Below are 57,671 nucleotides of genomic sequence, written 5' to 3'. Positions count from 1 at the left end.
GTCAGTTCGGACTCCAGCTTGCCGGAGATCCGGTTGATGGTAGGACCGAAACCGATGGAAACCCGGTCGTTGAATGCGTAGCTGACCGTTGGCTGCAGAGTGATTACAGATACTTTGCTGTAGCTGCCGAACCCGCTGCCCTGGAAGCCGCGTTCGTAATCAGTCACCAGGCCGAACGGTGCGTAAACACCAAAGCCGACAGCCCACTGATCGTTGAGTTTGTTGGTGTAGAAGCCGAACGGTACGCCGGTGAAGGGCACCATGTCGCCTTTGTTGGTGCCCCTGGAACGGCCGCCGGCATCTTTGATGTCGGTCGAGGCATCGATGGCTGCAACACCACCCGTGATTTGCTGGCCTTCAAGGCGAGCCATACCGGCAGGGTTGCCATAAACAGTGCTTGCGTTATCGGCAGATGAAGAACGTCCCGCAAAACCGGTACCCATCCCGGCAACGTCTTGTTCGTTGAGGGCGAAGCCGCTCGCGAACACGTGGGAGGATGCCATTGCAACGGCGAGGCTAAGTGTCGTCTTGAGCATTACTTTTTTCATTATTAGAACTCCGTGGTGATCACCGCTGCGGAAAGTAACAATAAATTTATGTTTGCGCTATAGGCTCAAACACAGGAGATAGAGCGGTTTTGTAGGACAATCCGACCAAAATCAACGTTTTTAGCCGAATCTTGCAAATCGCCCGGTCAACAGGCGACGTGATTCATGGGTGAAACACAGGTTTGCCAGGCCTGGGTGAAATCCCGGAGCCGGCCTTGAGGGTGAAATATTTCTTTCCAGATACGTGCCATCGCCAATACGTCGTCGGCCGGTGGCAGGTTTGGGCGGTGTTGTTCCACCAGCAGCCAGGCGATGGCGGTGGCGTAACGCAGGTTGACCGTCAGCTCAAGCTGCGGCCCGCTGAGGAAGGCATGCTGGCTGGCGAGTCCGCGTACCAGGCTGGCGCGCTCGGGGTCCAGCGCCAGATAGTTATCCCACAGCGCGCGATGGCGCGGCTCGGTGATGCTGTAGAGGCCATGGCCGCGGCGGTCGTGCAGGGCTGAGCCGAGCGCCGACTGGCTGGCGGCGATGCCCAGCAGCAGGGATTCAGCCGTCTGGTTATGGCGACCCAGGTAAAGCAGGGTGGGCCGGATCACATAACGACACAATTCGCTGGCGGCGATGCCCATAAATGCCTCAATCCATGAAATTAATCGGCGATACCTGAGCGAGGGCTTGGCAGCGGTGAATCGGATCTCAGGTCCGCCGGAAGCGGATCATGCCGCTTGAGTTGAAGTGTAGTGTCATATTTACGATGTAAAGGACTGTTTTTAAAATATTTTCATCATTTAGTTATATCGGTTATATCAATTTAAACTTAGCGCGCCTGAATTTCAGGCAATAAAAAACCCCGGGTTTTAACCGGGGTTTTTGTGTTTCAGCGATTCGGGTCGATCAGGCAACCAGTGCCTGGCGAGTACGATCGATCACGGCCTGCAGCGGTTCTGCGCTGGAGTATTGATCGGGGTACAGGCGTTCGCTGTGACGAGCGATGCCGTGTTCGTTGACCAGGGTAAAGCTGAAGCAGCCTTTGCGAGCGGCCATGATCAGGCAGTTCATTGGTGCAAAAGCGTTGGTGAGGGTGCGAATGGCATCCTGAGTGTGGATTTGAGTGGACATATTATTGGTGTTCCTACAAATGACACGGTTAAGAACCGTGCAACGTTAAAACGTTCCAGTGACGTTGATCACCATTGATCGAACGAAGAACCCGACTGGAACAAAGCAGCCAGTTTGAAGCGCTATTAAGTTGGCGCGCTTGGGCTGGCAGGTAGGTACTTAGGAGGGCAGGCAACACAACAGGGGCAAAGGTTCTGGGCCCGGGGTGAAGATCCTGATCAATTTGCAGGTTGGTTCTTTCAGAGTATGGAAACTTCGCGACACCCTTTGCATTGTTCAAAGGCCGTGTCGTCGCAAGTGATACCTGGAAACCATCGAGGTGGTCGATCCCTTTTTGTCGGCGGTGCCGTGAGGGAGTTGTTCGACCAGAATTGACTTTCAGCTTGGTACTAACGCCGCGGATAGTAACGGATTGAAACGATGAAAGGAAGTGTGATAGGCAAAAAACTTTTCGGGTCCTGGGCCTGCGGTAACATTCCTTAGCCGCTGCCTGAGCAAAAAACGCGGTTGATATAACCGGCGAGTGGGTAGTTGTGCACATTGGTGGCGCCCTGTGTAACTGAACTGACATACGCCCCGCAAAGCGCCCGGGTGCCTGCAACTAAAATTTAAGTCAATGAAAAATCGAGCTTTTTTTTATTGGTGAAAAAATCGTCAGTTTGACTGCGGCCCCCGTTCCATGGGCCTTTGCGGGACTTACAGAACGGTTGTCCACTGAGTTATCCACAGCTTCTGTGGATTGTCCCAAGCGCTTGCTCTAGAACGGGCGTGCAGGCTTTTTTCAGCTTTACCTGTACGAAAAAAAGAGTAGAGTGGCGCGCCTTCCGTTCTGTCCCACAGTGCTTTATGAAGTTTCGCTCAGTATCACCTTCTGTTACCGACAGCCCTCAGGTTGTTACCGCACCCAAGCGTTTTTCCCTGAAAGTTGCCTTGTGGTTGCTCGACAGCCCGCGCCTGGGCCACAGCCCCAACGTCAAACATTTTGCAGGGCATTTGCTCAAGCAACCGGCTCGTGCTGGCGTGGTGGTGGCGCAAAGCCGTCTGGGCCAGTTGATGTGCCGCGAGTGCGGCAATGCCCGCGACCGCCGTATCGGCCACGAACTGCTGCGCCAGGCCGCCCGCGCCGGTGACCGCATCGCCCAGCGTGAACTGGGCCAGATCGAAGACTGAGCTGTCCTCAATGCGCTGGCTTGGTTAACCTTCTTCTTTTCGGGTGACGGCAGGAATCGCTATGGCTTTTGACTGGACCAGTGTTGTGCTGGGTCTCGCCGCTGCTGGATTGCCGCTGTTGGGCCTGTGCTGGCAAATTCAGCGCCGACTGAGCGCGCGAATCGCCGGCTGGGAATTGCTCGAAGAGCGCCTGGCCACCGCACAACTGGCCCAGGAAGGGCTCGCCGCGCAGTTGGACGCCAGCCGTGACGAAATCAGCGACCTGAGCCAGGCCAACGCTGCCAAACAGGCTGATTTGGCCGCCGTGCGCCGGGAAGTCGAACTGCTGCAGATCGACCGTGACAACGCCCGCGACGCCGCCCACGCCTGGAACCTCGACCGTTCCGCCAAGGAAACCGAACTACGCCGCCTGGATGCCTTGTCCGCGTCCCTGCGCGCCGAATTGCGCGAGCAACAGGAAAGCCATCAGCAACGCCTCAGTGACCTGCAAGGTTCCCGTGATGAGCTGCGGGCGCAGTTCGCTGAACTCGCCGGGAAGATCTTCGACGAGCGCGAGCAACGCTTCGCCGAAACCAGCCAGCAGCGCCTCGGCCAATTGCTCGACCCGCTCAAGGAGCGCATCCAGTCGTTCGAAAAGCGCGTCGAAGAAAGCTACCAGAGCGAAGCCCGCGAGCGGTTTTCCCTGGCCAAGGAGCTGGAGCGCCTGCAACAGCTGAACCTGCGCCTGTCCGATGAAGCCACCAACCTGACCCGCGCCCTCAAGGGCCAGAAAACCCAGGGCAACTGGGGCGAGTTGATCCTGGAGCGGGTGCTGGAACATGCCGGTCTGGAAAAGGGCCGCGAGTACCAGACCCAGGTCAACCTCAAGGGCCCGGACGGCGAACGCTTCCAGCCCGACGTGTTGATCATGCTGCCGGGGGACAAGCAGGTAGTGGTGGACTCCAAGGTCAGCCTGACCGCCTATCAACAGTACGTCGCCGAGGACGACCAGGCGATCGGCCAGGCAGCCCTCAAGCAGCACGTACTGTCCTTGCGCAACCACGTCAAAGGCTTGGCCGGCAAGGACTACAAACGTCTGGAAGGCCTGCACAGCCTGGATTTCGTGCTGCTGTTCGTGCCCATTGAAGCCGCATTTTCGGCGGCGCTTCAAGCCGAGCCGAACCTGTTCCAGGAAGCCTTCGACCGCAACATCGTGATTGTCAGCCCGACCACGTTGTTGGCCACCTTGCGGGTGATCGACAGCCTGTGGAAACAGGAACGGCAAAGCCAGAACGCCCGGGAAATTGCCGAGCGCGCCGGTTGGCTGTACGACAAGTTCGTGCTGTTTATCCAGGACCTGGACGAGGTAGGCAACCGCCTGCAGCAGCTGGATAAAGCCTACAGTGCAGCGCGCAACAAGCTGACCGACGGACGCGGAAACCTGGTGAGCCGTACCGAGCAACTGAAGCTGCTCGGCGCCCGCGCCAGCAAAAGCCTGCCGGCCGACTTGCTGGAACGGGCGATGACCGATGAAGACGGCGTGGCGCAGTTGCCAGAATAGTCACCGGTCTCTGTGGGAGCTGGCTTGCCTGCGATGCAGACACCTCGTTCCTCCAGATACACCGAGGCGATGCCATCGCAGGCAAGCCAGCTCCCACATGGGCTAAAGCGGCAGGTGCCGGCTCAACAATGCCCGCAACGCCGCCGGCTTCACCGGCTTGGCCAGGTAATCCAACCCTGCCGCATGCACCTGGGCCACCATCTCCGGCCGCCCGTCGGCACTGATCACCACACCCGGAATCGGCTCTGCCAGTTGTGCCCGCAGCCAGCCCATCAACTCGGTGCCGGTCTCGCCGTGGTCGAGGTGGTAATCCACCAGGGCCAGTTGCGGCCGCACACCCTCGGCCAGCAACGCGGCACATTGCGCCTGGTCGCGGGCGGTCCAGACTTCACAGCCCCAGCGCGTGAGCAAACTGCGCATGCCGATCAGGATGCTTTCTTCGTTATCCACACACAGCACCTGTGCACCGCTCAACGGCTGGCCGCTTTCCTGCGCCGGCTTGGCAGGCGCGCTGACCTGAGTGCGCGCCAACGGCACACGCACGCTGAACACGCTGCCTTTGCCCGGCCATGAACGCACGCTCAGGCGGTGCCCGAGCACGCGGCACAGGCCATCGGCAATCGCCAGGCCCAGTCCCAGGCCTTTCTCGGCACGGGTCTGGTGACTGTCCAGGCGTTTGAATTCCTCGAAGATGACTTTTTGCTTGTCCTGGGGAATCCCGGGACCGCGGTCCCACACTTCCAGGCACAACTCGCCGCGACGGCGCCGCACACCCAATAGCACCGGCCCGTCGGCGTACCGGAATGCGTTGGTGAGGAAATTCTGCAACACCCGCCGCAGCAACTTGATGTCACTGTCCACCCGCAAACGACTGCCCCGCAGACGGAAACGCAAACCCTGCTCCTGAGCCAGCGCCTTGAACTCGGCGCCCAGCGTATCGAACAGTTCATTGAGCACGAAGGGCTGGCGCTGCGGATTGATCTTGCCGTTTTCCAGGCGCGAAATATCCAGCAGGTCGCTGATCAGGTCTTCCGCCGAACGCAACGAGCTGTCCAGATGCTGCACCAACTGCCGGGCATCCGGCGACATGCCGTCGTTCTGGTGGGAGAGGGCGGCAGAGAACAGCCTTGCGGCGTTCAACGGTTGCATCAAGTCGTGACTGACCGCTGCGAGGAACCGGGTTTTCGACTGGCTGGCGGTCTCGGCCACGCCCTTGGCATCGGTCAGCGCGACGTTGAGTTGCGACAGTTCGTGGGTTCGCTCGGTCACCCGCTGTTCCAGGCCTTCATTGGCCTCGGTCAACGCCTGCTCGGCTTCGCGGAACGCGGTGATGTCGGTGAAGCTCATCACAAACCCGCCACCCGGCATCGGGTTGCCGATCAGCTCGATCACCCGGCCATTGGGAAACAGCCGCTCGGAGGTATGCGCACGGCCCTGGCGCATCCAGTGCAGGCGGCGCGCCACGTGTACTTCCGCCTCGCCCGGGCCGCACAGCCCGCGCTCGGCGTTGTAGCGAATGATGTCGGCAATCGGCCGGCCCACGCTGATCAGGCCCTCGGGGTAATTGAACAGCTCCAGGTACCGCCGGTTCCACGCCACCAGCCGCAGGGACTGGTCGACCACGCTGATGCCCTGGGTGATGTTTTCGATGGCGCCTTGCAGCAATGCCCGGTTGAACTGCAGCACTTCCGACGCCTCGTCGGCGATGCGTACTACGTCCTCCAACTGCATTTCCCTGCCTTCAATGGCGGCTTTCACCACTGCGCGGGTCGATGAAGCCCCGAGCACACCGGCCAACAGGCGTTCGGTGTGGGCAATCCAGTCATTGTCAGCGTTCTGGTTGGGGTTAAACCCTTTGCCTTGGCGATAGGCGAAGCGCACAAAACTCTGGTGAGCCCGTTCTTCACCGACAAACCGCGCTGCGAGGCTGAGCAAATCATTGATCTGCACCGAAAGCATTGAGCGGGCGCTGGCTCGCTGGCTGATTTCCTGGCCAATAAAACGCCCGGCCTGCCAATGCTCCGACACCCGCGTACGCGACAGCATTGAGACCCACACAAACAGTGTGAAGTTACCCGCCAGGGAAAATACGGTGCCCAGCGTCAGAGAAGTTACAGACAAGCCCAGCGGATGCGAATGCAGCCACGTCATGCCCGGGAAAAGGCTGAACGACCAGCCCAGACTTTTCGCGGTGACCGGCAGGACCAAGGTGTAGAACCACAGGAACGTACCCGCCGCCAATCCGGCAAACACGCCGCGCCGGTTGGCCTGTTTCCAGTACAGCGCACCCAGCATCGCCGGTGCCAGCTGGGTCACGGCGGCGAACGCAATCTGGCCAATGGTTGCAAGGCTGGCGGAGGACCCCAGCAGCCGGTAACTGACGTAAGCCAGCAGCAGGATGATGACAATGCTCACCCGGCGTACCGACAGCATCCAGTGACGGAACACTTCGAACGGCCGCTCGGCACTGGAACGGCGCAGCAGCCAGGGCAGCAGCATGTCGTTGGAGACCATGGTCGACAGGGCGATGCTCGCGACGATCACCATGCCCGTAGCCGCCGAGGCGCCGCCGATAAACGCCAGCACGGCGAGCGCCGGATGGGCTTCGGCCAACGGCAGGCTGATCACGTAGGAATCCGGCAATACCGAGCCCGGCAGCAGCATCTTCCCGCCGAGGGCAATCGGGATGACAAACAGGGCGGCCAGGATCAGGTAGGCCGGGAACACCCACTTGGCCAGCCGCAGGTCCTGGGGGTCGATATTTTCCACCACGGTGACATGGAACTGCCGGGGCAGGCAGATGATCGCCATCATCGCGACACCGGTCTGCACCACCATCGAGGGCCAGTTGACGGTCTCTTTCCAGTATTCCTCCAGCCGTGGCGCGAGCATCGCCTGGCTGAACAAATCGTCGAAACCGTCGTACAGGCCGTAGGTCACAAACGCACCGACGGCGAGAAACGCGAACAGCTTGACCAACGATTCAAAGGCAATCGCCAGCACCATGCCGCGGTGGTGTTCCGTGGCGTCCAGGTTGCGGGTACCGAACACAATGGTGAACAACGCCAATACCAGCGACACGATCAGCGCCGTGTCCTGGGAGCGGGTGCCCGTGGTGTCGGCGCTGGCGCCGATCAGCAGGTTCACCCCCAGCACGATGCCTTTGAGTTGCAAGGCTATATAAGGCAGGACGCCCACCAGGCAGATCAGCGCCACCACCACCGCCAGGGATTGGGATTTGCCGTAACGGGCGGCGATAAAGTCGGCGATGGAGGTGATGTTTTCCTGCTTGCTGATCAGCACCATCTTCTGCAGGACCCACGGCGCGAGCACCAACAGCAGCACCGGTCCCAGGTAGATCGGTAAAAACGCCCACAACTGTTCGGCCGCCTGGCCTACGGCACCAAAGAATGTCCAGCTGGTGCAATACACCGCCAGCGACAGGCTATACACCCAGGCACGCATCCGCGGCGGCAGCGGCGCATGGCGACGGTCACCGTAAAAGGCGATGGCAAACATAATGGCCATATAGGCCAGGGCAACGGCGGCGATCAGCCCGCTGGACAGCGTCATGAGAACTCCAGACATAAGAACGCCCGGGCATTCCCGGCCCGGGCGAACAGTCTCGCATGATGCTTGGCGTTAGTCAGTGTCGACCAAGGTCGGAGCGTGGTGTGATGTCGCAGCGTTGGTTCAGGCGCCGAAACCACCGTCGATGGTCAGGCTGGCGCCGGTGATGTAGCCGGCCTCAGGGCCTGCCAGATAGGCAACGAAACTGGCGATCTCTTCTACATGGCCATAACGGCCCACGGCCATGAAGCCGATCAGGCTTTCGGCGAAATCACCGCTTGCCGGGTTCATGTCGGTGTCCACCGGGCCTGGCTGCACGTTATTGATGGTGATGCCCCGTGGGCCCAGGTCGCGGGCCAGGCCTTTGGTCAGGCCGACCAGCGCCGATTTGCTCATGGCGTACGGGCCGCCACCGGCAAACGGCATGCGATCGGCATTGGTGCTGCCGATGTTGATGATGCGGCCACCTTCGCCCATGTGCCGCGCGGCTTCCTGGGTGGCGACAAATACGCTGCGTACGTTGATGGCGAGGGTGCGGTCGAAGTCTTCCAGCTTGAAATCTTCCAGCGGGCCGACGGCCAGCACGCCTGCGTTGTTGACCAGAATATCCAGGCGCCCGAACGCTTCGACGGTGGCGTTGACGGCGCTGCGGATGGCGTCTGCGTCGGCGCTGTCGGCATGAATCGCCAGGGCTTTGCCGCCTTGGCTGATCACGCTGTTCTGCAACTCTTCAGCCTTGGCAGCCGAACTGACGTAGGTAAAGGCGACGGCAGCGCCCTGTGCGGCCAGGCGCTTGACGATGGCGGCGCCGATACCGCGGGAACCGCCCTGGATCAAGGCGACTTTGCCGCTGAGGTTTTGTGTGGTCATGTCGTTCTCCAAAAGGTGTGTTTAGGTTGGAGTCGAGTATCGACCTCACCCGGCGCGCCCGGTAGACCGTGATTGCTATAGTCTGTGTAAACCAAAAGTTTAGAGTGGGGCGATATGGAAAGCTTTGGCAGTATCGAATGCTTCGTGCGCAGCGCCGAAGGCGGCAGTTTTGCCGAGGCTGCCCGGCACCTGAGCCTGACCCCGGCGGCCGTGGGCAAAAGTGTGGCCAAGCTGGAGGCGCGCCTGGGTGTAAGGCTGTTCCAGCGCAGTACCCGGCGCCTGACGCTGACTGAGGCCGGCAAGCTCTTCCTCGAAGAAGTCAGCGGCAGCCTCACCACCATTCAAAACGCCGTGGCTAACCTGGCCAGTGCCGAAGGGCGGCCAGTGGGCACGCTGAAAGTGAGCATGGGCACGGTGTTCGGCAACCGTTATGTGGTGCCGTTGCTGGGGGAGTTTCTAAAGCGCTTTCCTGATATCAACCCCGACTGGCATTTCGATAACCGCCAGGTGGACCTGATCGGCCAGGGTTTCGATGCCGCGATCGGCGGTGGTTTTGAGCTGCCCCAGGGCGTGGTCGCGCGCAAGCTGGCGCCGGCTCACCGGATCCTGCTGGCCTCACCGGAATACCTCGCCAAACGCAAGCCGGTGGTCGCGCCCGAGGACTTGTCTGTGTGCAACGGCATCCTGATCCGCTCACCGCAAACCGGGCGCGTGCGTTCGTGGCAACTCACCCACCGCACCCGCGAACAACGCCCGCTGGTGCTCAAGCCGCGCATGACCATGAGCGACTCGGGCGCTGCCTGCTGCGCCAGCGCCCAGGGCCTGGGGATTGCGCTGGTCAGCATGCCGATGGCGGTGCCGTATCTGGACAGCGGCCAACTGGTGCGAGTGCTGCCCGACTGGTACGTCGACGACGGCAACATCTCGCTGTACTACGCCGAACACAAGCTGCTGCCCGGCAAGACCCGGGCGTTTGTGGATTTCATCCTGGAGCAGTTTGTCGAACGCGAGTTGGGGCGGCGGTTCAGCGCCATTTGATCCTTGTGGGAATCAAAGTGTGGGAGCGGGCTTGCTCGCGAAGGCGGTGTGACAGTCACCACATGCATCGACTGATCCACCGCTTTCGCGAGCAAGCCCGCTCCCACATTTTGGATCTTCAATGTCCGAACTTTCCGGGCCAGCCGATCACTTTCTTCGGCCTCGGCGTCGCATACGTGCGGATCTTCGAGGTCGACAGTCCCAACCGCACCAGGCCTTCGGCAATGGTGACAGCCGAGGTCACACCGTCCACCACCGGCACACCCGTGCGGTAGCGAATCTGCTCATCCAGCCCGGCCATGCCGCCGCAGCCCAGGCAGATCACTTCGGCCTTGTCTTCGCTGATCGCCAATTCGGCCTGGCGTACGATGGCCTCCATGGCCCGCAGCGGGTCTTCTTCCAGCTCCAGTACCGCCATGCCGCTGGCCCGTACCGACGCGCAGCGCTGATACAAACCCGCCAGTTTCAGTCGGTCCTCGATCAGCGGCACGGTGCGGTCCAGGGTGGTCACCACGGAGTAGGCATGTCCGAGGAACATCGCGGTGCTGGCGGCCGCTTCGGTGATGTCCACCACCGGCACGTTGAGCAACTCCTGTAAGCCTTCGCGGCCATGTTCGCCGTAGCCGGCCTGGATTACCGCATCGAACGGCTGGTCGTAAGCCATCACCCGGTCCATCACCGCGATGGCCGCCAGGTAGCTTTCGAAATTGCCTTCCACCGATTCGGCACCGAAAAACGGAGTCAGGCCGACGATCTCGGTGCCGGGGGACGCCACCGCCCGTGCCTGTTTGGCGATGGCCTCGGTGATGGACTCGGTGGTGTTGACGTTGACCACAAGGATGCGCATGGAATGTCCTTACTTAATGACTGATGTTATCGACTGCAATGCTTTCGCCGCTCACATCGGCGTAGTACGGCTGGCGCTTGGCGAACAGCAGGTACAGCAGCCCTGCAATACCGGCGCCAATCAGCCAGGAGAAGGGCGAGACGAGGGCGAACCCGGGCAGCAGGGCCAGGAGAATGGCGATCACCGCCGCAGGAATAAACGCCGCCACCGCCCGCAAATTGATCCCGCAGCTGTAGTAATAAGCGCCATTCGGGTCTTCGCTATACAACTGCGGCACGTCCACCTGGCTTTTACGGATCAACCAGTAGTCGACCATGATCACGCCGTACAACGGCCCCAGCAGTGCGCCCAGCCCTGAGAGGAAATACACGATCACCAGCGGGCTGTTGTAGAGGTTCCACGGCAGGATCAACACCGCCACGGTGGCGCTGATCAGCCCGGCGCGGCGGAAGTTCAGGTACTTGGGCGCCAGGTTGCTCAGCACAAAGGCGGGTGCGACGAAGTTGGCCATGATGTTCACCGCCACGGTCACAATCAGGAACGCTAGGCAGCCCAGCACCAGGAAGAATGTGTTGGGTATCGCCGCAATGATTTCCGTAGGGCTCTCGATCACCCGGCCATTGAGGTGGAACTGCCCGCCGCACAGCAGCACGGTGATGGCCGCGAACACCAGGATATTCACCGGCAGGCCCCAGAAATTACCGACCTTGATGGTCTTGCGGCACGGCGAGGAGCGGGCGAAGTCGCAGAAATTCAGGATCAGCGTGCCGTAGATCGCCAGCCACAGCGCGCCGCCGGCAAAGATATTGCGCCACATCTCACCACCGGTCAGCGGCTCGCGGATCGACCAGGCGATCTGGCCGCCGGCCTGGAAATACATCCAGCCGGCCAGGGACGCTACTGTCAGCAGAATCACCGGCCCGGCGAAGGCTTCATAGCGGCGCACCATCTCCATCCCATAGGCGAGGATGGCGAGCTGCACAAACCAGATCGCCACAAAACACGCCCAGCCCAGGGTGGACAGGCCGAGGATCGAGTTGTGGTCGTAGTCGGCAAAACCTGGATGAACCGCTGTCAATAGCACGCGGAAAACCACCGAGGCCAGGTAGGTCTGTATCCCGAACCAGGCAATCGCGATCACCGCACGAATCAGTGCAGGAATCTGCGCACCATGGATGCCAAAACTGATGCGGCTGATCACTGGAAACGGTACGCCGGTCTTCTGCCCCATATAGCCCGACAGGTTCATGAAGAAGTACACCAGCGCCGCGCCGATCCCCAGGGACAGCAGAATCTGCCAGCCACCCAGGCCCAGCGCATACAGGCCGATGGCGAAGGAGTAGTTGGCGATGTTGTGCACATCGTTGGTCCACAAGGCAAAGATGCTGTAGCGGCCCCAGCGCCGGCCTTCGGCCTTGGTAGGCGCCAGGTCCTTGTTGTGCAGGCGCGGGCTGAGGACCAACGGGCCGGGGCTCGTGGCCTCGGGGTTCAGGGTGGAGGAGGGCAGATCCAGTGCGATGTTATTGGAGAGACTTGTACGCATTCCGGCAGGCTCCTGGACATCAGCAGGAGAGCGGCTGATGTCAAAGTGTATGTATCTTTTTTATTAATTGTATACAAAGTGTGTTTTGCCTTAAGCCACATGCGTGCCAGATTTTCGCCGGGTGAAATACACGGCGATTTGGTTTTTAGCGTGATTGGAAATAACCGGCTGAATTTAAAGCGATATAAATTGACCGTTTGAACAGCTATTTATTTTGTGGTGCAGAGAGGGGCGGGGATTTTAGAAGAGGTGTGACGAGGGAGGATGTAACTTTTCGGTGCAGGATTTTATAAGTGCACACAAAAATGGCACCGATGGTGACATTTCTGTGTACAGGATTCTGGCTCAGGCGTTATGCCTTGCTGATGATGTTCCCGGCGTGCAACCCGCATTCTTTTTGGGTTGCTTCTTCCCACCACCAACGGCCTTCGCGTTCGTGCTGGTTCGGCAGTACCGGACGGGTGCACGGCTCACAGCCGATGCTGATAAAACCGCGCTCGTGCAGGCTGTTGTACGGCAACTCCAGCATGCGGATGTAACCCCATACTTCCTCACTGGTCATCTGCGCCAGCGGGTTGAACTTGTACAGGGTGCGTTCCGGGGTGGAAAAAGCCGTATCGATTTCCAGCGCGGCCACCTGGCTGCGGGTGCCGGGGCTCTGGTCGCGGCGCTGGCCGGTGGCCCAAGCGCTTACACCGGACAGCTTGCGGCGCAGCGGTTCGATCTTGCGCACGCCACAGCACTCGCCATGGCCGTCCTTGTAGAAACTGAACAGGCCCTTTTCCTTGACGAAGGGTTCCAGCTTGCTCTGGTCCGGCGAGATCAGTTCGATGTCGATCTTGTAGAACTCACGCACCTGCTCGATAAACCGGTAGGTCTCCGGGTGCAGGCGACCGGTGTCGAGGCTGAACACCTTGACGTTCTTGTTCAGCTTCCAGGCCATGTCTACCAGCACCACGTCCTCGGCACCGCTGAAAGAGATCCACAGGTCGTCGCCAAACTGGCTGAAGGCCAGCTTGAGAATGTCCTGGGCGGATTTGTTGGCGTAAGTCGCGGCGAGTTCAGCGACGTCGAAGGCTTGGTTCATCAGGACGGTTCCTACAGGTCAGTGGCGCTGAGCGCTCTATAGGGGGGCGATGGTAACAAAATCCCGCCTGCGTTGCGGCGGCCAGCGTGAATCGCTAGAGTTCGGCAGTCCTTTTGCTCGCTCAACTCAATAACTTTAAATGGGAGTGTCTTGTGGAAATTGCCTGTCTCGACCTGGAAGGGGTGCTGGTTCCGGAAATCTGGATCGCCTTCGCCGAAAAAACCGGTATTGAATCCTTGCGGGCCACCACCCGGGACATCCCCGACTACGACGTGCTGATGAAACAGCGCCTGCGCATTCTTGATGAGCATGGGCTGAAGCTCTCGGACATCCAGGAAGTGATCGCCACCCTCAAGCCGCTGGACGGCGCCATCGAGTTCGTCAACTGGCTGCGCGAGCGCTTCCAGGTGGTGATCCTGTCTGACACCTTCTATGAGTTCTCCCAGCCGCTGATGCGCCAACTGGGTTTCCCGACCTTGCTGTGCCACCGGTTGATCACCGACGAGAGTGACCGGGTGGTGAGCTACCAGCTGCGTCAGAAAGATCCCAAGCGTCAGTCGGTGCTGGCCTTCAAGACCCTGTACTACCGCGTGATTGCCGCCGGTGATTCCTACAACGACACCACCATGCTGGGTGAGGCCGACCGTGGGATTCTGTTCCACGCGCCGGAGAACGTGATTCGCGAGTTCCCGCAGTTCCCGGCGGTGCATACGTTTGAGGACTTGAAGAAAGAGTTCATCAAGGCGTCGAATCGGCAGTTGAGCCTGTAAGTTATTGGGTGTGGCTGATGGAAGCCAGCTCCCACATGTTGACCGCGCTCCAATGTGGGAGCCGGGCTTGCCCGCGATGGGGCCGGTATGGCCACTGCACAGCCTAGACCCCTGCCAGCAAACTCTCATAAGGAATGCGCAAGCCTTCATGCAGGCGTTTGATCATCGACAAGCTCAGCTTGCGCTTATGATTCAACACTTCGGAAACCCGCCCGCTCGGACCTATGAAAGGCTCCAGGTCACGGGCGGTCAGGCCTAGTTGCTCCATTCGAAATTTAATCGCTTCTACGGGATCCGAAGGCGGCATTGGGAAATGCTCCGCTTCGTACTTTTCGATAAGTATCGCGAGAATTTCCAGCTCGTCACCCTCGGGCGAGCCGATTTCCGCTTCCCATAGCTGTTCGACGCGCGCGAGCGCAGCGGTCAGGTCTTCCTGGGAATGAATGGGTTTGATGTTCATCACACGGTCTCCGCATTGATCTGATCGTACTGCGCGTGGGTCCCCACGAAGCGTATGAACGCAAGCTGTCGCTGATAATTGATCGCCATGATCACTCGATACTTGTTGCCGCCTATGTTGAACACAACCCTGCCCCCTTTGAGAATGCTCGCTGTCCTTAGCTCTGCCTTGAGGGCCTGAGGGGTTGGGTAAACAGCTTTTTCCATATGGCGATACAGCTCGACCAGCGGCGTTTTGGCATCCATGCAACCAGGGTGGTTTTCCCGGCAGACAGAGCGATTATCCGCATCGCTGCGACCTCCCAATTTGGGAGATAATAGGTGCGGTTGAGGGCGGATGCAATCTCGGAAATCTTTCCTGACAAGTAGGCAGTCGTTTCATGTGATCCTTCACAGACGGCTGGTGGACGGTTGAAACCGGACGCTATCCTCCGGCTTCGACCTCGTCTACTTCGGTACTGATTCAGGTCTTTTCTGCTGCCTGGCTCCGCGTCGCAGAGCCAGGGAGGGCTGCGTGCTACAGGCTTTCCAAGGTTTGTAACAACACCCGCACCTTGGTCATCGACTCCTGATACTCCGCCTGCCACTCCGAGTCCGCGACAATCCCGCCGCCGCCCCAGCAGCACACCTGACCATCCTTGACCAACAGGCTGCGAATGGCGATGGAGCTGTCCATCTCGCCGCGCACGTCCAGATACACCAGCGAACCGCAATACAACCCGCGCCGGGTCGGCTCCAGCTCGTCGATGATCTGCATCGCGCGAATCTTCGGTGCGCCGGTGATGGAGCCGCCGGGGAAGCTGCCGGCGATCAGGTCGAGGGCGTCTTTATCGTCCGCCAGCTCACCGGTGACGCTGCTCACCAGATGATGCACGTTGGGATAGCTTTCCAGGCTGAACAACTCCGGCACTTTCACCGAGCCGGTACGGCAGGTGCGGCCCAGGTCGTTGCGCAGCAGGTCGACGATCATCAGGTTTTCGGCACGATCCTTGGGGCTGGCCAGCAATTCAGCGGCGTTGGCTGCATCTTCCTCAGGCGTCGCACCCCTTGGCCGGGTGCCCTTGATCGGGCGGGTTTCCACCTGGCGCTGGCTGATTTTGACGAAGCGCTCCGGCGATAAACTCAATACCGCGCCATCATCCGGCAAGCTTTGGAACCCGGAAAACGGTGTTGGGCAGGCTTCGCGCAAGGCGCAGTAGGCCACCCACGGATCGCCACTGCACGGAGCACGGAAACGTTGGGCAAAGTTGACCTGGTAGCAGTCACCGGCCTGGATGTAGTCCTGGATACGGGCGAGGGCGTGCTGGTAGGTGTCGGCTGTCACGTCCGGGGCCATTGGGCCTTGCAGCTTGAAGGTGGCCGATGCGCTGATGGTCGGCTGACCGAACAAGGTAATCAGGCGTTGCCGTTCGCTTTCCGCCAGTTTGGGGTGGAACACCAGTTGGCTGGTCTGCGCCTGGTGATCGCTGATCAAGGCCCAGGCGTACAGGCCAAAGCGTGCATCCGGCAGGTGCAGGTCGTCCACCGCCAGGTGCGGCAGGTGCTCAAGATGACGACCGAAGTCGTAGCTCAGGTAGCCGATGAGGCCGCCGGCAAACGGCAGTTCGTAGGGCGTGGGGATCGTGGCTTCACCCAGCAACGTCAGGTTTTCCCGCAGGCGCTGCAGGAAATCACTGCCGCTTTCGTCGGGCAGTACCGCCAGGGTCGTCTCGGGCCAGGCGCTCAGCAGGTCATAACGGCCGCGCTCGGCCGCCGGTCGGCCACTGTCCAGCAGCACCGCGCCGGGCGCATGGCGGATTGCTGCAAAGTATTCGGCAGGGTTGGCCCGGTAGGGCAGCGGGTGTACGGAGCAGGTCACTGGGTTTATCCCTCGACCGCCGGAATATGCCCAAACATTTCCTGCACAAACTTAACCCGTTCCTCCGGTGTTTCCGTCACGCCCGCCGCCTTCAGCTCTTCCAGTCGAGCCTCCACGGCATGGGTGCGCAAGGTCAGGCCGCAGTCGTTGGCAATCTGGATGTTCAGCCCCGGGCGAGCGTTAAGTTCCAGGATCAACGGACCCTTTTCCTGGTCCAGCACCATGTCCACGCCGATATAGCCCAGGCCGCACAGCTCGTAGCAGCCGGCGGCGAGCTTCATGAAACCGTCCCAGTTGGGCAGTTGCACGCCGTCCACCGCATTGGTGGTGTCGGGGTGCTTGGTGATGATGTTGTTCAGCCAGGTGCCGCGCAGGGTCAGGCCGGTGGCGAGGTCGACACCCACGCCAATCGCGCCCTGGTGCAGGTTGGCCTTGCCGCCGGACTGGCGGGTGGGCAAGCGCAGCATGGCCATCACCGGGTAGCCCATCAGCACAATGATGCGGATGTCCGGTACGCCTTCGTAGCTGATGCTCTTGAAGATCTGGTCGGGCACCACCCGGTATTCGATCAGCGCGCGGTCACGGTGGCCGCCGAGGGAATACAGGCCGGTGAGGATGCTGGAAATCTGATGCTCGATTTCTTCATGGCTGATGATCTTGCCGGAGACCGTGCGATAGCGCCCTTCAAAACGGTCGGCGATCACCAGGATACCGTCACCACCGGCGCCCTGGGCCGGCTTGATCACGAAGTCGCTGCGCCCGCCGATGATCTCGTCGAGCTTGTCGATTTCCTTCTCGGTGGAAATGACCCCGTACATTTCCGGCACGTGGATGCCGGCGGCCATGGCCCGTTCCTTGGTGATGATCTTGTCATCGACGATCGGATACAGGCTGCGCTTGTTGTACTTGAGCACGTAGTCGGCATTTCGCCGGTTGATGCCCATGATCCCCCGCGCTTCCAGGGCCTTCCAGGTCTTCCAGAAGCCGAACATTACGAGTCAGCCTTGAGGAAGGCCTTGAAACGCACCAGTTCGGTCAGGCGGTAGCCGCGATAACGACCCATGGCCAGCATGAAGCCCACCAGGATCAACAGGATCGCCGGGAAGGTGAACACGAAGTAGATCAGTTCCGGCACGCTCATGATGATGTGCGCCAGGGAAGCGGCGAACAGCGTGCCGATCGCGACTTTCATCGCATGGCCGCCACCGCGTTCTTCCCAGGTGATCGACAGGCGTTCGATGGTCATGGTCAGGATCACCATCGGGAACAGTGCCACCGACAACCCGCGCTCCAGGCCGAGCTTGTGGCTGAACAGACTGATGGCGGCGATCAGCACCACCACGAAGGTCAGCACCACCGAGAGCCTCGGCAGCATCTGCAGCTTCAAGTGTTCCAGGTAAGACCGAAGCGACAGCCCCAGCGCCGTAATAATGGTGAACAGCACAATCCCGAAGCCCAGCTGTGTCTCTCGGAACGCCAGGGCAATCAGCACCGGGGTAAACGTGCCAAGGGTCTGCAGGCCGATCAGGTTGCGCAGGATCAGGATCACCAGCACGCCAATCGGGATCATCACCATGATCATGAAGGTCTGCTGGGTTTGCAGCGGCAGGCCGTACAGCGAGTACTCGAGGAAGTTGGCGTCGGTGTTTTCGTCCGTCAGCTTGGCCAGGCGAATCGCGTTCATTTCGCTGTTGTTGAGGCTGAAGGTCACCATGGCCTTCTTGCCGCCGTCGACGGTGATCAGGTTTTCATCACCGGTCCACCACAGCAGGCGGTCGGCTGGCAGCCCTTGTTCGCCGGTGTCGGGGTTGAAGTACAGCCAGTCATTGCCGTTGAAGCTGCGCAGCCAGAGTTCCGGGGTTTGCGGCTGGTCGGCCACCAGGCGGATGGTGTGGACCTTTTCCACCGGCACGTGGGCGATAGACAGCAGCAACTCGACGATCTTGGCCTTGTGCGGCGTCGACGGGTCGCCCGCCAGCAGCAGCTTCACGTTGTCGTCGTTGAGGTTGTTGGTGCGCTTGATGGCTTCGCTGATAAAGGTCTCGACGTCGGCCGAGTGCTGGCGGATCGGCGCCAGCAGGGCTTCGGCGGCGATTTTTTCCGGGCCTTCGACGGCGATGCTGTCGCGGAAGGTCGGGCCCTTGACCTTGACCTTTTCACCGCTGTAACGCTTGGTCAGCACCAGGCGGTAGTAGAGGGTCTGGTTGCCCTTGGCCCGGCGTGCCGACCAGGTGACCTTGCGGTTGCCGTCGAGGCGATTGACGCTGACGCCGTAGTTATTCGAGATAAAGCTTTCATTCAGGCTGACGAAGTCGCGGCTCAGGGGCGGCACGAACATCTGGATTTTCACCGGGTCCTTGGCGCTGGCGACGAACTCGACCTTGGCGTCGATGTTCCACAGGTCGTCGGTGGCGTCCTCGGTGACGGGAATCCCCAGCACGAAAATCTGATAGGCGGTGACCGAAATGCCCAAGACCACCAAAACGGCGATCAGGATTTTCAGGTGCAGATTAAGAGAGCGCATTCAAATTACTCAGCGGTATGAGCGTCGGAGGCGCAGGCAGGTTTGCCCGCCGCGTATTTAAGACTGGGGTCGACCAGCGCATCAAAGCGTTTCAGCGCTTCGGAGCCGATCAGCAGCGGGTATTGGAAGGCGCTGCGGTCAGTCAAGTTCACTTCGATACTGCGTAAAGCGGTGCCCATGCAGATGTCCAGGGCGATGACTGGACGGGCGGTGTAGTTCTTGTCTTCATCGGGGTCGTAGTCACCGGCGCGGCGCTTGATCTTGCTCACGCGGGCCAGGGGGCGCTCGATGGGGTGGGAGTGTGCGGTGTCGATGGCCAGGTAGAAGCGCACCCAGGACTCGCCGTTGCGCTTGAAGCGCTTGATGTCGCGGGCGCTCAAGGACGCGGTCTTGGCCCCGGTGTCGAGCTTGGCGGCCACTTCCAGGTCAATGCCGGCCAACTTGGCGTATTCATTGAGTCCATAAACGGTCTTCTCGGCAGCAACGCCAAGGCCCGGGATAAACAGTAGAAGCAAAAGGGGGAAGGGCTTGAGTCTCATAAATCCTGACGCGGTGCAGTGCGATGTTCAATTCAAGGCGACTGGCATTGCTGCGCAAGCTCCCTCGTGCGCCTTTTCATCCAGGGATGTGAGGCAAAAGTGGCCGGCATTCTAACATGAAGGTTTTCTGGCGCCAGCGCTGGCAGCCGGCCATGCCCCGATAGAGTGCAAGGCGGGTTATTAGACGATTGTCGACAATGTGTATTTATTCTTTGACTATCCGGGGCTGATTGGCTAGTTTTTGCGGCATTGCTTTTAAAGGTGTCGACAATATGCTGGATCAACTGGAAACCCCAGTGATGGCCCAAGACGATTCCCAGACCATGTCCGAGAACGTCTTCCGGCGTATCCAGGCCGCCATCGTCAAGGGCGAAATCGCCCCCGGCAGCAAGATCTCCGAGCCGGAACTGGCGCGCACCTATGGCATCAGCCGTGGCCCGCTGCGCGAGGCGATTCATCGCCTGGAAGGCCAGCGCCTGCTGGTGCGCATCCCCCATGTGGGCGCGCGAGTGGTCTCGTTGAGCCATGAAGAACTGATCGAACTCTACGAAATCCGCGAATCCCTGGAAGGCATGGCCTGCCGCCTGGCCGCCGAGCGCATGACCGACGCCGAGATCGAAGAGCTGCGCCAGGTGTTGCACACCCACGAGCGCGATGCGGCCTTCCAGGCCGGTGTCGGCTACTACCAGCAGGAAGGCGACTTCGATTTTCATTACCGGATAATTCAAGGCGCCGGTAATCGCACCCTGACCCAAATGTTGTGCGGCGAGCTGTATCAGTTGGTGCGCATGTACCGCATCCAATTCTCCGCCACCCCCAATCGTCCACGCCAGGCCTTTGCCGAGCATCACCGCATTCTTGACGCGATTGCCGATCGCGACGGTGAACTGGCCGAGTTGTTGATGCGCCGGCATATCGGTGCCTCCAAACGCAACATTGCCCGTCACTTCCCGGACGGCGCTCCCCAATCACGAGGTGAGTCATGAGTTCCAATAACAACACCACTCCAGGCCAGCGTTTCCGTGACGCGGTTGCCAGCGAGCACCCGTTGCAGGTAGTCGGCGCGATCAACGCCAACCATGCGCTGCTGGCCAAGCGCGCCGGCTTCAAGGCGATCTACCTGTCGGGTGGCGGGGTGGCTGCCGGCTCCCTCGGTGTGCCGGACCTGGGCATCACCGGCCTGGATGACGTGCTGACGGACGTGCGCCGCATCACCGACGTGTGCGACCTGCCGCTGCTGGTGGACGTGGACACCGGTTTCGGCTCCTCCGCGTTCAACGTGGCGCGCACCGTCAAGTCGATGATCAAGTTCGGCGCGGCGGCGATCCATATCGAAGACCAGGTGGGCGCCAAGCGTTGCGGCCATCGCCCGAACAAAGAAATCGTGTCCCAGCAGGAAATGGTCGACCGCATCAAGGCTGCGGTGGATGCGCGTACCGATGACAGCTTCGTGATCATGGCCCGCACCGATGCACTGGCCGTGGAAGGTTTGGAATCCGCCCTGGAACGTGCGGCCGCCTGCATCGAGGCCGGTGCCGACATGGTGTTCCCGGAAGCCATCACTGAGCTTGAGATGTACAAGCTGTTCGCCTCTCGCGTGAAAGCGCCGATCCTGGCCAACATCACCGAATTCGGTGCGACACCTCTCTATACCGTCGATCAACTGAAATCTGCGGATGTTTCCATCGTCCTGTACCCGCTCTCGGCCTTCCGCGCCATGAACAAGGCCGCCGAGAACGTCTACACCGCGATCCGTCGCGACGGCACCCAGCAGAACGTGATCGACACCATGCAAACCCGTATGGAGCTTTACGATCGCATCGACTACCACACCTTCGAGCAGAAGCTCGACGCGCTGTTCGCCGCCAAGAAGTAACGCGAGCGCCTCACTAATAACTACAAGATTGGAGATAACCATGGCCGAAGCAAAAGTACTCAGTGGAGCTGGCCTGCGTGGCCAGGTTGCCGGGCAAACCGCACTGTCCACCGTGGGCCAGGCCGGTGCCGGCTTGACCTATCGCGGCTACGACGTGCGCGAACTCGCCGCCGATGCCCAGTTTGAAGAAGTCGCCTACCTGCTGCTCTACGGCGAACTGCCGACCAAAGCCGAACTGGCCGCCTACACCGCCAAGCTCGGCAAACTGCGCGACCTGCCCCAGGCGCTGAAAGAAGTGCTGGAACGCATCCCCGCCGACGCGCATCCGATGGACGTGATGCGCACCGGTTGCTCGTTCCTGGGCAATATCGAGCCGGAGAAAGACTTCAGCGTGCAGCGCGACGTGACCGACCGCCTGCTGGCCGCGTTCCCGGCGATCATGTGCTACTGGTACCGCTTCAGCCACGACGGCCAGCGCATCAACTGCGTGACCGACGAGCCGAGCATCGGCGGGCACTTCCTGCACCTGCTGCACGACAAGAAGCCCAGCGACTTGCACGTCAAGGTGATGAACGTGTCGCTGATTCTCTACGCCGAGCACGAATTCAACGCCTCGACCTTCACCGCCCGCGTGTGTGCGTCGACCCTGTCGGACCTGTATTCCTGCGTCACCGCCGCGATCGGCTCCCTGCGCGGCCCGCTGCACGGCGGCGCCAATGAAGCGGCGATGGAGATGATCGAGCGTTTCTCTTCCGCCCAGGAAGCGGTGGAAGGCACCCTCGGCATGCTGGCGCGCAAGGACAAGATCATGGGCTTTGGCCACGCGATCTATAAAGACAGCGACCCGCGTAACGAGGTGATCAAGGGTTGGTCGAAAAAACTCGCGGACGAAGTGGGCGACACCGTGTTGTTCCCGGTTTCCGAAGCCATCGACAAGACCATGTGGGAGCAGAAGAAACTGTTCCCCAACGCCGACTTCTACCATGCCTCGGCGTACCACTTCATGGGCATCCCGACGAAGCTGTTCACCCCGATTTTCGTCTGCTCGCGGCTGACAGGATGGGCAGCTCACGTGTTCGAGCAGCGAGCCAACAACCGCATCATCCGTCCGAGCGCCGAGTACATCGGCGTTGAGCAGCGCAAGTTCGTGCCAATCGAACGTCGCTGAGTGGAGAAACCGCTGATCTTGAGGTGAAACCGGATCAAAAATGTGGGAGCGGGCTTGCTCGCGAAGGCGGTGTGACAGTCGCCATGTGTGTTGCATGACACACCGCTTTCGCGAGCAAGCCCGCTCCCACATTTTGATCGCATTCCACCTTGGATCAGCAACGGTTCTTCCTTTTGCAACTACCGTGACCGAGTCCTGACGATGAACACTGAACACCGCAAACCGCTCCCCGGCAGCCGCCTCGATTTCTTTGACGCCCGCGCGGCAGTCGATGCAATCACCCCCGGCGCCTACGCCACACTGCCGTACACCTCCCGCGTGCTCGCGGAAAACCTGGTGCGTCGCTGTGACCAGGCGACCCTCAACGCGTCCCTGAGCCAACTGATCGAGCGCAAACGCGACCTCGACTTCCCGTGGTTCCCGGCCCGAGTGGTGTGCCACGACATCCTGGGCCAGACCGCTCTGGTGGACCTTGCCGGCCTGCGCGACGCCATCGCCCTGCAAGGCGGTGACCCGGCCCAGGTCAACCCGGTGGTGCCGACCCAACTGATCGTCGACCACTCCCTGGCCGTCGAAGCCGGTGGTTTTGACCCGCAGGCGTTCGAGAAAAACCGCGCCATCGAAGACCGTCGCAACGAAGACCGTTTCCACTTTATCGAATGGACCAAAAAGGCCTTCAAGAACGTCGACGTGATCCCGCCGGGCAACGGCATCATGCACCAGATCAACCTGGAGAAAATGTCTCCGGTGATCCAGGTACGTGACGGCGTGGCCTTCCCGGATACCTGCGTCGGCACCGACAGCCACACGCCTCACGTTGATGCCTTGGGCGTGATCGCCATCGGCGTTGGCGGCCTTGAAGCAGAGAGCGTGATGCTCGGCCGCGCCTCGTGGATGCGCCTGCCGGAAAGTGTTGGCGTGGAGCTGACGGGCAAGCTGCAACCGGGCATCACCGCCACCGACATGGTGCTGGCGCTGACCGAGTTCCTGCGCAAGCAGAAGGTCGTCGGTGCGTGGCTGGAGTTCTTCGGTGAAGGTGCTTCGGCGCTGACCCTGGGCGACCGTGCCACCATTTCCAACATGGCCCCGGAATACGGCGCCACCGCCGCGATGTTTTACATCGACCAACAGACCATCGCCTACCTGAAGCTCACCGGCCGTGAAGACGAGCAAGTCACCCTGGTGGAGCAGTACGCTCGCCACACCGGCCTGTGGGCGGACGACCTCAAGGGCGCGCAATACGAGCGTGGCCTGAGCTTCGATTTGTCCTCGGTGGTGCGCAACATGGCCGGCCCGAGCAACCCCCACGCCCGCGTCGCCACCAGCGACCTGGCGGCCAAGGGCATCTCTGGCCAGTGGGATGACGTGCCGGGGCAAATGCCCGACGGCGCGGTGATCATCGCCGCCATCACCAGTTGCACCAACACCAGCAACCCGCGCAACGTGATTGCCGCCGGCCTGCTGGCACGCAATGCCAACAAGCTCGGCCTGGCCCGCAAGCCGTGGGTCAAGTCGTCCCTGGCACCGGGTTCGAAAACCGTCGCGATGTACCTCGACGAAGCCGGGCTGACCACCGAACTGGAGCAGCTCGGTTTTGGCGTGGTGGCGTTCGCCTGCACCACCTGCAACGGCATGTCCGGCGCACTCGACCCGGTGATCCAGCAAGAGATCATCGACCGCGACCTGTACGCCACCGCCGTGCTTTCGGGTAACCGCAACTTCGACGGCCGTATCCACCCGTACGCCAAGCAAGCGTTCCTCGCGTCGCCGCCGCTGGTGGTGGCCTATGCGATTGCCGGCACCATCCGTTTCGACATCGAAAAAGACGTGCTGGGCCTGGACGCCAACGGCAAGGAAATCCGCCTCAAGGACATCTGGCCAAGCGACGAAGAAATCGACGCGGTGGTCAAGGCGTCGGTCAAGCCGGAGCAGTTTCGCCAGGTGTACATCCCGATGTTCGCGATCCACGAAGACACCGGCCCGAAGGTCACGCCGCTGTACGACTGGCGCCCGCAGAGCACCTACATCCGTCGCCCCCCGTACTGGGAAGGTGCCCTGGCCGGTGCACGTCCGCTCAAGGGCATGCGCCCGCTGGCGGTGCTGCCGGACAACATCACTACCGATCACCTGTCGCCGTCCAACGCGATCATGCCGGGCAGCGCCGCCGGCGAATACCTGGCGAAAATGGGCCTGCCGGAAGTCGACTTCAACTCTTACGCGACCCATCGTGGCGACCACTTGACCGCGCAGCGCGCCACCTTCGCCAACCCGAAACTGTTCAATGAAATGGTGGTTGAAGACGGTAAGGTCAAGCAGGGTTCGCTGGCGCGCCTGGAGCCGGAAGGCAAGGTCACGCGCATGTGGGAAGCCATCGAAACCTACATGGAGCGCAAGCAGCCGCTGATCATCATTGCCGGCGCCGACTACGGCCAGGGTTCGTCCCGTGACTGGGCGGCCAAGGGCGTACGCCTGGCCGGTGTTGAAGCGATTGCCGCCGAAGGTTTCGAGCGCATCCACCGCACCAACCTGGTGGGCATGGGCGTGCTGCCGCTGGAGTTCCTGCCGGGCACCGACCGCAAGACCCTGAAGATCGACGGCACTGAAACCTACGACGTGATCGGCGAACGCACCCCGCGTGCGCAACTGACGTTGCTGATCAACCGCAAGAACGGCGAGCGTGTCGAGGTGCCGGTGACCTGCCGCCTGGACACGGCTGAAGAAGTGTCGATCTACGAGGCGGGCGGCGTGTTGCAACGTTTTGCCCAGGACTTCCTGGAATCGGCTGTAACTGCCTGACAACTGCGGCCGGGGCCAACGCCCCGGCCCATGAGGACCACCATGGCACACGTACCGCAGATCAAGATTCCCGCCACCTACATGCGTGGCGGCACCAGTAAAGGCGTGTTTTTCAGCCTCAAGGATTTGCCCGAGTCGGCCCAGGTGCCGGGCGCGGCGCGGGATGCGTTGTTGTTGCGGGTGATCGGCAGCCCCGACCCGTATGACAAGCAAATCGACGGCATGGGCGGCGCGACTTCCAGCACCAGCAAAACCGTGATCCTGGCCAAAAGTACCCGCGCCGATCACGACGTGGATTACCTGTTCGGCCAGGTGTCCATCGACAAACCGTTCGTGGACTGGAGCGGCAACTGCGGCAACCTGTCGGCGGCGGTGGGTTCGTTCGCCATCAGCGCCGGCCTGGTAGATGCCGCGCGCATTCCGCACAACGGCGTGGCCGTGGTGCGGGTGTGGCAGGCGAATATCGCCAAGACCATCATCGCTCACGTACCGATCACCGACGGTGCGGTGCAGGAAACCGGCGACTTCGAACTCGACGGCGTGACCTTCCCGGCCGCCGAGGTGCAGCTGGAATTCATGGACCCGGCGGCGGAAGAAGAGGGCGGCGGTGGCTCGATGTTCCCTACCGGCAACCTGGTGGATGACCTGGACGTGCCGGGTGTCGGCACATTCAAGGCGACGCTGATCAACGCCGGGATTCCCACCATCTTCATCAACGCCCAGGACCTGGGTTACACCGGTACCGAGTTGCAGGGCGCGATCAATGGCGACCCCAAGGCCCTGGCGATGTTTGAAACCATCCGCGCCCATGGTGCGCTGCGCATGGGCTTGATCAAACACCTGGACGAAGCGGCCCAGCGTCAGCACACGCCGAAGGTGGCGTTTGTGGCGCGGCCTGCGGACTACGTGGCGTCCAGCGGCAAGGCGATCAGGGCGGGTGATGTCGACCTGCTGGTGCGGGCGCTGTCCATGGGCAAATTGCACCACGCAATGATGGGCACGGCGGCGGTGGCGATTGGCACGGCGGCGGCGATTTCCGGCACGCTGGTGAATTTGGCGGCGGGCGGCGTGGAGCGTAATGCAGTGCGGTTCGGGCATCCCTCCGGGACGTTGCGCGTAGGCGCCGAGGCCAGCCAGGTCAACGGTGAATGGGTCGTGAAAAAAGCCATCATGAGCCGCAGTGCGCGGGTTTTGATGGAAGGGTTCGTGCGCGTACCCGGCGATGCTTTCTAACCTTGCGCCGTACGGGACGCGGAGCGTCCAAGGCGGCATTCCCACGCAGAGCGTGGGAACGATCACAGGCAGGCACCAAGACCTGCCTTTTATAAAACTTCAACCCTGACCCTGAGGATGGACCACACCTAACCCACTTTGGAGTACTGCCATGAGCGCCAACGTCGACCAGAACAACCGCCCCGACTACGACCAGGTCCTGCAGGACATCGCCGACTACGTCCTTAACTTCAGGATCGAATCCCGCGATGCCTTGGACACCGCCCGCAACTGCCTGATGGACACCCTCGGTTGCGGCCTGCTGGCCCTGCGTTTCCCGGAGTGCACCAAGCACCTGGGGCCGATCGTGGAAGGCACGGTGGTGCCGTTCGGCGCACGGGTGCCGGGCACCTCGTTCCGCCTGGACCCGGTCAAGGCCGCATGGGACATCGGCTGCATCGTGCGCTGGCTCGACTACAACGACACCTGGCTTGCCGCCGAATGGGGTCACCCTTCCGATAACCTCGGTGGCATCCTCGCGGTCGCCGACCATCTCTCGCAAAAACGCCTGGCCAACGGCGAAGCACCGCTGACCGTGCGGGCAGTGCTTGAGGCGATGATCATGGCCCACGAAATCCAGGGTGTGATTGCCCTGGAAAACTCCTTCAACCGTGTCGGCCTTGACCACGTGCTGCTGGTGAAAGTCGCCTCCACCGCCGTCACCGCCAAGCTGATGGGCGCCAACCGTGAGCAACTGCTGTCGGCCCTGTCCCAGGCGTTTGTCGATGGCCAGGCATTGCGTACTTATCGTCATGCGCCGAACGCCGGCTCGCGCAAGTCGTGGGCGGCGGGGGATGCGTCGAGTCGCGGGGTGCGCCTGGCGGATATCGCCATGCGCGGCGAGATGGGCATTCCCGGTGTGTTGAGCGCGCCGCAGTGGGGCTTCTATGACGTGCTGTTCAGCCACACCAACAAGGACCTGGCGCTCAAGCCCGAAGACAAGCGCGCCTTCAGCCTGTCGCAGCCCTACGGCACGTATGTGATGGAGAACGTGCTGTTCAAGATCAGCTTCCCCGCCGAGTTCCACGCACAAACCGCCTGCGAGGCAGCAGTCACCCTGCACCCACAGGTGAAGCACCGCCTGCATGAGATCGACAAGATTGTGATCACCACCCACGAATCGGCGATCCGGATCATCTCCAAGGTCGGGCAGTTGGCCAACGCGGCGGACCGCGATCATTGCCTCCAGTACATGACCGCCGTACCGCTGGCGTTTGGCAACCTGGTGGCCGAGCAATACGAAGATGAATTCCACGCGGCCCATCCGATCATCGATGAGCTGCGCGAAAAGATGGTGATTGTCGAGGAGCCGCGCTACAGCCGCGAATACCTGGAGGCCGACAAGCGCTCCATCGCCAATGCGGTGCAGGTGTTCTTCAAGGATGGTTCCAGCACCGAACAAGTGGCCGTGGAATACCCGATTGGCCACCGTCGCCGTCGGGTGGATGGCATTCCGTTGCTGGAAGACAAGTTCAAGGCCAATCTGGCGACCCGGTTTACCGCGCAGCGCAGTGCCGAGATTTTTGCGCTGTGCAAGGATCAGGCACGGCTTGAGGCCACTGCGGTAAACCGGTTTGTGGACCTGTTCGTCATCTGAAGAACACCACTGGTCAAATGTGGGAGCGGGCTTGCTCGCGAATGCGGTGGATCAGCCATATATGCATTGGCTGACACTCCGCATTCGCGAGCAAGCCCGCTCCCACATTAAACCTACATGCTGCCTTCCACATCATCCAGGCTGAACGTCTCGGTATGGTCGTCATAGGAGAAAATCTCCGCATACCGCCCCCAGGCCACCACGCTTTCCAGGGTTTTCTCCACAAAGGCTTCCGTCATCGAATCTTCCAGTTCCTGCTCGAAGCGCACCCGTGGCGCCCGGTGGCCGCTGCGCTCAAGCAACACCTGGTGAATGCGCGCGGCCAATGGCACGTGGCGGATCAAGTGTTCGGCGAACAGCGTTTTACGCTCCTGGGTGCCGTAGTCGGCGAACAGTTTGCCGGCATCGGTCAGGGTGATATCGGCACCCTTGAGTTCGGCGAAGCCCAAATGCTCAAGCATCTCCGCCACCGGGAACAGATCGTCGACTTCCAGCAAACGCCGTTCAGCCACGGTCGGCAGGCCGGCGTGGCCATTGTAGGGCTCGGCGGCCAGGGTTTCGATCAGGCCAGCCATCAGGTTGGTGGAGACTTCCGGCAACAGGCTGCCCATTTTCAGCTCAGGCAAACCTCTGCTCGCGTCGGCGCTGCGGCGGTCGGTCATCAGGGCGTAGATGTCGTCGACCATTTGCCGGAAGGTCGGGTCCAGGCGGTTGCGCGGGTGTGCAAACGGCACCTTGATCTCGGCCACCACCCGGCCAGGGTTGGACGACAGCACCAGGATGCGGTCGCACATCAGCACGGCTTCTTCGATGTTGTGGGTCACGATCAGGATCGACTTGATCGGCAGTTGCTTGCCGCTCCACAGATCCAGCAGGTCGGTGCGCAGGGTTTCGGCGGTGAGTACATCCAGCGCCGAGAACGGTTCGTCCATCAGCAACAGGGTCGGGTTGACCACCAGTCCGCGGGCGAAACCCACACGTTGGCGCATGCCACCGGACAGTTCGCGCGGGTAGGCGTTTTCAAAACCGTCCAGGCCGATCAGGTCGATGGCCGCCAGGGCGCGCCTGCGGGTTTCCTTGCGCTCGACCTGCAAGGCTTGCAGGCCGGCCTCGACGTTTTCCAGCACGGTCAGCCACGGGAACAGCGCGAAGGTCTGGAACACCATGGCCACGCCTTCGGCCGGGCCCTTGAGCGGCGCGCCGTTGTAGCGCACTTCGCCCGACGACGGCTGAATCAGCCCGGCGATGATGCGCAGCAAGGTCGACTTGCCCGAGCCGGACCGGCCGAGCATGCCGACAATCTCGCCTTCGTGCAGGCTCAAGTTCACGCCGCTGAGGACTTGCAGCTCGTCTTTACCTTTGCCGAACACCCGGTTCACGTTTTTCAACGAGTAGATTTCCGGAGTGTCGGCGGCATGCTCGGTATAGGTAGTCATCACAGCGAGTCCCATCAATTCAGACGAAGTTTGTTTTCAGCCATGGCGTACATCGGCCGCCACACAGCGCGGTTGAACGCCACCACGAAGATCGACATCACCACCACGCCCAGGGCGATCTTCGGGAAGTCGCCGGCCGCGGTGGTCTGGGCGATGTAGGCGCCCAGCCCGTGGGCGACCACGTTGTCGTGGCCCCAGGACACGTACTCGGACACGATACTGGCGTTCCAGGCACCCCCCGAGGCGGTAATCGCGCCGGTGACGTAGTACGGGAAAATCCCCGGCAGCATCACCTTGCGCCACCACAACCAGCCGCGAATGCGGAAGTTGGCGGCGGCTTCCTTGAAGTCATTCGGGAACGCGCTGGCTCCGGCGATCACGTTGAACAGGATGTACCACTGGGTGCCCAGCACAATCAGCGGGCTCAGCCAGATATCCGGGTTGAGGTTGTAGTGCAGGATCACGATGACGAACACCGGGAACAGCAGGTTCGCCGGGAAGGCCGCGAGGAACTGCGCCAGCGGCTGGATCTTTTCCGCCAGGGCCGGGCGCAAGCCGATCATCACGCCCAGCGGCACCCAGATCAGCGAGGCGATCAGGATCAGGCCAGCCACACGCAGCAGCGTGATGAAGCCCAGCACAAATACGTGGCCGACTTCGGCCAGGGTCACTTCGGTGCCGACGTACTGCACGATGTGGTACAGCGCATAAGCGGCCAGCAGCGCGATGAGTGCGCCCCATACCCAGTCGATCACTTTTGACGCTTTCGGGGTTTCTGCCGGCAGCGCCTTGAGTGCACCGCCCGCCAGGCTGAAGCGCTTGTTGCCAATGCGGCTGATGGCGCGGGTGACAGGCCGCAGGATGCGCTGGACGATGCGCGTGCGCTGGATCAGGTTCAGCAGCCAGGATTGCGGCGCGGCACCCTGGGAGGCGGTGGTTTCCATGCGGAACTTGTCGGCCCAGGCCACCAGTGGGCGGAACAGGAACTGGTCGTACATCAGGATGACCACAATCATCGCCAGGATCACGTAGCCCACGGCGTGCAGGTCTTTCTGGGCAATCGCCAGGGCCAGGTATGAGCCCACGCCCGGCAAGGTGATGGTCTTGTCGCCGACGGTAATGGCCTCGGAGGCGACCACGAAAAACCAGCCGCCGGACATGCTCATCATCATGTTCCACACCAGCCCGGGCATGGCGAAGGGCACGTCGAGCTTCCAGAACCGCTGCCAACCGGAAAGTCGCAGGTTGGTCGACACTTCCACCAGGTCATGGGGCAGCATGCGCAGCGACTGGTAGAAGCTGAACGTCATGTTCCAGGCCTGGCTGGTGAAAATCGCAAAGATGGCCGCGAACTCCGCGCCGAGCACACGCCCGGGGAACAGCAGCAGGAAGAACGTCACTGTGAACGAGATGTAACCCAGCACTGGTACTGATTGCAGGATGTCGAGCACGGGCACCAGCAGTTTCTCGGCGCGCCGACTTTTGGCGGCCAGGGTGCCGTACAACAGGGTGAACACCAGCGCTGCAACCATCGCCGCCAGCATGCGCATCGTGGTGCGCATCGCGTATTCCGGCAGGTTGGCCGGGTCCAGCGAGATCACTTCACTCTGCAGGGTGGCGATAGGCGCCCAGGTTTCCCGTGCAGTGATGGAGAAAAACAGTAAAAAGCCGATCACCAGGGGCAGGGCGACCAAATCCCAGCGGTTGGGTAGCAAGCGCAATGTGGATGCAGGGATGTAGTGACGGAACACTCTTTTCATAGGCAGTCATTCCTGCAGCGTTCAGGTTCAGGGGCGTGATGGGAGTGAGCTTAGCTGCTGCACGAATGACCCACCGAGAAGGGCATGCGCTGTTTTCGCGAGTCAGGGGCAACGAGGCGTTGCTGGCGGGATTGTACGTTTCTGAATGTTACAAGCGCATAAATTTGCTGTCAGTTTCCTGTACGAACGGCGACTAGGGCGTCGGCGCCCCGGTCGTCGCTCGGCGGTTATTCAAACCGCAGGATCACCCTGCGATTGTGTTTGCTCTTCTTCTCGATTTTTTCGCAGAACACCCGGCCGATTTCCTCGGTATTGGTCACATGGGTGCCGCCGCAGGGCTGGATATCGATCCCGGCGATTTCAATAACCCGTACTGCCCCCTGGATGACCGGTGGCGCCACCGCCTGGGTGCGAGTGATCTGCAGCAGGGTTGAATACTCCGAGGCGGGCATGGACAGGGTTTTCACCCCATGAGCCTGTTCGATCAAGGCATTGAGGTCACGGGTGATGGTCTCTTTGTCGAGGGTCATTTCCGGCAGGTCGAAATCCAGGCGGCCCTTGTCGGCGCCGATACTGCAACCGGTCACCGGAGCGTCGATGATCGAGCACAGGAGGTGCAGGCAGGTGTGCATTTTCATGTGCCGGTAGCGACGTTCCCAGTCCAGGCTGGCGTCTACCTGCATCCCGGCGGCCAGTTGCTCGGGGCAGTGTTCTACCTGGTGCCAGATGATCGAGCGCAGCACCGGGTCACGCACGGTGCCGGTGATGTCGACGCGGCTGCCGTCGGGCAGGATGAAATGACCGGTGTCCCCCGGTTGGCCGCCGCCGGTGGGGTAGAACAGCGTGTGCTCCAGGGCGATTCCCTGTTCGCTGACGGCAATCACCCGCGCACTGAAGGCATTCTGGTAAGGCGCGCTGTCGAACAGCGCGAGGGTTTCCATGGTGTGCACGGACATGTTCAACCTCCGACGATCAGTGGGCTGGCTTGCAGCAGGCGACGAACCATCGCGCTCAAGCCAGGAGGAGATAGCAGGGTGATTTCAAATTCGGGCCCGGTCACTTTCAGGTTCAGCGGCAGGCGCGGCGGGTAGGCGTTGGTTTCGATGTGCCGCAGGCGGAATTGCAGGTGATGACGTTCCTTGACTGTCGGCTCCAGCAGCAGGCCGGGCAGGGGATGAAAGTCAGCGTCCAATACCGTCACCTTGTGGCTGGCGTTGACTTCGCCCACCACGTGCAGGCGTTCGTCGAGGGCAAACGCGCCGAGGTAATTGCTGTGGTCCGACTCATCGTTTTTCTGCAACTGGATCTGGTTGACCACCTTGACCTTGGTGCCGGCCGGCACGTCCTGGGTGATCACGCAGGACGGGCTGATGAACACGTTGTCGCCGATCAGCACGTAACCGAGCACCCGTGCGCCGGAGCCGACTTCCACGTTGTTGCCCAGCCGCGGGTGGCGCTTGCCGTCCGGGTTGTTGGCGATGCCCCGGGCGCCGAGGGTCACGCCGCAGAGGATGTAGCAGTCGTTGCCGATCTCGCAGGTTTCACCGATGACCGTGCCGTAACCGTGGTCCAGCACAAAGCGCCGGCCGATCCGCGCCGCGGGGTGAATTTCGGCGCCGGACAGGATCTTGCCCTGGTTGCTCAGCTTCAGGGCGATGGCGGAAAACACGCCGTTGTTCTTGTCCGGGAAATTCCACACCAGGTGGGCCAGGCGGTAATACAGCACGGCCTTGAACGAGGCGTAGGACTCCAGGATCAGCTCTCCGCGCCCACGGGACGCCGGGTCGCGCCAGGCATAGGCGATCAGGTCTTCGGCCACCGCCTGGGCCGCCGCCTGGATCAGCGGCGCGAGATGCGCCTCCAGCTGCTTCAACTGCGCAGGCGTGAGCGTGGTGATGAGGTGGGTGAGCAACTCATCGTGCAGTTGTTGCATGTCGATAAAGCCCCCCATGGAGGCACCCCCGCAATAGTTGTTATTCAAAACAGGGCAGATAGCTGTCGGCACTGTCGTAGACCATGGTCAGCACGACGGTGTCGGTGGGCAGCTCCGGCGCCAGCTTGGCGATGGCTACCATGTTGGCGGCCGACGACAGCCCGAGGCTGATGGCGTCGGTGTGCATGATGCGTTTGATCATGTCGAGGCATTCCTGGCGCGAAACCTTGAGCATCCCGTCAATGATCGCGACGTTGAGAATGCTCGGGATCAAGCCGATCGACAGGCCCTGGATATGGTGCGGCGCATGGCGGTCGCTGAGCAGGTCGCACTCTTCCGGCTCCACCCCCATCACGCGGATCGCCGGCCAGGTGCTCTTGAGGGTTTCGCCGATGCCGGTGATATGGCCCCCGGTGCCGATGCCGCTGACGAAGTAGTCCACACGCAGCTCGCCGAAGGCGCGGATGATTTCCCGGGCGGTGGTGTCACGGTGGGTCTGCGGGTTGGCGCCGTTGCGCTGCTGGTTGAGCATCACGTAGCTGGGGTTTTCCAGCTGCAGCTCCATGCACTTTTCGCCGTGGGAATTGTTGCCCAGGCGGCTGTCCGACAGCACCACCCTGGCGCCGTACAGGCGCAGCAGTTTCTGCTTCTCGGGGCTGTAGTTGTCGGGGATCACCAGCACCACTTTATAGCCCAGCACGTTACCGGCCATCACCAGGCCGATGCCGGTGTTGCCGCCGCTGGGCTCAATGATGGTTTGCCCTGAGCCACGAATCAGAATGCCCCGGCGCTCGGCGTCGAGGATCATGCCCAGGGCGATGCGTGCCTTGTGGCTTCCGCCGGGGTTGAGGGATTCCAGCTTGGCGTAGACCTCGATGCCGAGGTCTTCGGAAAACTGTTCCAGGCGCACGATGGGCGTTTGGCCAATGGCGTCGAGTATCGAGTTATGCAACATCAAGTAAGAGCCCATGGCCGCTGATCAGTACAAAGGCATGTCGGGTTCGACGTCGCGAACCCAGTGTTTCATGCCACCTTGCAGTACTTTGGTGTTGGCGAATCCGGCGGCCAGCAAGGTGCTGGCGGCTTGCTCCGCGCGGGTCCCGGCGTAGCAGATGAGGTAGTGCGTGTTGTCGCGGCTGAGGTTGGCGAGTTGCCCGTCGAGCTCGGCCAGCGGGATGTGCACCACCCCCGGCAACTTGCACACTTCCAGCTCGCTGGCGTCCCGCACATCCAGCAGTACGTCGGCCTTGCTGTGTTGCTCGAGCAGTTGCTTGAGCACCCGCGGCTTGATGTAGCGTTCTTCGGCCAGGGAAGGTTGGCTTGGCAGGGCGTCGGCGCAGACGGCGGGGGCGATGGTTTGGCTGTGGCGCAGTTCCGAGCAGCAAGGGCAGTCGGCGCGGCGCTTGAAGCGGATCTCGCTGAACTTCATCGCCAGCGCATCAAAGCGCATCAGCCGGCCCGAGAGTGGTTCGCCAATGCCGATCAGCAGCTTGATCGCCTCGGTGGCCTGGATCATCCCGACCACCCCGGGTAATACGCCGATGACCCCGCCGGCGCTGCAGTTGGGCGCCAGTTCCGCCGGTGGTGCCTGGGGAAACAGGCAGCGATAGCACGGCCCGCCTTTATAGTTGAGCACGCTGATCTGCCCGTCGAAGCGGTAGATGGCGCCGTACACCAACGGCTTGCCCAACTGCACGCAAGCGTCGTTGACCAGGTAGCGGGTTTCGAAATTGTCGGTGCCGTCGATCACCAGGTCATAGGCGCCCACCAGTTCCAGGGCGTTGTCGGTGTTGAAGGCGGTGTCGTAGGTGTTGATCTGGATGTGGCTGTTGAGGTCCTGCAAGCGCTGCTTGGCGGACTCGACCTTGGGCAGGCCCAGGGTGCTGTTGCCGTGGACGATCTGGCGTTGCAGGTTGCTGCTTTCCACCACGTCGAAATCCACCAGCCCCAGGGTGCCGATGCCGGCTGCCGCCAGGTACAGGCTGATGGGCGAACCGAGGCCGCCGGTGCCGATGATCAGCACGCGGGCTTTCTTCAGGTTCAACTGGCCTTCGCGGCCGACGCCGGGCAGGGTGATGTGGCGCACGTAGCGCTGCACTTCTTCGTTGCTCAGTTGGTCGACGTCCATGCCGCCGGAGGTGGCCAGCAGCACTTCGATTTTGGCTTTTTCGGGCAACCGGTCGTTGGCGTCGATCAGTTCCTCTTCGGCGGTGAACAGGAAGTGTTCCTTGAGCTGGTTGTTCTCGTAGAGCAGGTGCGCCCGCAATTGCGGGTGCTCGATGCAGAGGTTTTCAATGACTTCGCGCAATGTCGATCCGGCACCCTCGAGGGTCGATGCTGGCAGCTTGGCCACGCGGACCAGGATGTCGGGGAAAGAGACAGCGTTCATGCACAACTCCGTTTGCAGGTCGTTGAAGGGTTTTTGGGCGAAGTGTTTGCCATCCCAGGCAAACAGCTTGGAACCTTGGGTCTTGCCCTGGCGAACATCCACCACCAGGTAGCTTACGGGGTAGATCGGCTCGCCCATGAAAAGGGCCTTGTCCTGGTCTTCGTCGCTGAAATACGCGCCGACGTCAGGGTGGGAGTGGTAGATCACCACCACCGGGTTATCACTGCGAAACGCCTTGTTCATCATCAGCGTGTCGGCCACCGAAAAGGTGTAGCCGTTGGCGGCGCTGCGTGAATACATATCCGGGTTCTTGCTGTGCAGCTCGTTCTGGATGTTGCTGCCCAGGTACACGCTGCCATCGGCGAAAACGAAACCGCAGCATTCCTCGGGGTAGCTGCGGTCGGCGTGGGCGTAGATCTGCTCCAGTGCGCTTGGGCTCAGGACCTTCATCTCAGTTTTTCTTCGCCAGGAGCTTTTCGATGGGCAGCTTGGTGATGGCAAAGCCGGCCAGCAGGATCGCCGAATACATCATCAGGTCCCTGGAAATCTGCACGCCCTCGTACCAGGCCCCGATGATCACCGCGAACACCGGGAAGATGATGAACACGAAGGACAAAATGATCGGGCTCAGGCGCTTGAGCAGCATGAAATACACGATAAAGCCGCCCACCGAGGCCACCAGCCCGAGGTAGAACAGCGCACTCCAGGAACGCAGGGTGATGTCTTCAAAGGTCGGGGTTTCAAACCACAGCCCGGCGACAAACAGCATCAACCCGGCGATGCCGATGGGCAGCGTGTTGTAGGTGATAACGCTGATGGCACTGCCTTGTTTCTTGGTAATCACGTAGCACAAGGCGTGCATGATCGCGGCGGCGAGGATCGCCAGCACGCCGAAGAACTCGGCGTGGTCCAGGTGCAGGCCCTGGCTCTTGATGATCATGTACAGGCTGCCGAACCCGATGGCGATGCCGATCACCTGGGAAAAGTAGATGCGCTCGCGCAGGAACAGCGCGGAGAAAATCAGGATAAACACCGGCATGCAGCTGAACAGCAGCGCGGTGAGGCCGGACGAGACATGCATTTCGCCGTAGTTGAGCAGGTAATACGGAACGCTGAAGTAGGACAGCGTCACAAACACGAAGAACCAGCGGCTTTCCCGGGGAAACAGGATCGGCTCGCGGCGCACCCAGGCGAAACACAGGAACAGCGGAAACGCGATCAGGAACCGCAGCCCGGCGGAGGTCAGCGGTGGCACGCTTTCCACGGCGATCTTGATGCCCAGCCAGGTAGTGCCCCAGCTGAGACACACGATCAGGAACATCACACTGGTAATCAGCCCGGCCAACCACTGCTTGTGAGTTTTTGTTTTTTCAGCATTTTCGAGAACGGCGGACATTGGCATCGTGACATTGCTTCCATGAGACCGAATTGACCTCTATATTGAGTGCCATGATTCGGTGATTGAACCCGTAAAAGCACACTATTAGGGCGAATGATGGCTGTCAAAACAAATATTGACATGGTGTCAATTATGCGAGAAGGACTCTCCAACGGGCAGGGCGTGAAGTACAAGCGCCTGTCCGATGTCATGGAGCGAGGCATCCTTGAAGGCTTGATTGAACCGGGAAGAAAACTGCCGCCTCATCGGGTGCTTTCCGACAATCTGGGGGTCACCATTGGCACCATCAGCCGCGCCTACGGTGAGCTGGAACGCCTGGGGCTGGTAGTGGCGCGGGTCGGCGACGGCACTTTCGTACGCAAGCGTGGGATGGAGCGCCAGCGGGATGAAGGCTTTCGCAACTTCAGCGACGAGCCGCGGCAATACTTTGATATGAGCCGCAACATGCACATCCCCGGGCAGGAGACCACGTTCCTGGCCCAGAGCTTCCAGACGCTGGCGAACAACGCCAAGTTCTTGCAGGACATCAGTGCCTACACCCCGGATGCCGGGCTGCCGCGTTACCGGGCGGCGGGTGCGCAGTGGCTGGTGCAGCGGGATTTCCACCCGATTCCCGAGCAGGTGATTTGCGTGAACGGCGGCCAGCATGGGTTGCTCTGCGCAATGATGGCGCTGTTGCGAGCCGGCGATACGGTGGTGACCGAACAGTTGACCTATCCGGGGCTGATCACCGCCGCGCGCATGCTGGGCATCCGCCTGATCGGCCTGGAAATGGATGAAGAAGGGCTGCTGCCGGGGGCGCTGGATGAAGTCTGCCGCAATCACCGGGTGTCGGCGTTGTACTGCACGCCGACCATCCAGAATCCTACGACGGCGGTGCTGTCGGTCCCGCGCCGTGAGGCATTGGTGAAGGTCTGTCGGGAACACAACCTGCTGATTCTTGAGGACGAGGCCCACGGTGTGCTGGTGGAAGACCGTCCGCCGCCCCTGAGTCATTTTGCTCCGGAGCGTACGATTCTGATCAGCAGCCTGAGCAAGGCGGTATCGGCAGGCTTGCGGGTTGGGTACGTGCATGCACCGCCGGCGCTGGTCAGCCGGATTTCTGCGGCCTTGCGTTCCACCTGCTGGATGGCCACGCCGGTCACCCTGGAACTGGCGACCCAGTGGATCGAAAACGGCACGGCGGAACACCTGTTGCAGCAGCAGATCCAGGAAATCAGCCGCCGCAAGGCACTGGTGGAAGGTTTGTTGATCGGGCTGGAGTACCGCACTCACCTGAACAGCCCGCACTTCTGGATCGAAGTCCCGGAGCCATGGCGCGCGTCGGAAATCGAAGCGGAGTTAAAGCAGAACAATTACCTGATTGCGACAGCCGAAGCGTTCGCGGTGGGGCAGACGGCGGTGCCGCAATTCATTCGGGCGAGCATCTGCAATACGTCGGGGGATGATCAGTTGCTGCTGGATGGGTTCGATGCGCTGGCGACGGCGCTGGGGCAGGGTGGGGGGCGGTTTCATCTGTGAACCAACAGCTTGTTGTGAACATGGCCCCTGTGGCGAGGGAGCTTGCTCCCGCTGGGCTGCGAAGCAGCCCCAAAGCCATTCACTAAATACCAGTCGTCTGGTTTGCGACTGCTGCGCAGTCGAGCGGGAGCAAGCTCCCTCGCCACAGAAGCTCCCTCGCCACACAAGCACCTTGGCCAGCGCGCGGAGTTACTTGAACCGCCGCTCCACCCCTTTCTCCACCAGAATCTTCGCCGAAATCTCTTCCACCGAAAAATGCGTGGAATTGATGTGCGCAATATTTTCCCGGCGGAACAGATTTTCCACCTCCCGCACTTCAAATTCGCACTGCGCATAGCTGGAGTAACGGCTATTGGGCTTGCGCTCGTTGCGAATCGCCGTCAGGCGGTCCGGGTCGATGGTCAGCCCGAACAGCTTGTGCTGGTGCGCGCGCAGGGCGCTCGGCAGCGTCAGGTGCTCCATGTCGTCTTCGGTCAGCGGGTAGTTGGCCGCGCGAATCCCGAACTGCATGGCCATATAAAGGCAGGTCGGCGTCTTGCCGCAGCGGGACACGCCCACCAGGATCAAATCAGCCTTGTCGTAGTAGTGGGTGCGGGCGCCGTCGTCGTTGTCGAGGGCGAAGTTCACCGCCTCGATCCGCTCCATATAGTTGGAGTTATGGCCAATGGAGTGAGATTTTCCGACAGAGTATGACGAATGTTCACTTAACTCTTGTTCCAGCGGCGCCAGGAAGGTAGAGAAGATGTCGATCATGAAACCATTGGAGGTGGCGAGGATCTCACGAATGTCCTGATTGACGATGGTGTCGAAAATGATCGGACGAAATCCGTCTTTTTCGGCCGCCAGATTGATTTGTTGTACCATGGCTCGCGCTTTATCCACGCTATCGATATAGGGTCGCGTGAATTTGCTGAAGGTAATGTTTTCGAACTGCGCCAGCAGGCTTTGACCCAGGGTTTCGGCTGTAATGCCGGTGCCGTCGGAGATAAAGAAAGCAGATCGTTTCATTTGAGCCTTGGGCCTTAAGCTGATGACGAATCTTGGATATGATAGGCGCGATTTTGCCGTCCCGCAGTGGGCCGCATTCTCACTTATTTTCCAGGTCCAGGCCACAAACGCCGGTAACCGCTCCTACTGAGCCGCCGGCGTCCTGAGCTTTTCCAACACAGAAAGTGGAGAGATCACCTTGGTAGAGTACGTAGTTTCCCTCGATAAGCTCGGCGTCCATGATGTAGAGCACGTAGGGGGCAAGAACGCATCCCTGGGCGAGATGATCAGTAATCTTGCGGGCGCCGGTGTATCGGTGCCAGGTGGTTTTGCCACCACCGCCCAGGCTTACCGTGATTTCCTCGAGTTGAGCGGCCTCAACGATCAGATCCATGCCGCCCTCGATGCGCTGGACGTCGATGACGTCAACGCCCTGGCCAAGACTGGCGCCCAGATCCGTCAATGGATCATGGAAGCCGAGTTCCCCGAGAAGCTCAACGCCGAGATCCGCACCGCGTTTGCCACGCTGTCGGCCGGTAACCCCGACATGGCTGTCGCCGTGCGCTCCTCGGCCACCGCCGAAGACCTGCCGGACGCCTCCTTTGCCGGTCAGCAGGAAACCTTCCTGAACATCCGCGGCGTGGAAAACGTGATCCGCGCAGCCAAGGAAGTGTTTGCCTCCCTCTTTAACGACCGTGCTATTTCCTACCGCGTACACCAGGGTTTCGACCACAAGCTGGTGGCCCTCTCTGCCGGTGTGCAGCGCATGGTGCGTTCGGAAACCGGCACCGCCGGCGTGATGTTCACCCTGGACACCGAATCGGGCTTCCGCGACGTGGTGTTCATCACCGGCGCCTACGGCCTCGGCGAAACCGTCGTACAAGGCGCGGTGAACCCGGACGAATTCTACGTCCACAAACACACCCTTGAAGCCGGCCGCCCGGCCATCCTGCGCCGCAACCTGGGCAGCAAGGCGATCAAGATGATCTACGGCGACGAGGCCAAGGCCGGTCGCTCGGTGAAAACCGTTGATGTCGACAAGGCCGAACGCGCGCGTTTCTGCCTGACCGACGCCGAAGTCAGCGAACTGGCCAAACAAGCGATGATCATCGAGAAGCACTACAAGTGCCCGATGGACATCGAATGGGCCAAGGACGGCGACGACGGCAAGCTATACATCGTCCAGGCCCGCCCTGAGACCGTGAAGAGCCGCACCTCGGCCAACGTCATGGAACGCTACCTGTTGAAAGAAACCGGCACCGTGCTGGTGGAAGGCCGTGCCATCGGCCAGCGCATCGGCGCCGGCAAGGTGCGGATCATCAAGGACGTGTCCGAGATGGACAAGGTCCAGCCAGGCGACGTGCTGGTCTCCGACATGACCGACCCGGACTGGGAACCGGTGATGAAGCGCGCCAGCGCCATCGTCACCAACCGTGGCGGGCGTACCTGCCACGCGGCGATCATCGCCCGCGAGCTGGGGATTCCGGCAGTGGTCGGTTGCGGTAACGCCACCCAACTGTTGAAAGACGGCCAGGGCGTGACCGTGTCCTGCGCTGAAGGCGACACCGGCTTCATCTTCGAAGGTGAGCTGGGCTTCGATATCAAGCAAAACTCCATCGACGCCATGCCCGACCTGCCGTTCAAGATCATGATGAACGTCGGCAACCCGGACCGCGCCTTCGATTTCGCGCAATTGCCGAACGCCGGTGTGGGCCTGGCCCGCCTGGAGTTCATCATCAACCGCATGATCGGTGTGCACCCCAAGGCCCTGCTGAACTACGACGGCCTGCCGCCGGACATCAAGGAAAGCGTCGACAAGCGCATCGCCGGCTACAACGACCCGGTGGGCTTCTACGTCGAGAAGCTGGTGGAAGGCATCAGCACCCTGGCAGCGGCGTTCTACCCGAAAAAGGTCATCGTGCGCCTGTCGGACTTCAAGTCCAACGAGTACGCCAACCTGATCGGCGGCAAGCTTTACGAGCCGGAAGAAGAAAACCCGATGCTGGGCTTCCGTGGCGCCTCGCGCTACATCAGCGAAGCCTTCCGCGACTGCTTCGAGCTGGAATGCCGTGCCCTCAAGCGCGTGCGCAACGAGATGGGCCTGACCAACGTCGAAATCATGGTGCCGTTCGTACGCACCCTGGGTGAAGCGAGCCAGGTGGTGGACCTGCTGGCTGAAAACGGCCTGTCCCGTGGCGAGAACGGCCTGCGCGTCATCATGATGTGCGAGCTGCCATCCAATGCCATCCTGGCTGAAGAATTCCTGGAGTTCTTCGACGGCTTCTCCATCGGTTCCAACGACCTGACCCAACTGACCCTGGGCCTGGACCGCGACTCCGGGATCATCGCCCACCTGTTCGACGAGCGTAACCCTGCGGTCAAGAAGCTGCTGGCCAACGCCATCCAGGCGTGCAACAAGGCCGGCAAGTACATCGGGATCTGCGGCCAAGGCCCTTCCGATCACCCGGACCTGGCCAAGTGGCTGATGGAGCAGGGCATCGAAAGCGTCTCGCTGAACCCCGATTCCGTACTGGAAACCTGGTTCTTCCTGGCTGAAGGCCAAGCCCAGGCGTAACACGCAACACCCAAAAGTGCCGGTCAACCTTGCGGTTGGCCGGCATTTCTCATTCTGTACAGGGCGGAACTCCTTCCGGACGCCGCCCTTTTTTGTGCAAGAGCATTATGCAAAGCAGCAGCAACCTGTTTCCCGTCGCCTTGATCAGCGCTGAGCGTCGTGGCGACCTGAGTGAAGATGTGTATCGGCTGAAACCCGGCAACAGCCCTGACGGTACCGTCGAGCTGGCCGTGACCCGCCTCGGCCTGGCTGACGTCCCGGAAAACCGGGGCGTGCCGGTGGTTTTGTTGCATGGCAGTTTTTCCAACCGCCGCTTCTGGTACTCGCCCAAGGGGATCGGCCTGGGCGCCTACCTGGCGCGCGAAGGGTTTGACGTCTGGATCCCGGAAATGCGCGGTCACGGGCTGTCCCGGCGCAACCAGGACTACGCCAGGAATCGTGTCGCCGACTATGCTCGCTACGACTTGCCGGCCATTGCCGCCTTCGTGCGTGAGCAAAGCGGGCAGATTCCCCACTGGATCGGGCATTCCCTGGGTGGCACAACCCTGGCTGCGGCCCTGGGTGGGCAGCACCTTGGCGCGCCGGCAGTGGCCTCGGTGGCGCTGTTTGGCTGCCAGGTCAGTCGCACGCATTGGCCGTTGAAGTTGCCACCGGTGGAGTGGACCGGTCGCCTGCTCTTGAAACGTTTCGGCCAATTGTCCGGCGCTCGGTGGAAACGCGGCCCGGAGGACGAGCCGGCGGGTGTATTGATTGAAGCCATGCGCTGGAATGGGCTGTTCGGCCGCTTTGGCGAAGGTAAGCAGGATTGGTGGAAAGGCCTGGCCGAGGTTGACGTGCCGCTGTTGGCGGTGAGCGCCGCCGGCGATCACCAGGACCCGGACTGGGCCTGTCGCAAGCTCTTTGAGCAGGTCGGCTCCGAGCATCGCCAATACCTGTGCCTGGGGCGCCAGCAAGGGTTCAGCGGGGATTTCGGGCATGTCGAGATGCTCGTCAGCAAGGCCGCCCAGGCTGAAGTGTGGCCGCTGGTGACGCGCTGGTTGAAAAATCCGCTTACACCTTTGCTGGGGGCGCAGGCGCAGGAACTGGCAGCGGTTTGAGCGCGAGGCTCTATCAGGGGCGTTTCGCTTGTTTGCCGTAGAGGCTAAGATATGACGCGTTGGGTGGTTCTGGTCATATTCAGTCGCGCAGTGGGTCTTGCGTTGCTATCCGATGGGCCTGACTATTCGGCCCGGATTAAAGAACCTTCACGGCAAAGCGTTTCCAGATGTAAGTAAACAGTGGGATGTTTGACACCTTCTTTCACCTACAGGAGTTTCTCGATGAACCATTACCTTACCCCCGACCTGTGTGACGCCTATCCGGAGCTGGTGCAGGTGGTTGAGCCGATGTTCAGCAATTTCGGCGGCCGGGACTCCTTTGGTGGCGAGATCGTGACCATCAAGTGCTTTGAAGACAATTCCCTGGTCAAGGAACAAGCCGAGCTCAATGGGGCCGGCAAGGTGCTGGTGGTCGATGGTGGGGGTTCCCTGCGCCGCGCGTTGCTGGGCGACATGATCGCCGAGAAAGCCGCGAAAAACGGCTGGGAAGGGCTGGTGATCTACGGCTGCATCCGCGATGTCGACGTGATCGCCCAGACCGACCTGGGCGTGCAGGCCCTGGCCAGCCACCCGATGAAGACTGACAAGCGCGGTATTGGCGATTTGAACGTGGCGGTGACATTCGCCGGCGTGACCTTCCGCCCGGGCGAGTACGTGTACGCCGACAATAACGGCGTGATCGTCTCCCCAAGCCCGCTGAAAATGCCTGAATAAATAGCCGTAGCCGACAGGGGTGAGGATGTTCGAGGAAGAAAACGCGCAGTGGGGGCTGGTGCATGCCCTGGTGCTGGACGGTAAAGGTGGTGCGCGTTCGATTGCCCGGACAGAGCTTGATGAGCTGCAACTGCAGCCTCAGGAAAGCCTGTGGCTGCATTGGGACCGTAGCCATCCCCAGACCCAGACCTGGTTGCGCAAATCCAGCGGCCTCAGCGAATTCGCCTGTGACCTGCTGCTGGAGGAGAACACTCGCCCACGCCTGTTGCCGCTGCCGGATGCCGAACTGCTGCTGTTTTTGCGCGGGGTCAACCTCAATCCCGGCGCCGAACCGGAAGACATGGTCTCGGTGCGGATCTTTGCCTCGGCAGCGCGGGTGATTTCCCTGCGTTTGCGCCCATTGCGCGCCACCGACGAGTTGCTGGTGCAACTGGCAGACGGCAAGGGGCCGAAGACTTCCTCTGAACTGGTCCTGTATATGGCGCAGTACCTGACCAACAAGGTTCAGGATCTGGTCAGCGACTTGTCCGAAATCGTCGATATCGAAGAAGAAAAACTGGATGCCGACGAACGGTATACTCCGGAGCACGGCAGCGTTTTGCAGATCCGTCGGCGCGCCGCCGGGCTTAAACGTTTCCTGTCGCCGCAGCGGGATATTTTCGCGCAGTTGACCCGGATCAAATTGCCCTGGTTCTGTGACGACGATGCTGACTACTGGAACGAATTGAACAACAGCCTGACCCGCTACCTGGAAGAGCTTGAGCTGGCCCGGGAGCGCGTGGGGCTTGTGCTGGAGACCGAAGACCGGCGTTTGAGCCTGCGCATGAACCGCACCATGTACCGCTTCGGGATCATCACCGGGATCTTCCTGCCGATGAGTTTCCTGACCGGTTTGCTGGGCATCAATGTAGGCGGAATTCCGTTCTCTTCCAGCCCTTACGGGTTCCTGATTGCCTGCCTGATGATGGTCACGGTGGCGGTCGGGCAATGGTGGTTGTTTCGACGGTTACGTTGGGTTTGAGCTGAATGTGACCTGAACGTGGAAAGAGGTCATGTGACCCGAAGAATTTTACCCTCGTCTTTTAAATCACTTGCGAGAGGTTTTTTATGCACGATCCGTTCGAACAGTCTTTGCGTGACATGCTCAATGCCTCGCCGTCCAACCGGGACGACGATGCTTGCCTGGGTCGCGTCTTGAAAACCGCCAACCGCCAGGTCGGGGCGGGGGATCTGTTCGGTCTGCTTGGCCGCTGGTTGCCGGCGTTGATGATGGCCTTGAACAATGGTTCGGCCCATGTCTCACCGGTTTCCCGTCGTAAACCTCTTGCTCGCACTGCTGATAAGGCTGAATGAATATGGAACTCGATCTCTGGACCCAGAGTCTGGTAACTGCAATGACTGCGTTGTGGACCAAGGTGGCGAATTTCATTCCCAACCTGTTTGGTGCACTGGTGGTGGTACTGCTGGGTTTTGTCGTGGCCAAGCTGCTTGACACCCTGCTTTCCAAATTGCTGGCTAAGCTGGGTCTTGATCGATTGATGGGTGGCACCGGCCTGACCAAGATTTTGGGGCGTGCCGGGTTGCAAGTGCCGATCTCGACACTGATCGGCAAGATCGTTTATTGGTTTGTTTTACTGATTTTTCTGGTTTCTGCGGCTGAATCCCTTGGACTTGAGCGAGTTTCAGCTACGCTCGACATGCTGGCGCTGTATTTGCCGAAAGTATTCGGTGGCGCGCTGGTGTTGCTGGTAGGGGTTTTGCTGGCGCAACTGGCCAATGGCCTGGTGCGTGGGGCGGCTGAAGGCGTGGGTCTGGATTACGCCAGCGGCCTGGGGCGAATTGCCCAGGGTCTGGTGATTATCATCAGTATTTCGGTCGCGATCAGCCAGCTGGAGGTCAAGACCGACCTGCTGAACCATGTGATTGTGATTGTTTTGATTACCGTTGGTCTGGCCGTTGCGCTGGCCATGGGACTGGGAAGCCGGGAAATTGCCGGGCAGATTCTTGCGGGAATCTATGTGCGTGAGCTATATCAGGTTGGGCAACAAGTGCGTGTGGGCGAGGTCGAAGGGCAGATCGAGGAGATCGGCACGGTCAAGACGACAGTGCTGACGGACGATGGCGAACTGGTGTCGCTTTCGAACCGGATCCTGCTGGAACAGCATGTGACTAGCCGCTAACCCGGCGAATCCTGCTAATGTACGCCGCCGCAAACCTGGGTATCCAGGCCATGGCGGACATTGACCTGACTGTCGGCACGACTTGTTTTGAATAAAGCCCAAACGCTGTCCACGCGCTATGACCCCCGTGAGCTCTCTGATGAGGAGTTGGTCGCGCGCTCGCACACGGAGCTGTTTCACGTAACACGCGCGTACGAAGAATTGATGCGCAGGTATCAACGCACTCTGTTCAACGTTTGTTCAAGGTATTTAGGGAACGATAGAGATGCGGATGATGTCTGTCAGGAAGTGATGCTCAAGGTGCTATACGGCCTGAAGAACTTCGAGGGAAAATCGAAGTTCAAGACATGGCTCTATAGCATCACGTACAACGAGTGCATCACGCAGTATCGGAAGGAACGGCGAAAGCGTCGCTTGATGGATGCTTTGAGTCTGGACCCCCTTGAGGAAGCGTCTGAGGAAAAGGCGCCTACCCCGGAAGAAAAGGGCGGACTCGATCGCTGGTTGGTGCATGTGAATCCGATTGATCGGGAAATTCTGGTGCTACGATTTGTCGCAGAGCTGGAGTTTCAGGAGATCGCTGACATCATGCATATGGGTTTGAGTGCTACAAAAATGCGTTACAAACGCGCTCTTGATAAATTACGTGAGAAATTTGCGGGCAGCACTGAAACTTAGTGCGTGGCAAATATCTCTTACGTGTAGGCAAGTTCTGTTAGACTTGTCGCCGAGTTGTCCCCCGGTATGTGGGACTGCTTTACAATCACCAGATGGGGATTTAACGGATGAAACTGAAAAACACCTTGGGCTTGGCCATTGGTACTCTTATTGCTGCCACTTCTGTCGGCGCTCTGGCACAAGGCCAAGGCGCAGTTGAAGGCCAGCTGTTTTACAAAAAGCAGTTCAACGATAGCGTCAAACATATCGAAGACGGCTTCAATCCTGGCGCCAGCATCGGTTACTTCCTGACCGACGACGTGTCGATCAACCTGAACTACGACACTACCAACCACACCCGTTCGAACGACGGTACTGGCAACCAGAAGATCAAAGGTGATACCGGCAGCGTTACTGCCCAGTACCACTTCGGTCAAGCTGGCGTCGACTCCCTGCGTCCATACGTAGAGGGCGGTTTCGGCCACCAGAGCCGTACCAACGTTGAAGCTGATGGTCACAAAGGTCGCGATCAATCGACCCTGGCTATCGCTGGCGCTGGTGTGAAGTACTACTTCACCGACAACCTGTTCGCACGTGCTGGTGTTGAAGCTGACTACGCTATCGACAACGGCAAGTGGGACTACTCCGCACTGGTTGGCCTGGGCGTAAACTTCGGCGGCAACGCTGGCAAAACTGCTCCAGCTCCTACCCCAGCACCAGCTCCAGAGCCAACCCCAGAGCCAGAAGCTCCGGTTGCTCAGGTTGTTCGTGTTGAGCTGGACGTGAAGTTCGACTTCGACAAGTCGGTTGTTAAGCCTAACAGCTACGGCGACGTGAAAAACCTCGCTGACTTCATGAAACAGTACCCACAAACCACCACCGTTGTTGAAGGTCACACTGACTCCGTCGGTCCTGACGCTTACAACCAGAAGCTGTCCCAGCGTCGTGCTGACGCTGTTAAGCAAGTCCTGGTCAAAGACGGTATCGCTCCTAACCGTGTAAGCTCGGTTGGTTATGGCAAATCCCGCCCAGTTGCTGACAACGCAACTGAAGCTGGCCGTGCTATCAACCGTCGCGTAGAAGCCTCGGTAGAAGCACAAGCAGCTCAGTAATTACTGAGTTGTAGAAAAAAGCCCGGCTTAGGCCGGGCTTTTTTTCGCCTGTAATTTGCCTCAGGCCGTGGCGCTGGCCAGGGCCGCAAGCGCCTGCGTCGCTTGCGCAACCCGGCCAATCACCAGGATAGCCGGGCTCTTGAGCGCGAATTCGTGCGCATCATCCTGCATCCGGGCGAGGCTGCTGCGGCATTCGCGCTGTTGTGGCAGTGAAGCGTTTTCAATCATCGCCACCGGCATGTCATCGCTCATGCCACCTTCCAGCAATTGCCGGCGGATTTCCCCCAGTTTCGCCACCCCCATATAGATCACCAGCGTCGTGCCGCCCTCGGCCAGGGCCCGCCAATTGAGGCTGCTGTCGTCCTGGGTATGGGCCGTGACCAACGTGACGCCACGGCTGACACCGCGCAACGTCAGCGAGATATCGCAGTTCGTTGCCCCGGCCAGCCCTGCCGTAATGCCGTTGACCAACTCCACTTCCACCCCTTGCTGCCTGAGCCACGCCGCCTCTTCGCCGCCGCGACCAAAAATGCACGGGTCTCCGCCCTTGAGCCGCACCACGCATTTACCCTGCCGGGCATAACGCAACATCAGGCGATGGATAAACGCCTGTGGGGTGGAACGGCAGCCACCGCGTTTGCCCACGGTGATCAGCCGTGCAGCGGGGCAATGCTCCAGCAGCGCCGGGTTGACCAGATCATCGATCAGCACCACATCGGCTTCCCGCAGGGCTCTCACCGCCTTGAGTGTCAGCAGTTCCGGATCGCCGGGGCCTGCGCCCACCAGCCAGACTTTTGCGCTCATATGCTTGCCTCACACTCTGATCGCGATTGGCTGCTTGCCACTCGCCAATAACCGTTTGATTTCCGGCACACAGGAGCCGCATTGCGTGCCGCAACCCAGTTCCTGCTTCAGCCCGTTCAGGTCCAGGCCCCGGGCAATGCCGGCGCAGACCGCGCTTTCGCTGACGTTCTTGCAGTTGCACAGCGTCTTGTTGCTGCTCGAACCGCCCCCCGGTGGCGCACTCAATGGCGCCAACAACCAGCGGCGTAACTGCTCATCGGTGCGACCTTCCAGCCACAGGCTTTGCAGCCAGTGGCGAGCCAGGGTTTCGCCAGCCAGGCGGATCGCGGTGATACGGCCTTTTTCAATCTTTACCCGCTTGCCAATGGAGCGCCGCGGGTCGTCGTACGCCATCACGGGGCCGTCGTTGAGGCCCAGCAGTTGGTCGATCTGCTTGAGCAGGTCAAGGGCGGGCGCCTCGTGATGCGCCGCACGAATCAGCAGGGCAGGCCGCTCGCGTCCGGTCAGGCTCAGGCTGACGTAGGCAAAGCCGTCACACAGCGGTCGCAACGCTTCGAAGTGTTGCTGCACATCGCCTTCAATCAGCGCAAACAAGTGCCAGGGCAGCCGCACCGCCTCCAGGCGCACGCCGCTGTGCTTGAGTTCCGGCTGTTTGGACAGCGGGTCGAATGCCGGCTGGGTCAGCGCATTTACGCCGCCTTTAAGAAAACGGTCGCCCCAGTGCATCGGCAGGAAAGCCTGGCCGGGACGCACGCTGTCATCGCTGCCGACGGCCACAATCACGCTGCCGCGCCGGCTTTTCAGGCTGACCAGATCCCCTTCCTTCAAGCGATGGCGACGCAGTTCGTCCGGGTGCAGGCTGAGCACTGCTTCACTGACATGGCCGAACAGCTGCGCAGCGGTGCCGGTGCGGCTCATGCCATGCCATTGGTCCCGCAGGCGGCCGGTGATCAGGGTGAGTGGGAAGCGCGCGTCACGCTGCTCCTTGGCGGCGCGATAAGGGTCGGCGACAAAGTGCGCGCGGCCAGTCTCCGTAGGGAAAAATCCGTCGGTGTACAGCCTTGGTGTTCCGCCCACCGCATCGGCCGGGAATGGCCATTGCTGCGGGCCTATCCGGTCCAGCAGCGCATGGCTGATACCCGACAGGTCCAGGTCCCGCCCACGGGTCAGCAGCTTGTATTCATCAAAGATCTGTGCCGGTTGCTCAAAGGCAAAAAGCCCCGGTTTTCCGGGACAAAGACGCTGCTCCAGGCGTTGGGCAAAATCCACGGTGATTGCCCAGTCCGGCCGCGCTTCCCCAGGTGGGGCGATGGCTCGGCGAACGTGGGAAATGCGCCGCTCAGAGTTGGTCACTGTGCCTTCCTTCTCGCCCCAGCTCGCGGCTGGCAGCAACAGGTCGGCGTAACGCGCCGTCTCGGTTGTACGAAAGGCTTCCTGTAGCACCACGAACGGACACGCTTCCAGGGCCTGGCGCACGGTGTTCTGGTCGGGCAGGGATTGGGCGGGGTTGGTGCACGCGATCCACAAGGCCTTGATCTTGCCGGCCTGCATCTGTTCAAACAATTCGATGGCGGTCAGCCCGGTGCTGGCCGGCAGTTGGTCGACCCCCCAATACGCGGCTACTTCTGCCCGATGTTCGGGGTTGGCAGCCTCACGATGGCCAGGCAGTAAATTCGACAAACTGCCGGTTTCCCGCCCACCCATGGCATTCGGCTGACCCGTCAGGGAGAAAGGTCCGCAGCCAGGGCGGCCGATGGTGCCGGTCGCCAAATGCAGGTTAATCAAGGCGCTGTTCTTCGCGCTGCCGGCGGTGGACTGATTGAGCCCCATGCACCACAACGACAGAAAACTCGCCGAGGTGCCGACCCATTCCGCACACAGGTGCAGTTGCTCGACACTGATCCCGCACAACTGCGTGACCATTTGCGGTGTGTAGTCGTGAACCAGGCGTTTGAGTTCGACCAGGCCGTCGGTATGGGCCTGGATAAAGTCGCGGTCGATCCAGTCTTCCCACAACAGCAAGTGCAGGATCCCATGGAACAATGCGACATCCGTACCCGGCAGAATCGCCAGATGCAGGTCCGCCAAGTCGCAGGTGTCGGTGCGCCGGGGATCAATTACCAGCACTTTCATCTGTGGCCGGCGGGCCTTGGCTTCCTCCAGGCGTCGGAACAACACCGGATGCGCGTAGGCCATGTTACTGCCGACGATCATCACGCAGTCGCTCGACTCCAGGTCCTCGTAGCTGCACGGTGGCGCGTCGGCCCCCAGGCTGCGCTTGTAGCCGACCACCGCCGAAGACATGCACAGCCGCGAGTTGCTGTCGATATTGTTGGTGCCCACCAGCGCCCGCGCCAGTTTGTTGAAGCTGTAGTAATCCTCGGTCAGCAACTGCCCGGAAATATAGAACGCGACGCTGTCCGGCCCGTGTTCAGCGATGGTTTCGGCAAACACGTTCGCCGCGTGCTCCAGGGCGGTATCCCAGTCGGTGCGGCTGCGGGCCAGGCCTTTGCCCAGCCGCAGTTCCGGGTACAACGCGCGGGCCGCGAGGTCTCCGGTGAGGTGCAGGCTGGAGCCCTTGCTGCACAATTTTCCGAAGTTGGCCGGATGACTCGGATCGCCACTGACGCCGAGGATCTGCGAGCCATCATGCTCGATCAGTACGCCGCAACCGACCCCGCAGTAGCAGCAGGTGGACGCGGTGGTCTGGCGGTTCATCAACCGGCGTCCCGCAGGGCCAACATCACCCGGCCGTTTTCCACACGGGCCGGGTGGTGATGGGCGCAGCCGACGTCCGGTGCCTGGGCCTCCCCGGACTCCAGGTCGATCTGCCAGTTGTGCAGCGGGCAGGCCACGCGCTTGCCGTAGATCAAGCCTTGGGACAGCGGGCCACCCTTGTGCGGGCAGCGGTCGTCGAGGGCGAAAACCTCGTCGTCACTGGTACGAAAAATCGCGATGTCGCCTTTTGGCCCGCTGATGATGCGCGAGCCCAGGGCGTTGATTTCTTCGAGGGCGCAGATATCCAGCCAGTTCATGCCGGCACCTCCAGCAGTTTGACGGGGATGGTGTCGAATTCCTTTTTCAGCAGCGGCTGTTCCAGGCGTTCTTTCCACGGGTCCTGCTCGAACGACAGGGAAAATTGCAGGCGTTCATTCAGCGCCTGGCGCCGCGCGGGGTCTTCCAGTACAGCCTTCTTGATGTGCTCCATGCCGACCCGTTGCAGGTAGTGCACGGTGCGCTCCAGGTAGAAGGCTTCTTCCCGGTAGAGCTGTAGGAAAGCGCCGTTGTATTCGCGCACTTCTTCGGCGGTTTTCAGCTTGACGAAGAACTCGGCGACCTCGGTCTTGATCCCGCCGTTACCGCCGATGTACATCTCCCAGCCGGAATCGACGCCGATGATTCCCACGTCCTTGATCCCCGCTTCCGAGCAGTTGCGCGGGCAGCCGGACACTGCCAGCTTGACCTTGTGGGGCGACCACATATTGAACAGGTCATGTTCCAGCTCAATCCCCAGTTGCGTCGAGTTCTGCGTACCAAAGCGGCAGAACTCGCTGCCGACGCAGGTCTTCACGGTGCGGATGGATTTGCCGTAGGCATGGCCGGATGGCATATCGAGGTCTTTCCACACGCCGGGCAAGTCCTGCTTCTTGATGCCCAGCAAATCGATGCGCTGCCCGCCGGTAACCTTGACCATCGGCACGTTGTACTTGTCGGCCACATCAGCGATGCGCCGCAGTTCCGACGGATTGGTCACACCACCCCACATCCTTGGGACTACCGAGTAGGTGCCGTCTTTCTGAATATTGGCGTGGACGCGTTCGTTGATCAGGCGCGATTGCGGATCGTCTTTTGCCTCGCCGGGCCAAGTGGAGATCAGGTAGTAGTTGAGTGCCGGGCGGCAGGTGGCACAGCCGTTCGGGGTGCGCCAGTTCAGGTAGCTCATGGTGCCGGCGATGGTCAGCAGGTGCTGGTCGCGGATGGCCTGGCGGATTTGCCCGTGGTTGAGGTCGCTGCAGCCGCAGATGGCTTTTTCGCTTTTCGGTTTGACGTCCGCCGCGCCGCCCACGGTGTTGATCAGGATTTGTTCCACCAGCCCGGCGCAGGAACCGCAGGAACTGGCAGCCTTGGTGTGCTTCTTCACGTCGTCGACGCTGAACAGACCGTGTTCCTGAATCGCCTTGACGATGGTGCCCTTGCACACGCCGTTGCAGCCGCAGACTTCGGCGGTGTCGGCCATGCTCATGGCTTTGTCCTGGCCTTGGTGGCCTACATCGCCCAAAGCATTTTCACCGAACATCAGGTGATCGCGGATCTCGCCAATGGCATGGTTCTCACGGATCTGCCGGAAATACCAGCCGCCGTCAGCCGTATCGCCGTACAGGCAGGCGCCGACGAGGATGTCGTCCTTGATCACCAGCTTCTTGTACACGCCGCCAATCGGGTCGGAAAGCGTGATGGTTTCCGTGCCTTCGCCGCCCATGAAGTCCCCGGCGGAGAACAGGTCGATGCCGGTGACTTTCAATTTGGTCGAAGTCACCGAGCCTTGATAGCGCGCGAAACCCAGTTGGGCGAGGTGGTTGGCGCAGACCTTGGCCTGCTCGAACAGCGGTGCCACCAGGCCGTAGGCAATCCCGCGATGGCTGGCGCATTCGCCGATGGCATAGATGCGCGGGTCGTAGGTTTGCAGGGTGTCGTTGACCAGAATCCCACGGTTGCACGGGATGCCGGATTTTTCCGCGAGTTCGGTGTTGGGGCGGATGCCCGCAGCCATCACCACCAGGTCGGCGGGGATCACATCGCCATTCTTGAATTGCACCGAGCCGACGCGGCCGTTGCCGGCGTCATGCAGCGCCTCGGTCTGCTCCTTCAAGCGAAACACCAGGCCACGGCTTTCCAGTTCGGTTTGCAGCAACTGGCCGCTGGTCTTGTCCAGTTGCCGTTCCAGCAGCCACTCGCCGATATGCACCACGGTCACGTGCATGCCACGCAGCATCAGGCCGTTGGCGGCCTCCAGGCCCAGCAGGCCGCCGCCGATGACGACCGCGTGCTTGTGGGTCTTGGCGGTGTCGATCATGGCTTGGGTGTCGGCGATGTCGCGGTAGCCGATCACACCCTGCAACGTATTGCCCGGGATCGGCAGGATAAACGGCGTGGAGCCGGTGGCGATCAGCAGGCGATCGTACTCGGCCTCGCTGCCGTCTTCGGCGATGACTTTGCGTTTGACCCGGTCGATCTGCACCACTTTGCGGTTAAGCAACAGCTTGATGTTGTTATCGAGGTACCAGCTCAAGTCATTGAGCACGATCTCTTCGAAGGTCTGCTCACCGGCCAGCACCGGCGACAGCAAAATGCGGTTGTAATTGGTGTGGGGCTCGGCGCCGAAAACGGTGATGTCGTACAGGTCGCTGCTCAGCTTGAGCAATTCTTCAAGGGTGCGAACCCCGGCCATGCCGTTGCCGATCATCACCAGTTTGAGTTTCTTCATGTCGTTCTCCGCAGTGGCTCGACAAATCGTGCGCAACAAAAAAAGGCGTCCCCGCTACGTAAGTAGCGAGGACGCCTTTGTCCTGGTCCCGTTCTCTCGGGAAGCCCGACCTTCGACGTTGAAGGTGCGGCTATATGTGTGTTGATGGGAAAGCTAATGCAGCGGTTGTGCCAAGTAGGATTTTGGCCGGTTTTGTTAAGTGGCGCGGCGATGTATCGAGAAATTTCGCCTCTTAGTGGTGCAACAGCCAGTACAACAGCACCAGATTGATCAGCAACGACAGCACGGCCAACGTTTGCCAGACCTTCAGCGGTTCGCGCTCCAGCAGCGGTTTTGGTCGCGTGCTCAACTCGCGGCGATCCGCCTGCTCCAGTACCAGCAACCATTCCTCGGCAGTTTCATAACGTTGCTCGGGTTGCGCGGCGACTGCGCGCTCCAGGCTCTGTTGCAGCCAGTCGGGCAGGTCGGGGCGGTAGCGGCTGGCGCCGACAAGCGTAGTGAACCTGGGACGCTGGAAAGCTTCGATTTCGCCGTAGGGGTAATGCCCGGTGAGCAGGTAATACAAGGTCACACCGACGCTATACAAGTCCTGTTGCGGGGTAGGGCGTTCGCCGTTGAAGGCTTCCGGGGCGATAAAGCTTGGCGTGCCAGGCAACAGGTGCGCGCGATCCTCCGAGAGCCCGGGGCAGTAGGCCAGGCCGAAGTCCAGCACACGTAATTCGCCATCCTCGCCCAGCAGCAGGTTTTCCGGCTTGATGTCGCGGTGCAGGATCTGCCGGCGGTGCAGCAGCCCGACGGCACGCAACAGGCGCTCGGCCAGGGTTTGCCACTGCGCCAGGGGCAATGGGCCCTGGTGCTTGAACAGTTCGGCCAGGGTTTGGCCGGAGTATTCACGCATCACGTAGTACAAATGCTGACGGCCACTGGCTGGATGGACTTCAGGGAACGCGCGGCCGGCGACCCGGCGCAGGAACCATTCCTCTGACAGCAATGCCTGGGCGGCGAACACGTCATCGTCGTGGCTGAGCGGCAAGGTCTTCAGCAGCCACGCCTGTTGATGGCCATCGCGCACCCGATAGAGCAAGGATTGGCGGCTTTGCCCCAACAGCGACTCTACCTGCCAGCCTTCGAAGCGCTGGCCGGGTTTCAGGGGGGGCGGCAGGGGCCATTGCTGCAACTGCACCAGCGCATCGCCGAGGGTGGCGGCGCCAAGCTGGTCGACGCGGACCAGCAGGGCGCTGGCGTTGTCCTGGCTACCAGCCAGGTGCGCGGCGCTGACCAGGGTGTTTACCGCGAGGTCCAGGTCCGACTGTTCCCGCAGGATTGCGCTGATGTTGTTGTCATCCAGGGTCGCCCACACGCCGTCGCTGAGCAGCAGGAAACACTCGCCTGCCCGCAACTCGCCGTCGAGGAAATCCAGCACCAGATGCTGATCCAGGCCCATGGCGCGCTTGAGCACATGCTGCATGCCCGGTTGCTCCCACACATGCTCCTGGCTCAGGCGCTGCAACTGGCCATCGAGCCAGCGGTACACCCGGCAATCACCCACATGGGCCAGGGTGAAACGCTGGCCGCGAAACACCAGGACGCTGAGGGTGGTCAGCAACGGCTGGCCGCCGCCGTTGGCTTGCAGCCAGCGATTCTGGGCCACCAGCAAGCGTTCCAGGGCCTGGGCCACGCCCCAGGTTTGCGGCGTGGCGTAATAGTCCAGGGCCAGCGCTTGCAAGGTCGAGCGTGCAGCCAGTCCGCCATCGGCGCATTGGCTGACGCCATCGGCGATGGCACACAGGTAGCCTTTGCTGGCGGCCAGCTCCGGGGCGGGAGTGACCAGGCGCAAGGCGTCCTGGTTTTCCTGCCGCGGGCCGGTGGCGCTGGCCTGGGCGAAGCTCAGTTGCAGGCTCATCAGACCCGTGCAGCCGTCACCGCAGCCGAGCCCCAAGTGGTTCTCCAGCGACGCTTGACGCCGTACAGGCCGAACCAGGCCAGCACGCCCAGGCTGGCGAACAACCACAGCGCCAACTGATAGCTGCCGGTGCTTTGCTTGATCGCGCCCATGCCCGCCGCCAGGGCGAAACCGCCGATGCCGCCGGCCATGCCGATCAGGCCGGTCATCACACCAATCTCGCGGTGAAAGCGTTGGGGCACCAGTTGGAAGACTGCACCGTTACCGGCACCCAAACCGAGCATGGTGCACACAAAAAGCGCCAGTGCTGCGTAGGAGCTTGGCAGGTTGAACCCCACCGCCGCGATGCAGATCGCTGCCACGCCGTACATGCCGAGCAGGGTGCGAATCCCGCCGAAACGGTCGGCCAGGGCGCCGCCCAAAGGCCGCATCAGGCTGCCGCCGAATACGCAGGCGGCGGTGTAGTAGCCGGCGGTGACGGGGCTCAGGCCGTATTGGTCGTTGAAATAGCCGGGCAGGGCGCTGGCCAGGCCGATGAAACCACCGAAGGTCACACTGTAGAAGAACATGAACCACCAACTGTCGCGGTCGCCCAGGGCTTTGAAGTAGTCGGCCATGGACTTGGCCTTGGGTCGTTGCGGGGCGTTGCGGGCGAGCCAGGCGAAGACGATCAGCGTCAGGATCAGCGGGATCAGTGCGAAGCCGAACACATTGCTCCAGCCAAACGCGGCGGCGAGCACCGGTGCCAGCAGGGCCGCAAACACCGTCCCGGAGTTGCCGGCGCCGGCGATGCCCATGGCCTTGCCCTGGTGCTCGGCGGGGTACCACTGGGACGCCAGTGGCAGGGCGACGGCGAACGAGGCTCCCGCCATGCCGAGGAACATGCCCAGCAGCAGGGCTTGCTCGTAGCTGTGGATTCCGAGTTTCCAGGCGACGAACAAGGCGCCGATGACAATCACCTGGCCGATCAGGCCGGCGGTCTTGGGGGAGAGTTTGTCGGCGAGCATGCCCATCAGGAACCGCAGCACCGCGCCGGCCAGGATGGGGGTGGCGACCACCAGGCCGCGTTGTTGGGTGGTGAGGTGCAGGTCGGCGGCGATTTGTACCGCCAATGGGCCCAACAGGTACCAGACCATGAAGCTCAGGTCGAAATACAGGAACGCGGCGAACAGGGTCGGGGTGTGACCGGATTTCCAGAAGCTTGATTTCATCACGCACCTCAGCGGTAAGGGGTCTTATGAGAAGGCCTGGTGATGGAACGGCTGTGGCCGCCCCATCGGCCCCGGGCTATGGGGCCAAAACGAAAAAACGCCGCCACCGGGTTCGCTGGGGCAAACCGGGTGTGCGACGTCTTTGTCGTGGAGGGGGCAACCGCCGTTGGCTACCTGTGGGGATTCTTTAGCAAGAGGTGGGCCAACAGGGGGTGGGGGCGTTGTGGTGTGGTGTGGTGTGGTGTACATATCCGTTGCTGCGGTAACGGCGGCTTAGGGTTCCGCTCTTACAGCGGGTCACTTTTGGCAAACGCCCC

General features: G+C 61.0%; 47 protein-coding genes (1 of these 47 running past the window's edge). 19 read left to right on the top strand and 28 right to left on the bottom strand.

Annotated features, from left to right (window positions below):
• From HX815_RS06230 to HX815_RS06220, 3 genes are all read right to left on the bottom strand, one after another.
• Window positions 1-548 carry the start of an OmpP1/FadL family transporter gene (locus tag HX815_RS06230; RefSeq protein ID WP_026078188.1) on the bottom strand. 727 nt of this gene lie to the left of the window's left edge, so 548 of the gene's 1,275 nt are visible here — the first part of the coding sequence; it begins with the start codon at window positions 546-548; the stop codon falls past the left edge of the window.
• A 146-nt stretch (window positions 549-694) separates the two neighbouring features.
• Complete coding sequence (locus HX815_RS06225; protein ID WP_087695206.1) at window positions 695-1,177, bottom strand: hypothetical protein; 483 nt, start codon at window positions 1,175-1,177, stop codon at window positions 695-697.
• Window positions 1,178-1,442: 265 nt separating this feature from the next.
• Window positions 1,443-1,667, bottom strand: coding sequence for a hypothetical protein (locus HX815_RS06220; RefSeq protein ID WP_003214941.1), 225 nt, complete (start codon window positions 1,665-1,667; stop codon window positions 1,443-1,445).
• Window positions 1,668-2,513: 846 nt separating this feature from the next.
• Between HX815_RS06220 and HX815_RS06215 the strand changes: the two genes are divergently transcribed.
• Together HX815_RS06215 and rmuC are read left to right on the top strand one after the other, a co-directional pair.
• Window positions 2,514-2,837, top strand: a complete 324-nt coding sequence (locus HX815_RS06215) for a sel1 repeat family protein (RefSeq protein ID WP_023659092.1) — start codon at window positions 2,514-2,516, stop codon at window positions 2,835-2,837.
• A 175-nt stretch (window positions 2,838-3,012) separates the two neighbouring features.
• A complete protein-coding gene (gene rmuC, locus HX815_RS06210; RefSeq protein ID WP_173406092.1) occupies window positions 3,013-4,377 on the top strand; it encodes a DNA recombination protein RmuC in 1,365 nt (454 codons plus the stop codon).
• Between the two features lie 102 nt (window positions 4,378-4,479).
• Here rmuC and HX815_RS06205 read toward each other — a convergent pair whose 3' ends face one another.
• Window positions 4,480-7,950 (bottom strand): PAS domain-containing hybrid sensor histidine kinase/response regulator, encoded by a 3,471-nt coding sequence (locus tag HX815_RS06205; protein ID WP_003214948.1) that lies wholly within the window; start codon window positions 7,948-7,950, stop codon window positions 4,480-4,482.
• A gap of 120 nt (window positions 7,951-8,070) precedes the next feature.
• Entirely contained in the window at window positions 8,071-8,817 is a 747-nt protein-coding gene (locus HX815_RS06200) for a 3-oxoacyl-ACP reductase family protein (protein WP_008432692.1), read from the bottom strand.
• A 114-nt stretch (window positions 8,818-8,931) separates the two neighbouring features.
• Here HX815_RS06200 and HX815_RS06195 point away from each other — a divergent pair, with 114 nt between their 5' ends.
• Window positions 8,932-9,855 carry a LysR family transcriptional regulator gene (locus tag HX815_RS06195; RefSeq protein ID WP_102605104.1) on the top strand — a complete coding sequence of 308 codons (924 nt, stop codon included), beginning with the start codon at window positions 8,932-8,934 and terminating at the stop codon, window positions 9,853-9,855.
• A 118-nt stretch (window positions 9,856-9,973) separates the two neighbouring features.
• On the opposite strand, the gene HX815_RS06190 is transcribed toward HX815_RS06195, so the two are convergent.
• The 3 genes from HX815_RS06190 to HX815_RS06180 form a co-directional block, all read right to left on the bottom strand.
• Window positions 9,974-10,702: an aspartate/glutamate racemase family protein gene (locus HX815_RS06190; RefSeq protein ID WP_003214954.1), complete on the bottom strand. Its 729-nt coding sequence runs from the start codon at window positions 10,700-10,702 to the stop codon at window positions 9,974-9,976.
• Window positions 10,703-10,715: 13 nt separating this feature from the next.
• Window positions 10,716-12,245, bottom strand: a complete 1,530-nt coding sequence (locus HX815_RS06185) for an NCS1 family nucleobase:cation symporter-1 (protein WP_177027957.1) — start codon at window positions 12,243-12,245, stop codon at window positions 10,716-10,718.
• A 352-nt stretch (window positions 12,246-12,597) separates the two neighbouring features.
• Complete coding sequence (locus HX815_RS06180) at window positions 12,598-13,332, bottom strand: phosphoadenylyl-sulfate reductase (protein ID WP_003214958.1); 735 nt, start codon at window positions 13,330-13,332, stop codon at window positions 12,598-12,600.
• Window positions 13,333-13,484: 152 nt separating this feature from the next.
• On the opposite strand from HX815_RS06180, the gene thrH reads away from it, so the two are divergent.
• Complete coding sequence (gene thrH / locus HX815_RS06175; RefSeq protein ID WP_102368354.1) at window positions 13,485-14,102, top strand: bifunctional phosphoserine phosphatase/homoserine phosphotransferase ThrH; 618 nt, start codon at window positions 13,485-13,487, stop codon at window positions 14,100-14,102.
• A 103-nt stretch (window positions 14,103-14,205) separates the two neighbouring features.
• Here the strand turns inward: thrH and HX815_RS06170 are convergent, their stop codons facing one another.
• The 6 genes from HX815_RS06170 to HX815_RS06145 all read right to left on the bottom strand — a co-directional run bounded on the left by HX815_RS06170 (window position 14,206) and on the right by HX815_RS06145 (window position 19,482).
• A complete protein-coding gene (locus tag HX815_RS06170; RefSeq protein ID WP_087695204.1) occupies window positions 14,206-14,562 on the bottom strand; it encodes a type II toxin-antitoxin system HigA family antitoxin in 357 nt (118 codons plus the stop codon).
• The gene (locus tag HX815_RS06165; protein WP_177027956.1) at window positions 14,562-14,807 is read right to left on the bottom strand and encodes a type II toxin-antitoxin system HigB family toxin; all 246 of its coding nucleotides are present in this window, start codon (window positions 14,805-14,807) and stop codon (window positions 14,562-14,564) included. The genes HX815_RS06170 and HX815_RS06165 overlap by 1 nt, the downstream gene beginning before the upstream one ends.
• Before the next feature lie 271 nt (window positions 14,808-15,078).
• Window positions 15,079-16,419, bottom strand: coding sequence for an aminodeoxychorismate synthase component I (pabB, locus tag HX815_RS06160; protein WP_177027955.1), 1,341 nt, complete (start codon window positions 16,417-16,419; stop codon window positions 15,079-15,081).
• 5 nt (window positions 16,420-16,424) lie between these two features.
• Window positions 16,425-17,411, bottom strand: coding sequence for an alpha-L-glutamate ligase-like protein (locus HX815_RS06155; RefSeq protein ID WP_003214969.1), 987 nt, complete (start codon window positions 17,409-17,411; stop codon window positions 16,425-16,427).
• Window positions 17,411-18,943, bottom strand: a complete 1,533-nt coding sequence (locus tag HX815_RS06150; protein WP_003214971.1) for an inactive transglutaminase family protein — start codon at window positions 18,941-18,943, stop codon at window positions 17,411-17,413. The genes HX815_RS06155 and HX815_RS06150 overlap by 1 nt, the downstream gene beginning before the upstream one ends.
• 5 nt (window positions 18,944-18,948) lie before the next feature.
• Complete coding sequence (locus HX815_RS06145) at window positions 18,949-19,482, bottom strand: ATP-dependent zinc protease (protein ID WP_023659091.1); 534 nt, start codon at window positions 19,480-19,482, stop codon at window positions 18,949-18,951.
• A 272-nt stretch (window positions 19,483-19,754) separates the two neighbouring features.
• Between HX815_RS06145 and HX815_RS06140 the strand changes: the two genes are divergently transcribed.
• From HX815_RS06140 to prpD, 6 genes are all read left to right on the top strand, one after another.
• A complete protein-coding gene (locus tag HX815_RS06140) occupies window positions 19,755-20,468 on the top strand; it encodes a GntR family transcriptional regulator (protein ID WP_008432676.1) in 714 nt (237 codons plus the stop codon).
• Window positions 20,465-21,358 (top strand): methylisocitrate lyase, encoded by an 894-nt coding sequence (prpB, locus tag HX815_RS06135; RefSeq protein ID WP_003214976.1) that lies wholly within the window; start codon window positions 20,465-20,467, stop codon window positions 21,356-21,358. The genes HX815_RS06140 and prpB overlap by 4 nt, the downstream gene beginning before the upstream one ends.
• A gap of 40 nt (window positions 21,359-21,398) precedes the next feature.
• The gene (prpC, locus tag HX815_RS06130) at window positions 21,399-22,526 is read left to right on the top strand and encodes a 2-methylcitrate synthase (RefSeq protein ID WP_134325934.1); all 1,128 of its coding nucleotides are present in this window, start codon (window positions 21,399-21,401) and stop codon (window positions 22,524-22,526) included.
• A 201-nt stretch (window positions 22,527-22,727) separates the two neighbouring features.
• Window positions 22,728-25,322: a Fe/S-dependent 2-methylisocitrate dehydratase AcnD gene (gene acnD / locus HX815_RS06125; protein ID WP_177027954.1), complete on the top strand. Its 2,595-nt coding sequence runs from the start codon at window positions 22,728-22,730 to the stop codon at window positions 25,320-25,322.
• A 42-nt stretch (window positions 25,323-25,364) separates the two neighbouring features.
• On the top strand, window positions 25,365-26,555 hold the full coding sequence (gene prpF / locus HX815_RS06120) for a 2-methylaconitate cis-trans isomerase PrpF (protein WP_177027953.1): 1,191 nt from the start codon (window positions 25,365-25,367) through the stop codon (window positions 26,553-26,555).
• Between the two features lie 151 nt (window positions 26,556-26,706).
• Window positions 26,707-28,191 carry a 2-methylcitrate dehydratase gene (gene prpD, locus HX815_RS06115; protein ID WP_177027952.1) on the top strand — a complete coding sequence of 495 codons (1,485 nt, stop codon included), beginning with the start codon at window positions 26,707-26,709 and terminating at the stop codon, window positions 28,189-28,191.
• Between the two features lie 113 nt (window positions 28,192-28,304).
• Here prpD and HX815_RS06110 read toward each other — a convergent pair whose 3' ends face one another.
• The 7 genes from HX815_RS06110 to HX815_RS06080 form a co-directional block, all read right to left on the bottom strand.
• A complete protein-coding gene (locus HX815_RS06110) occupies window positions 28,305-29,627 on the bottom strand; it encodes an AAA-associated domain-containing protein (RefSeq protein WP_177027951.1) in 1,323 nt (440 codons plus the stop codon).
• 14 nt (window positions 29,628-29,641) lie between these two features.
• Window positions 29,642-31,387 carry an ABC transporter permease subunit gene (locus HX815_RS06105; RefSeq protein ID WP_134325938.1) on the bottom strand — a complete coding sequence of 582 codons (1,746 nt, stop codon included), beginning with the start codon at window positions 31,385-31,387 and terminating at the stop codon, window positions 29,642-29,644.
• 227 nt (window positions 31,388-31,614) lie between these two features.
• The gene (locus HX815_RS06100; protein ID WP_177027950.1) at window positions 31,615-32,343 is read right to left on the bottom strand and encodes an alanyl-tRNA editing protein; all 729 of its coding nucleotides are present in this window, start codon (window positions 32,341-32,343) and stop codon (window positions 31,615-31,617) included.
• A 2-nt stretch (window positions 32,344-32,345) separates the two neighbouring features.
• Window positions 32,346-33,338, bottom strand: a complete 993-nt coding sequence (locus HX815_RS06095; protein WP_003214992.1) for a serine O-acetyltransferase — start codon at window positions 33,336-33,338, stop codon at window positions 32,346-32,348.
• Between the two features lie 22 nt (window positions 33,339-33,360).
• Window positions 33,361-34,275: a PLP-dependent cysteine synthase family protein gene (locus HX815_RS06090; RefSeq protein ID WP_177027961.1), complete on the bottom strand. Its 915-nt coding sequence runs from the start codon at window positions 34,273-34,275 to the stop codon at window positions 33,361-33,363.
• A 24-nt stretch (window positions 34,276-34,299) separates the two neighbouring features.
• Window positions 34,300-36,159 (bottom strand): molybdopterin-synthase adenylyltransferase MoeB, encoded by a 1,860-nt coding sequence (gene moeB, locus HX815_RS06085; protein WP_134325939.1) that lies wholly within the window; start codon window positions 36,157-36,159, stop codon window positions 34,300-34,302.
• Window position 36,160: 1 nt separating this feature from the next.
• On the bottom strand, window positions 36,161-37,054 hold the full coding sequence (locus HX815_RS06080; protein WP_166742189.1) for a DMT family transporter: 894 nt from the start codon (window positions 37,052-37,054) through the stop codon (window positions 36,161-36,163).
• Window positions 37,055-37,204: 150 nt separating this feature from the next.
• Here HX815_RS06080 and HX815_RS06075 point away from each other — a divergent pair, with 150 nt between their 5' ends.
• On the top strand, window positions 37,205-38,629 hold the full coding sequence (locus HX815_RS06075; protein WP_177027949.1) for a PLP-dependent aminotransferase family protein: 1,425 nt from the start codon (window positions 37,205-37,207) through the stop codon (window positions 38,627-38,629).
• 189 nt (window positions 38,630-38,818) lie between these two features.
• On the opposite strand, the gene HX815_RS06070 is transcribed toward HX815_RS06075, so the two are convergent.
• Window positions 38,819-39,637, bottom strand: coding sequence for a pyruvate, water dikinase regulatory protein (locus HX815_RS06070; RefSeq protein WP_003215001.1), 819 nt, complete (start codon window positions 39,635-39,637; stop codon window positions 38,819-38,821).
• A gap of 178 nt (window positions 39,638-39,815) precedes the next feature.
• Here HX815_RS06070 and ppsA point away from each other — a divergent pair, with 178 nt between their 5' ends.
• The 8 genes from ppsA to HX815_RS06030 all read left to right on the top strand — a co-directional run bounded on the left by ppsA (window position 39,816) and on the right by HX815_RS06030 (window position 47,951).
• The gene (gene ppsA / locus HX815_RS06065; RefSeq protein WP_003215003.1) at window positions 39,816-42,191 is read left to right on the top strand and encodes a phosphoenolpyruvate synthase; all 2,376 of its coding nucleotides are present in this window, start codon (window positions 39,816-39,818) and stop codon (window positions 42,189-42,191) included.
• Between the two features lie 107 nt (window positions 42,192-42,298).
• Window positions 42,299-43,288, top strand: coding sequence for an alpha/beta fold hydrolase (locus tag HX815_RS06060; RefSeq protein ID WP_003215005.1), 990 nt, complete (start codon window positions 42,299-42,301; stop codon window positions 43,286-43,288).
• A 222-nt stretch (window positions 43,289-43,510) separates the two neighbouring features.
• The gene (rraA, locus tag HX815_RS06055) at window positions 43,511-44,002 is read left to right on the top strand and encodes a ribonuclease E activity regulator RraA (protein WP_003215007.1); all 492 of its coding nucleotides are present in this window, start codon (window positions 43,511-43,513) and stop codon (window positions 44,000-44,002) included.
• A 25-nt stretch (window positions 44,003-44,027) separates the two neighbouring features.
• Window positions 44,028-45,023 (top strand): zinc transporter ZntB, encoded by a 996-nt coding sequence (locus tag HX815_RS06050; protein ID WP_003215009.1) that lies wholly within the window; start codon window positions 44,028-44,030, stop codon window positions 45,021-45,023.
• A gap of 86 nt (window positions 45,024-45,109) precedes the next feature.
• On the top strand, window positions 45,110-45,355 hold the full coding sequence (locus tag HX815_RS06045) for a hypothetical protein (RefSeq protein ID WP_003215011.1): 246 nt from the start codon (window positions 45,110-45,112) through the stop codon (window positions 45,353-45,355).
• Window positions 45,356-45,357: 2 nt separating this feature from the next.
• The gene (locus HX815_RS06040) at window positions 45,358-46,182 is read left to right on the top strand and encodes a mechanosensitive ion channel domain-containing protein (RefSeq protein WP_008432650.1); all 825 of its coding nucleotides are present in this window, start codon (window positions 45,358-45,360) and stop codon (window positions 46,180-46,182) included.
• 87 nt (window positions 46,183-46,269) lie between these two features.
• The gene (gene sigX, locus HX815_RS06035; protein WP_003215014.1) at window positions 46,270-46,860 is read left to right on the top strand and encodes an RNA polymerase sigma factor SigX; all 591 of its coding nucleotides are present in this window, start codon (window positions 46,270-46,272) and stop codon (window positions 46,858-46,860) included.
• A 107-nt stretch (window positions 46,861-46,967) separates the two neighbouring features.
• Window positions 46,968-47,951, top strand: coding sequence for an OmpA family protein (locus HX815_RS06030; RefSeq protein ID WP_003215016.1), 984 nt, complete (start codon window positions 46,968-46,970; stop codon window positions 47,949-47,951).
• 60 nt (window positions 47,952-48,011) lie between these two features.
• Here the strand turns inward: HX815_RS06030 and cobA are convergent, their stop codons facing one another.
• From cobA to HX815_RS06000, 6 genes are all read right to left on the bottom strand, one after another.
• The gene (cobA, locus tag HX815_RS06025) at window positions 48,012-48,755 is read right to left on the bottom strand and encodes a uroporphyrinogen-III C-methyltransferase (protein ID WP_003215019.1); all 744 of its coding nucleotides are present in this window, start codon (window positions 48,753-48,755) and stop codon (window positions 48,012-48,014) included.
• Window positions 48,756-48,764: 9 nt separating this feature from the next.
• Entirely contained in the window at window positions 48,765-51,473 is a 2,709-nt protein-coding gene (locus HX815_RS06020; protein ID WP_177027948.1) for a nitrate reductase, read from the bottom strand.
• Entirely contained in the window at window positions 51,473-51,790 is a 318-nt protein-coding gene (nirD, locus tag HX815_RS06015) for a nitrite reductase small subunit NirD (protein ID WP_003215022.1), read from the bottom strand. Before nirD ends, HX815_RS06020 begins: the two co-directional genes overlap by 1 nt.
• On the bottom strand, window positions 51,787-54,240 hold the full coding sequence (nirB, locus tag HX815_RS06010; RefSeq protein WP_177027947.1) for a nitrite reductase large subunit NirB: 2,454 nt from the start codon (window positions 54,238-54,240) through the stop codon (window positions 51,787-51,789). The genes nirD and nirB overlap by 4 nt, the downstream gene beginning before the upstream one ends.
• A gap of 232 nt (window positions 54,241-54,472) precedes the next feature.
• Window positions 54,473-56,143 carry a bifunctional protein-serine/threonine kinase/phosphatase gene (locus tag HX815_RS06005; protein WP_177027946.1) on the bottom strand — a complete coding sequence of 557 codons (1,671 nt, stop codon included), beginning with the start codon at window positions 56,141-56,143 and terminating at the stop codon, window positions 54,473-54,475.
• Window positions 56,143-57,354 carry a NarK/NasA family nitrate transporter gene (locus HX815_RS06000; protein ID WP_003215029.1) on the bottom strand — a complete coding sequence of 404 codons (1,212 nt, stop codon included), beginning with the start codon at window positions 57,352-57,354 and terminating at the stop codon, window positions 56,143-56,145. Before HX815_RS06000 ends, HX815_RS06005 begins: the two co-directional genes overlap by 1 nt.
• Window positions 57,355-57,671: the final 317 nt, after the last annotated feature.

It is taken from the genome of Pseudomonas sp. E6002 (assembly GCF_013385565.1).
Classification (GTDB): domain Bacteria; phylum Pseudomonadota; class Gammaproteobacteria; order Pseudomonadales; family Pseudomonadaceae; genus Aquipseudomonas.
Note: the sequence above shows the minus strand (reverse complement) of the source record. Positions and strands in the feature narration are given on the sequence as shown.

Coding starts and splice junctions, on each gene's coding strand:
- HX815_RS06225 (WP_087695206.1), bottom strand. CDS start 1,177: ATGGGCATCGCCGCCAGCGAATTGTGTCGTTATGTGATCCGGCCCACC.
- HX815_RS06220 (WP_003214941.1), bottom strand. CDS start 1,667: ATGTCCACTCAAATCCACACTCAGGATGCCATTCGCACCCTCACCAAC.
- HX815_RS06215 (WP_023659092.1), top strand. CDS start 2,514: ATGAAGTTTCGCTCAGTATCACCTTCTGTTACCGACAGCCCTCAGGTT.
- HX815_RS06205 (WP_003214948.1), bottom strand. CDS start 7,950: ATGACGCTGTCCAGCGGGCTGATCGCCGCCGTTGCCCTGGCCTATATG.
- HX815_RS06200 (WP_008432692.1), bottom strand. CDS start 8,817: ATGACCACACAAAACCTCAGCGGCAAAGTCGCCTTGATCCAGGGCGGT.
- HX815_RS06195 (WP_102605104.1), top strand. CDS start 8,932: ATGGAAAGCTTTGGCAGTATCGAATGCTTCGTGCGCAGCGCCGAAGGC.
- HX815_RS06190 (WP_003214954.1), bottom strand. CDS start 10,702: ATGCGCATCCTTGTGGTCAACGTCAACACCACCGAGTCCATCACCGAG.
- HX815_RS06185 (WP_177027957.1), bottom strand. CDS start 12,245: ATGCGTACAAGTCTCTCCAATAACATCGCACTGGATCTGCCCTCCTCC.
- HX815_RS06180 (WP_003214958.1), bottom strand. CDS start 13,332: ATGAACCAAGCCTTCGACGTCGCTGAACTCGCCGCGACTTACGCCAAC.
- HX815_RS06170 (WP_087695204.1), bottom strand. CDS start 14,562: ATGAACATCAAACCCATTCATTCCCAGGAAGACCTGACCGCTGCGCTC.
- HX815_RS06165 (WP_177027956.1), bottom strand. CDS start 14,807: ATGGATGCCAAAACGCCGCTGGTCGAGCTGTATCGCCATATGGAAAAA.
- HX815_RS06155 (WP_003214969.1), bottom strand. CDS start 17,411: ATGTTCGGCTTCTGGAAGACCTGGAAGGCCCTGGAAGCGCGGGGGATC.
- HX815_RS06150 (WP_003214971.1), bottom strand. CDS start 18,943: ATGCGCTCTCTTAATCTGCACCTGAAAATCCTGATCGCCGTTTTGGTG.
- HX815_RS06145 (WP_023659091.1), bottom strand. CDS start 19,482: ATGAGACTCAAGCCCTTCCCCCTTTTGCTTCTACTGTTTATCCCGGGC.
- HX815_RS06140 (WP_008432676.1), top strand. CDS start 19,755: ATGCTGGATCAACTGGAAACCCCAGTGATGGCCCAAGACGATTCCCAG.
- prpB (WP_003214976.1), top strand. CDS start 20,465: ATGAGTTCCAATAACAACACCACTCCAGGCCAGCGTTTCCGTGACGCG.
- prpC (WP_134325934.1), top strand. CDS start 21,399: ATGGCCGAAGCAAAAGTACTCAGTGGAGCTGGCCTGCGTGGCCAGGTT.
- acnD (WP_177027954.1), top strand. CDS start 22,728: ATGAACACTGAACACCGCAAACCGCTCCCCGGCAGCCGCCTCGATTTC.
- prpF (WP_177027953.1), top strand. CDS start 25,365: ATGGCACACGTACCGCAGATCAAGATTCCCGCCACCTACATGCGTGGC.
- prpD (WP_177027952.1), top strand. CDS start 26,707: ATGAGCGCCAACGTCGACCAGAACAACCGCCCCGACTACGACCAGGTC.
- HX815_RS06110 (WP_177027951.1), bottom strand. CDS start 29,627: ATGACTACCTATACCGAGCATGCCGCCGACACTCCGGAAATCTACTCG.
- HX815_RS06105 (WP_134325938.1), bottom strand. CDS start 31,387: ATGAAAAGAGTGTTCCGTCACTACATCCCTGCATCCACATTGCGCTTG.
- HX815_RS06100 (WP_177027950.1), bottom strand. CDS start 32,343: ATGTCCGTGCACACCATGGAAACCCTCGCGCTGTTCGACAGCGCGCCT.
- HX815_RS06095 (WP_003214992.1), bottom strand. CDS start 33,338: ATGGGGGGCTTTATCGACATGCAACAACTGCACGATGAGTTGCTCACC.
- HX815_RS06090 (WP_177027961.1), bottom strand. CDS start 34,275: ATGTTGCATAACTCGATACTCGACGCCATTGGCCAAACGCCCATCGTG.
- moeB (WP_134325939.1), bottom strand. CDS start 36,159: ATGAAGGTCCTGAGCCCAAGCGCACTGGAGCAGATCTACGCCCACGCC.
- HX815_RS06075 (WP_177027949.1), top strand. CDS start 37,205: ATGGCTGTCAAAACAAATATTGACATGGTGTCAATTATGCGAGAAGGA.
- HX815_RS06070 (WP_003215001.1), bottom strand. CDS start 39,637: ATGAAACGATCTGCTTTCTTTATCTCCGACGGCACCGGCATTACAGCC.
- HX815_RS06060 (WP_003215005.1), top strand. CDS start 42,299: ATGCAAAGCAGCAGCAACCTGTTTCCCGTCGCCTTGATCAGCGCTGAG.
- rraA (WP_003215007.1), top strand. CDS start 43,511: ATGAACCATTACCTTACCCCCGACCTGTGTGACGCCTATCCGGAGCTG.
- HX815_RS06050 (WP_003215009.1), top strand. CDS start 44,028: ATGTTCGAGGAAGAAAACGCGCAGTGGGGGCTGGTGCATGCCCTGGTG.
- HX815_RS06045 (WP_003215011.1), top strand. CDS start 45,110: ATGCACGATCCGTTCGAACAGTCTTTGCGTGACATGCTCAATGCCTCG.
- HX815_RS06040 (WP_008432650.1), top strand. CDS start 45,358: ATGGAACTCGATCTCTGGACCCAGAGTCTGGTAACTGCAATGACTGCG.
- HX815_RS06030 (WP_003215016.1), top strand. CDS start 46,968: ATGAAACTGAAAAACACCTTGGGCTTGGCCATTGGTACTCTTATTGCT.
- cobA (WP_003215019.1), bottom strand. CDS start 48,755: ATGAGCGCAAAAGTCTGGCTGGTGGGCGCAGGCCCCGGCGATCCGGAA.
- HX815_RS06020 (WP_177027948.1), bottom strand. CDS start 51,473: ATGAACCGCCAGACCACCGCGTCCACCTGCTGCTACTGCGGGGTCGGT.
- nirD (WP_003215022.1), bottom strand. CDS start 51,790: ATGAACTGGCTGGATATCTGCGCCCTCGAAGAAATCAACGCCCTGGGC.
- nirB (WP_177027947.1), bottom strand. CDS start 54,240: ATGAAGAAACTCAAACTGGTGATGATCGGCAACGGCATGGCCGGGGTT.
- HX815_RS06005 (WP_177027946.1), bottom strand. CDS start 56,143: ATGAGCCTGCAACTGAGCTTCGCCCAGGCCAGCGCCACCGGCCCGCGG.
- HX815_RS06000 (WP_003215029.1), bottom strand. CDS start 57,354: ATGAAATCAAGCTTCTGGAAATCCGGTCACACCCCGACCCTGTTCGCC.